Here is a 57,121-nt window from a genome sequence, read left to right on the forward strand (position 1 = left end):
TCGCCGCTTCCGCGGCTCCGCCGCTTCCGCCCCCGCCGTGTCGCCGCTTCCGCCGCACCGCCGTATCGCCGCCCCGCCGGTTCCGCGGCTTCGCCGCACCGCCGCTTCCGCCCCCGTCCGCTCATCGCCCGTCCCCCGCCCGCAGGTCCGTCACCGAGCCCCGTCTGCCCGTCCACCACGCCTGGAGGGCTGCCACGCCCACCGAGGCGAGCACGACCAGCGTCGCCGGCACGGTCAGGGACCAGGTGTCGGGGCGCAGGTCGACGTCGCTCAGCGGGGTCGGGGACGGGGGCAGGGCGATGGCCGTCAGGTCGATGCCCGGGGCCAGGAGGAGGGTCGCGGACCAGCCGGTCAGGATGCCGCCGGCCGCGGCGAGCAGGGCCTGCGGGAGGGATTCCAGGACGAGGAGGCGGCGGCCCTGGGCGCGGGTGAGGCCCATCGTGCGCAGGCGGGCGAGGAGCGCGGCCCGTTCGGGGGCCGCGCGCAGCAGGGCCAGCAGCAGCGCGAGAACGGCGAAACCGGCACCCGCGGCCACGGCCGCCGTGTAGACGTGCACGGCGCCGGACTGCAGGGGCGAGTCGGTGTAGCGGGCGCGCTCGTCGGCGCGGACGCGGACCCAGGCCGAGCCGCCGACGGCGTGCCGCAGCGCGCCCGCGTCCAGGTGCTCGCCCGTCACCAGCAGGGCCGTCGGACGGTTCGCCGGGTCGGCGAGGCCCGCGCGGTCCACGACGAGGAAGTCGGTGCCGGAGACGGCCGGGGTGCGGTCGCGGACGAGCACGATGCGCACGGTGACCGCGCTGCCGTCCTCCAGCCGGACCAGGAAGGGACGCCGGGTGCCGTACGCGGACGCGACGGACGGGGAGGCCACGGCGGGCAGGGTGCCCGTGCGGCCCTCGAGCCGGTCGGCGGGGACGGCGCCGAGGCCGGTGCGGTGCGTCAACGGGGCGTAGGCGGCCGGGTCCACACCCACCAGCGGTGTCGAGTCCTGGCCGTCCTCCGGTTTGGCCTGGTAGTCGATGCTCACCGCCGCCACGTCGCGCACGCCGGGCACGGCCCGCACACGGCGGGGGAGGTCCGCCGGGAGGGGGGCGTCGGAGTCCGCGCGGGCGTCGGCGCCGACGGTGAGGAGGGCGGCGCGGTCGCGGGCGTCGGCCACGCCGGCCAGCACCGAGCCGCCGAAGGCCGCCGTGGTCAGCGCGGTGAGCAGGGCGAGGAGCGGCAGGACGGCGGAGACCGAGGTGCGGCCCGCGCGGGCCAGGGAGAGGTGGCCGACCACCCCGCGCAGCCGCCCGGCCGGCCCGGCGAGCCGGCGCAGCAGCGGCGGGTACAGCCGGAGCAGTACCAGGGCCGCGATGATCCCGACCAGGACCGGTGCCACGGCCACCAGCTGGTCGCCCGTCGTGCCGCGCCGGCGCAGCGTCGCGACCGCTCCGGCGGCCAGCACCAGCAGGGTCAGTTCCGCGACCGTGCGGCGCCGGGAGGGCCGCACGGCCGCCACGTCCTCGCGCGCGGCCGCGGTCCGGACCGTGCGGTGGGCGAGGGCGGCCCGCAGCGGCAGGGCGGCGCAGGCGGTGAGCGTGACGGCAGCGGCGGCGGCGACGGCGGGTCCGAGGCGCCCCTCGGGCACCGCCGGCAGGGCCGCCGCCAGGCCGAGGGCGCCCGCCGGTACGGCGATCACGGCGGTCTCGGCCAGCAGCCGTCCGGCGAGTCCGGGTAGGGAGGCGCCGCGGGCGCGCAGCAGTGCGAGTTCGGCGCGGCGCCGGTCGGCGGCCAGGCCGCCCGCCATGAGCAGGACGACGGCGACGACCGTGGCGGTCCCCGCGGCGGCCACGGACACCAGCGGGGAGATGCCGGAGCGCAGCCGGTCGAAGTCGGCGAGGGCGTCGTCCAGGTCGGTGGCGATGTCGGCGCCGTAATCGGTGAGCGCGCGGGCCCGTTGCAGCGCGGGCCCGGACTCCAGGGCGGCGACGGCCGGTTTCAGCCGGTCCAGATCATGGGCGTGCGGGCCGCGCAGGTCGGGCGCGAGGAGCCAGTAGCGGGCCGGATTCGTGCTGGTGCCGAGCAGTGCGGGGGCCGCCTCCGGGGGGAGCAGCAGCGCGCCGAGCCAGTACTTGTCCGGGTCCGGGCCCGGGGGCGGCAGGGTCACCAGGTCCGGGGTGCGCAGCAGCGGGTCGGTCGACCAGTAGGCGCCGTCGGGGTCGCGCGGGACGAGGATGCCGGTGACGCGGACCGCGAGCGGCTCCCGGCCGGGAGCCGGCACGTGGATGACCGAACCCACCCGGATGTGCAGGCTCTTGGCGGTGGCGGCGGTCACCGCGGCCTCCACCTCGGGGGTCGCCGCGTCGACCGGGTGCGTGGCGCGCGGCAGCCGGCCGGTGCGCACGTGCGCGTGGTCGGCCAGGCCGCTCCGCGCGACCAGCGAGACATGGGCGGGCAGCCCGGTCGGGCGCGGCAGCCACGGGTCGGGCACCGCCGGGCTGACGGTGCCGCCGACGCCGTACGCGGACTGGGTGCGGTCGACGGTCAGCGGGCTGCCGACCGTCCCGAGCAGCTTCTCGTACTGCCGCTCCAGCGCGGCCGGACGCATCGCCTCGGCCCGTTGCCCGGCCGGCAGGCCGAGGTCGGGCTGGGGCGCCGTCACCCGCACGGTGGTGTGCGCCGGGCGGGCCTGCCGCAGGGCCCGCCGCAGGCCCGCGTCCTCGTACCGGTCGACCGCGCGCGGGAAGGCGCCGGCCAGGCACGCCGTCAGCGCGACCAGCAGCGCGAGCGCGGCGGCCGCACCGGGCGCGGCCCGCAGCCGGGTCCGTACCCATGGTGCGACCACGCGCGGTACCGGACGGCCCACCTCACTCACCTCCCTGTTCGCGCAGCGCCCGCGCCGGGTCCACGCGGCGTACGGCCGGTACCGCAGCGACGGCGAGCGGGACCACGGCGACGGCGGCCAGCAGCAACGCCACCTGGCCGGCCGGCAGTCGCACCAGCAGCTCCGGCACGGGCCGGGTGGCCTCGCCGGTCAGCACGATCAACGGCAGCACGGCGCGCGCCAGTACGGTGCCGAGACCGAGGCCCACCGCGAGCGCCAGCCCCACCAGGACGGCCTGCTCGGCGGCGACCGTCCGGGCCAGCTGGCGGCGTGGCACGCCGAGCGCGCGCAGCACCGCGAACTCCGCGCTCCGGGCCCGCTGCGCCCCGGCGGCGCCGACGGCGAAGCCGACCGCGGCGAGCGCCGCCGCCACCACGGCCGCCGCCGTGAACGCGGCCTCCGGGCCCGCGCCGAAGGGGTCGTCGCGCAGCTCGGCGGCGATCTCGTCGCGCACCAGCACCTGGCCCGGGCCGACGTCCGGCAACGCCCGTACGTCGGCGGCCACGCGGGCGGCGTCGCCGGGCGCGGTGGCGAGCCACCACTCGGTGGGTGTGGCGCTCGCGCCGTACCGGGCCTGCAGCACCTGGTTCACGGCGCGCAGGTCGAGCAGGACGGCCCCGCCGTCGCGGGCGCCGGTGTTCGCCGGGTCGGTGGTGGCGGGCAGCGCGCGTACCGCCCGGACGATCCGCACCGGCAGCCTCCGGTCGCCGAGGGTCAGGTCGACCCGCTGGCCGGGGCGGGCGCTCGCCGAGGCCAGGTAGCGGTCGGTGACGACGGCCGGCACCTCGGCCGGCGCGGGCTGGGTCACCTGGAGCCGGACGGTGACGGAGGCGACCGTCCAGATGTCCGCGTCCGGGAGGTAGCCGGTGCTGTAGGCGAAGGTCAGCGGGCGGGTGCCGGTGACCTCGGGCCGGGTGGGGCTGGTGGCGGCGCTGGGGACGGCGGCGCCGCCGGCCTGCGCGCCGGTGGTCCACCGGGCGGGCAGCGTGAGCCGGTGCCGTTTCCCGTCGCTGCCGTACGCGGTCAACTCGCCGAGTGTGAGCCGGTGGTGCTCGGCGCGCTCGGCGGGCTGCGTCAGGTCCAGCCGGAGGCCGGTGAGGGTCAGCGCGCCGGACGGGGTGCCGAGGTCGAGGGTCAGGGTGTGGGCGCGGCCGTCGGCGGGGAGCTGACCGAACGGCACCTGGTACGGCACCCCGTACCGGTCCACCAGTGTCACCGTCACCTCCGTGCCGGTCCCCGGCCCGGTGGAGCTGTGCAGACGGGCCGTCAGGCGCAGCCGGGCGGTGCCCGCGGGCACCGGGGTGCCGGCCGGGGCGCCCGTGGACGTGAGCCCGGTCAGCAGCCGCCGTACCGGCACGTCCGCCAGGTCCGGGCGCATCAGCACCGCGTCCGCCGCGTGCCGGGTGTCCAGGGCGAGCACGGTCGCCGTACGGTCGCCGGACAGCGGCTGGGAGCCGCGTACGGCCGGGGCGGCCTCGCGGACGTGCGGCAGGTCCGCGTACAGGTCCGTGCGGCCGAGCCCGCCCTCCCCGGCGGAGGTCACCCGCACCGGCACCCCGGCGCGGAAGTCGGCCTGGTCGTCCTGCGAGCGGTCCCAGGAGGCGGCCTGTCCGATGGCGAGCATGCCGAGGGCGACGGCGAGGACGAGCAGCAGCACCGGGCCCGCGCCGCGCGCGGTGCGCCGGCTGAACTGCCAGCCGGCCAGCGCCACGGGCAGCCCGCGCCCGCCGGCCGCCCAGCGCTCGGCGACCCGCGCCACGGGAGGCAGCAGCCGCAGTGTGAGCACGGTTCCGGCGAGCAGCGCCAGCGCGGGCGCGGCGACCAGCAGCGGATCGATGCCGAGCGTGCCGGACCGGTCGGCGGCCACACCGCCGGAGCCCTGCCGGCCCAGCTGCCAGTAGGCCACCGCGGCGACCGCGAGCAGGCCGAGGTCGGCGCCGGTGCGCAGGGGGGCGGGGACGGTCCGGGCGGCGGCCGGGCGGGCTGTCCGTCGGCGGGACGTCAGCAGCGGCGACCACGCCCGCGGGGGACCGGGTCTCCGCTTCCGCGCACGGTCCCGCGCCTTGGCCCCGGTGACCGCCGGCACCGTCACGGCGAGCGCGCAGCCCAGGGCCGTCCCGGCCGCCACCAGCCAGACGAGGGGCCGGCCGGCCGGCGGGAGGTCCAGGTGCAGACCGAGGCGGGCCAGCGGGCCGTGGCCGGCCAGCAGGGCGGTGAGCGGCCCGGCGACCAGGGGCGCGCACACGGCCGCGGGGAGCGCGAGGAGCAGGGCCTCGGCCGCGGCGAGACCGGCGATCCGGGCGCGGGAGGCCCCGCGGGCGCGCATCAGCCGGGTCTCGTCCGTGCGTTCGGTGCTGAGCAGCCGGGCCACCAGCAGCAGGGCGTACCCGGCGAGCAGCACCAGCTGCAGCGCGACGATCAGCAGGGTGGAACGGGCGACCAGCAGGGAACGGTCCACCCGGTCCAGGACGTCCGGCAGCGCGGTCTGCGACACCGTCGTACCGCGCAGCGCCGCGGGACTGCGCAGGGCCGCGCTGCCGTCCCGGGCCGCCGTGCGCAGCTCGCCGATCCGCGCGGTGGTCGCCGTGGCGAAGTCCGCCGAGGCCAGCCAGGCCGTGGACCCGGCGCTCACCCGGCCGCCGGTGAGCACGGAAGGGTCGGCGAGCAGCGGGCCGTACGTCGTGAAGCCGGACTTCTTCGCCCCGCGGCCCAGCAGATCGTCCAACCGCCAGTACGGGGCCGTCACCGAGGCGGGCCGGTACACGCCGGTGACCCGCACCCGGACCGCGGGGCCGTCCAGCCGGTCGGCCAGGGTGAGCCGGTCGCCGGGCTCCAGCCGCAGCGCCCGGGCGGCGGCCCGCGGGAGCGCCACCTCGACCGTTCCGGTGGTGCGGCGGGGCAGCCGGCCGGCGGTCAGCCGCAGCTGGGTGCGGTCCAGCGCGGCGAAGTAGGTGAGGTCCGGATCGCCGGACCGGTGGGCGGGCGGCCGCGATGAGCGGGGCAGCGCGTAGGGTCCCGAGCGGCGCAGCGTCCGCACGGTCACCGGCAGACCGTCGAAGGTCCGCCGGGCGCCCTCGCGTACGGCGGTGTCGGCGGCGGCCCGCTCCCGCGGCGGCACGTCCGCCTTGACGATCAGGGCGGTGTCGGCCGCGTTGCGGGCGTCGCCCAGCACATGGCGCAGCGCCGCGTCGCCGATCGCCCCGGAGTACGCCGTGAGCGTCGCCAGCACCGCGGTGGTCAGCACCACCGTGAGCAGGGCGGCACTCAGCAGCAGGCGGTGCGCGCGTGCGCGTGAGAAGACGAACCCCGTCACCCGGCCCCCGTGTGTCCGGACTTCCAGACCTTCGGGCGATGCTGGCAGAGGAGACGGGTCGCGGGTAAGCGGTTGTCGGCCGGTCTATACCGGATCGTGATCGAAATCCGGCGACGGGTGACCGGAATTGATGACCCGTCAGTCCACAGTGATCAGTCAGGAGTGATCAGTCCCGGGCGTTCAGTCCGGGGCGTTCACCATCGACGCGGCGGCGTACGTCAGGTAGTTCCACAGCGTCCGCTCGTGCTCCTCGGACAGGCCGAGTTCGTCGACGGCCACCCGCATGTGCCGCAGCCAGGCGTCGTGCGCCGCCCGGTCCACGGTGAACGGGGCGTGCCGCATGCGCAGCCGGGGATGGCCGCGGTTCTCGCTGTAGGTGGTGGGGCCGCCCCAGTACTGGATCAGGAACAGGGTCAGCCGCTCCTCGGCCGGGCCCAGGTCCTCCTCCGGGTACATCGGCTTCAGGATCGGGTCCTCGGCGACTCCCTCGTAGAAACGGTGGACGAGCCGGCGGAAGGTGTCCTCCCCGCCGACCTGCTCGTAGAAGGTCTGCTCCTGAAGCGTGCCGCGCCGAATCTCTTTCACCCCCCCATGGTCTCAGACCGGGTGACCGAGGACTCGAGACGTAGGACCGCATCCCGGCGGCCGCCCCTACTGTGGAGCCATGGGCGCCCACGACACCGAGACCGACGGCCGGGCCGCCGCGGCGCGAGCGGCGCTGGTGCGGGAGATCGACGCCGACGGGGCCTGGGCGGCGGACCCGGTGTGGCGGGAGGCGTTCGCGACGGTGCCCCGGCACCTGTTCGTGCCGTACTACTTCGTCGCCGGGCGGGGCGGCTACGAGCGCCGCTGGGGCGAGAGCCCCGACCCCGAGGCCCGGGAACGCTGGCTGCGCGGCGCCTACGCGGACGTTCCGCTGGCCACCCGGCTGCGCGACGGCGAGCTGATCTCCTCCAGCAGCCAGCCCTCCCTGATGGCGCGGATGCTGGTCGCCCTGCGGGTGGCGGACGGCGACCGCGTCCTGGAGGTGGGCGCGGGCACCGGCTACAACGCGGCCCTGCTCGCCCACCGGCTCGGCGACGACGACATCGTCACCACCATCGACCTGGAACCGGAGATCACCGAGTCGGCCCGGCAGCACCTGGCCGCGGCCGGGTACCACCCGGTCGTCGTCACCGGCGACGGGGCGCGCGGGGTACCCGAACGTGCCCCCTTCGACCGGATCATCGCCACCTGCGCGCTGCCCACGGTGCCGCGCGCCTGGCTCGCCCAGTGCCGTCCCGGCGCCCGCGTCCTGACCCCGCTGGCCACCGGCCTGCTGGCCCTCACCGTGCGGGACGCGGAGCACGCCGAGGGCCGCTTCCTGCCGGGGGCCGCCTACTTCGTACCGCTGCGTGGCGAGGGCCGGGGGCAGCCCGCGGAGCTGTCGTCGGCCGGGCTGCCGGGCCGGGCCCGTGAGCAGGACCTGTTCCACTTCCTGTTCGCCCTGGTCCGCGGCACCCTCGGGCCGCAGGAGGCCTACGCGCTGTGGGAGCGCGAGGGCGAGCCCGAGCGCGGACGGTACGGCGTCACGGTCGCCGGCGAGCACGCCTGGGCGTGGCTGGACGACCCGGAGGGGCCGTACCTCTGGCCCCTCCGCTGATCGCCTCCGGGCCGTGCCCCGGTCGTTCTCAGCCCCGGCGGACGGTGATCGTCGTCCAGGCGCCCACGTGCACCCGGTCGCCGTCCCGCAGCGGGACCGGGACGAACGGCTGGATCGGTTCTTCCGAGCCGTTGACCGTGGTGCCGTTCGTCGAGTTCTGGTCGACGACCGCCCAGCTGCCGTCCGGCTGCTGGACCAGCACCGCGTGCTGGTGCGAGACGCCCGGGTCCTCCGGCGGCACCGACAGATCGATGTCGGGGGTGTCGCCGGTGGAGTGCCGGCGGCGGCCGATGGTGACCTGGTTGCCGGAGAGCGTGCGCTGCTGCTCGGGCGAGTACGCGGGCAGGTTCAGGCCCGCGGCCTCGGGGCCGGAGCGCTGCATCATCGCCATGAAGTAGTCACGGTCCGGGCCGATGGTCGCCGTCCAGGTGGCCGGCGCCTGCGGGAAGCCGGGCTCGCGCGGGGCCTGGGTGCCGCCGGGCTGCGGGTAGCCGTACCCGCCGCCCTGACCGCCGGGCCCCTGCCCGGGCCGCGGTCCGGACGGGCCGGTGGACGACGGCGGGGAGATCACCCAGTCGTCGTCACCGCCGCCGAAGGACGGGCCACCGGAGGACGGGCCACCAGAAGGGGGACCGCCGGCCGGGGGACGGCCGGTCTCCTGCGGGAACGCGGGCGGAGCGGGCGGCCCGGACTGCTGGAACGCCTGTGCGGCACCGCCGGGACCGGCGGGCGGGGTCGGACCGGGCGGCGGCGGTACCGGACGCGAGGGGCCGCCGAAGCCGGAGGGACCGGGCGCGCCGGGACCCTGGGGCGGGCCGGGGGGAGTGGACCCACCGGGACCCGACGGCTCACGGCCGAAGGGCGGCGGACCGGACGGGCCACCGGGACCCTGCCCCGGACCCCCGCCGAAACCGGAACCCTGACTACGGTCGCCCCCGAAGCCGGAACCCTGACCACGGTCGCCCCCGAAGCCGGGGCCCTGACCGCGGTTGCCGCCGGAACCCGGACCCTGGCCCGGACCGCCCCCGAATCCCGAGGGAGCACCGGAACCGGGACCCTGCCCCTGGCCGCCACCGAAACCGGACGGACCTCCGGGACCCTGCCCCTGGCCGGGACCCTGCCCCTGGCCCCCGCCGAAGCCCGGCGGCGGTCCCGGCGGGCGCCGGTCGCCGCCGAAGCCGGACGGGCCCGAGGGACCCGCGGGGCCCGGTGAGGCCGGCGGGCCGGACGGGCCGCGGTCGCCGCCGAACGGCGTCGGGCCCGACGGCTCGCTGCCGAAGGACGGGATCGGCTCGGCGGGCCGGTTCACCTGCGAGGGGCGCGAGCCCTGGTAGGAGTCACCGCCGCCGTACGTCGCGCTGGGCGGCTCGAAGCGGGGCTGCGGCGGGCGCGGCGCGGCCGGGGTGTACGAGGTTGCCGTGTTGGTCAGGAAGTTCCACCGGCACTCCTCGCAGAACGGTGCGCCGCCCTCGCGGGGCGTACGGCACTGCGGGCACAACTCCGGCTCGGGCGCACCCGGCGCCTGCGGACGGCCGCCGGGCCGGTTGCCCTGCGGCGGCGGGAAGCCGTAGCCGCCGGCGGGCGGCGGTGGAGGGGGCGGAGGTACGGCACCGGCCATGCGGTGACCGCAGACCTCGCACCAGTCGTCGGAACCCGACTGGTGTCCGTTCGGGCAGGTCGGCATGTCGGTGCTTCCCCTTCTCCTGAGGGTCCGGCTGGATCGCTCGCATCGCTTCCAGGGTCACTTCTTCACACGAACGGTCTTTGTGGACCGGGTCTCCAGAGTCATCTCGTCGGCCTCCGCGACCTTCGTCTTCAACCGCACAGTACCTGTCGCGGCGTCGACCACGTCCACCACCTTCGCAAGCAGTTTCGCAGTATCGGCGTTCCCCGAGGCACTCGCGAGCTGAACTGCGCGCCCCAGTTTGGCGGTTGCTCCATTGAAATCGCCCGCTTTGCGAAGGTCGAGCCCTTGCTGGATGGCTTGTGCCAGTTCGGCTTGCCCGGTGTAGTGGGCGACTTGGGGGTTGATCGAGGTGGACGCCGTCATGTCGTCCGTCCACACGGCCCGTACGAGCCCCTGCGCGCCCGGGTTCTGTACCGTTCCGTCCGCTTGTGGCACGACCAGGGAGACCCGGGCGGCGAGCATCTCCTGGCCGAGCCCGGCCGGCGGGACCTCCAGGCTCAGGTGGTAGTCGCGGGACTCGTCGCCCCAGGACCCGGTGGGGTAGTCCCCGGCACGCGGTCCGGCCTCGGTGCGCCGGCCGGTCAAGTCCTCGACGGTGGGGGCGACTTGCTTGACGAACCGGAGGGTGGTGCCGACCGGCGTCCACACCCGCAGGGAGACGTCGGCGACCTCCTTGCCCATCGCCGACTCCATCATCCGCGTGAAGTCCGCGGCCAGGCCCGCCGGGTCGGCGACGATGTCGGCGGTGCCGAGCAGCGCCGAGGCGATCCCTGTGACTTCTTTCACTTCCCAGTCGGTGCCCACGCCCCGCGCGTCACAGGTGAACCGTCCCGCGCACGCGTCCAGCGTGGCCCTCAGGTCCTGCGGCGACTCGTGTTCGTTGCGGCCGTCGGTCAGCAGGATGCCGTGCCGGATGGTGACGTCCGCCGAGGACAGCAGCCGGTCGGCCAGCCGCAGCCAGGTGCCGATGGCCGTGCCGCCGCCCGCGCTGAGCCGGCGCAGCGCCTGTTTGGCCTGCTCGCGGGTGGTGGCGTCGGCGACCGCGAGCCGTCCCCCGCCCGGGTAGACCTCCGAGGCCACGTGGGTGCCGCCGATCACCGCGAAGTGGGTGCCGTCGCGCAGGGTGTCGATCGCGGCGGCCGTGGCGTCCCGGGCGTTGCGCATCTTGGTCGGCGGATAGTCCATCGAGCCCGAGCAGTCGACCATGATCGCCACCGCGGCGGACGGCCCTCGCCCCGGTGTGTACACCGGCGCGGCGACGGCACTGCCGACCGTGCCGCCGCCCGTCGCCGTCACCGTGACGATGGCGTCGACCTCCCGGCCGCCCTCGGGCAGGTACGCGTTCTGATAGACGTCCACCGAGAACTGCGGCACGTTCGACTTCGCGAAATTGGCCATGCTTGATCGACTCCCCCTTGGCGCACCCCGCTGACGCGAGGCGGTGAGTGTGGACGGACCGGTCCCCTCCGGCCCGCCGCGGCTTCCCCGTTCTGCAAGGCGCTGTGCGTGTACGGCGTGTACGGCGTTTTGTACGGCCTCAGGCCGATACTGCCCCCTGCGGCGGCGCCGGGAACGGCAGGACCGCCACTGTTACGTTGTCGTGGCCCCCGCCGTCCAGGGCGTGACCGACCAGCACGCGGGCGCCGTGCAGCGGGCGCGCCGCCGCGTCCGCGGGGACGACCTCGCACATCTCCTCGGCCGTCTCGGCGTAGTTCCACAGGCCGTCGGTGCACACCACCACGACACCGGGCCGGTCCGGCTTGAACGAAGCCGTGTGCGGCTCCAGTTCGTAGGCGTCCGCGCCGAGCCATCCGGTGATCGCGTGGGCGCGCTCGTCGGCGTACGCCTCGGCCTCGCTCATCAGTCCGGCGGCGACCATCTGCGCCGCCCAGGAGTCGTCCTCGGTCAGCCGGGCCGGGGGCGCGCCGCGGTCGGCGGGCACCCAGTAGACGCGGCTGTCGCCGACCCAGCCGACGACCAGCAGCCCCGAGGTGACGATCGCGCCGACGATCGTGCAGGCCGGGGCGTTCTGGTGCGGGGCGTGCTCGCGGGCCGTGGCGGGTTCCTCGGCGAGCGCGTTGACGGCCTGCGAGGCGGCGACGATCGCCTCGTGCATGGCCTGCTGCGGGTGGGTGCCCCGTGGCAGGGCGGCCAGCAGCGTGTCCCCGGCCGCCTGGGAGGCCGCCAGCGAGGCGTCGTCCGGTCGGGTCGCCGAGGAGACGCCGTCGCAGACGACGGCGAGGGCGGCGGGCGTGCCGTCGGGCAGCGTGGTGTGGCCGACGGCGAAGGCGTCCTCGTTGCGGTGGTGGCGCAGGCCGCGGTCGCTGACCGCGGCGACCGGCCCCGACTCCCGCTCCATGTGGTCGCGTTCGCGGGGCTGGGCGTGCCCGCAGTTCTCGCAGTAGCCGTCGCTGTCCACCCGGCCCGCCCGGCAGGCCACGCAGACCTGGGCCGGATCGGCGGCCGGGCCGGCCGTGGCGGTGGCGTCGGCGGCCGCACGCGGGTCCGGTGCCTGCAGCGGGTACTCGTCGGGCTCCGCGGGCCGGTCGAAGCGGACGCCGGGCGCGGCCGGCTCCTCGGGGTGCAGCGGCTTGCCCCCCGAGTCCGTGCCGGGCAGGTCGGCCGGCACATGCACCGCGGGCGGGGTGCCGGCGGAGCCGGGCGGCTCGGGGGCCGGCCAGTCCACGCCGTCCCCGGGCGCGGGGGAGCCGGTCATGGTGAGGGTCGGATGGTCCTGCGGCGCGGCGGGCACCACCGATAGGTCGTGACCGCACGCTCCGCAGAAGAGGTCACCCGACTCGACGGGCTCCGCGCAGCTCGGGCACTTCGACAGTGCGGCCTGCTGGGGCATCTGCGACATCAACTACACCCACGTCCGGGGGCGGTAACGGTTGGCCCGTTCCACCAGTTCGATCCTCTCCTGGCCGCCGGGCGCCAGCCGGGCCAGCGTGCGGTAGGCGCGCTCCAGGCCGAAGCGGAGGCCCCGCTCGTCCAGACCGCTGCCCAGCAGCACCCGTGCGCCGGCGGCCGCCGGCGCGGTGCCCTGGTCTGAGGAGAGTATCCAGTCCAGCGCGCTGCCGAGCACTTCCGCCGACAACCGCTCGCGGCGGGCCGGGTCGAGACCGTACGCCTGCAGCGCCTCGACCTGCCCGGCGGCGGCGGTCAGGTCGTCCAGGAACGGTACGTCACCGGCGCTCGCCGTGCGCTGTCTGAGCCGGGCCCGGACGGCGGCGACCCGGGCGGCCGTGTAGTGGATGGAGGACTCCGGTATCGACTCCAGCGTCGTCACGGCGCCGCGCCGGTCCCCGGCCGCGAGCTGGACCCGGGCCAGACCGAAGGCCGCGCTCACATAGCTCGGGTCGGTCGCCCACACCAGGCGGTAGTACTCGGCGGCGTTGTCCAGCTGGCCCAGCACCTCCGCGCACAGGGCGAGCGCCAGCTTGGGCGCGGCCTCGCCGGGGAAGGCGTCGTAGATCGCGTCGAAGGCGAGCGCGGCGCCCTCGAAGTCGCCGGTGACCAGGGCGGCCACGCCCCGGTACCAGACCACCCGCCAGTCGTCGGGCCGTTCCTCCTCCAGCGTGGCGAGGGACATCAGCGCGGCCTGGTGGTCGCCGCTCTCCAGCCGGGCGCGGATCTGCCGGATCCGGGTCTCCACGGTCTGCACGGGTGCCGCGGCCAGCGCGGTGATCAGCTCGGCCGGCGCGGAGGCCATGAGCCCCGCCAGGAAACCGGCGTTGGGGTCGCTGGGGTCGACCAGCGGGACCGGCAGGGCGAGTGCGGCGGCCGGGGTCTCCACGGGCCTGACGAGGGCCGGCGGGGGCAGCGCGGGGCCGGACCCGGGTTTCCCTGCCGGGCGGTCCCCCAGCCGGGACACCTCGCCGTCCAGGTGCGGGAACAACTCCGTGTCGGTGACCTTCACCTCGGGCCCGAACAGTGTCGACAACGCGGGCCGTGCCTGCCCGGTCTGCACCGAGACGACCTCGCGCAGCACTCCGGTCAGCTGCTCGGACATCTCCTGCGCGGAGGCGAACCGGCGGGCCGGGTCGGGGTCGGTTGCGCGCACCAGGAGCCGGTAGAAGGACTCGTAGCGGTGGAAGACCTCGATGGTGTCCGGGTCGGGCAGGGAGTCCACGAAGACGTTCGTGTAGCCCTGGAAGTCGAAGGTCAGTACGGCGAGGGTACGGCCCACCGTGTACAGGTCGCTCGCCACCGACGGGCCGGCCTCGGCGACCTCCGGCGCCTGGTAGCCGACCGTGCCGTAGATCGCGGACTCGTCGTCGTCCATGCGGCGCACCGCGCCCATGTCGATCAGCTTGAGCTGGTCCTCGGTCTGGATGGCGTTGTCGACCTTGAAGTCGCAGTACAGCAGGTTGCGGCTGTGCAGATGGCCGAGCGCCTCCAGGGCCTCGATGCCGTAGGCGCAGGCCTGCTCCACCGGCAGCGGGTCTCGCCTGCCGTCCGGTGCGCGGCGGGAGTTGGCGATCTCCTTCAGCGACTTGCCGCCGACGTACTCCATGACGATGTAACCGTCGAGGGAACCGGTGCGCTGGTCGAGGTGCTCGACGAAGTTGTAGATCCGCACGATGTTGGCGTGCTCGATCTCGGCGAGGAAGCGCCGCTCGGAGATCGCCGCGGCCATCGCGTCCTGGTCGCCGGTGTCCAGCAGGCCCTTGAGGACCACCCACCGGTCGGAGACGGCCCGGTCCACGGCGAGGTAGACCCAGCCGAGGCCGCCGTGCGCGAGGCAGCCCGCGACCTCGTACTGGCCGTGCACGATGTCCCCGCCCTTCAGCTTCGGCACGAAGGAGTACGGGTGCCCGCACTTGGTGCAGAAGCCCTCCGTGCGCCCGGGGCGGTCCCCCCGGGCCCGGCCGACCGGCGCCCCGCAGTCCGACCGCGAGCAGAACCGCTTCCGCTCGGGCACCTGCGGGTTCTCCAGCACCATCGCGCGAGGGTCCGGCCGGGGCACCTGCGGCACGCTCACCAGCCCGGCGCCCAGCCGCCCGCGCGTCGACGTCGCCGACGACGAACCGGAGCTGCGCACCGACACCGAACGGCCGGTGGGCTTCCCCGACAGGGACCGGGAGAGCCGCCCGGACACCGAGCGGCGCGACTTCGACGACTGGGACGACGTACCGGAACTGGGCGAGCTGCGGGAACTGCCGCTGTCCGCCGCGCCCCTGGTGATCCCGGTGGGCGGCGAGCCGACCATCCCGGTCGCGGAGACGACCGGCGCGAGACCGCAGGTGTCGCAGTACAGCTCGCCGCCGCCGACGTCCTCGTACGCCCCCGCGCAGCCCGGCCGCTGACAGGTCTGCCCCGGCTGGCTCATGACTGGTCCCCCTTACGGTCCTCCGGCGCGCTCGCGCTGCCGAGCAGCTCGGCCGCCAGCTGCTGGTAGCGCAGTACGGCCTGTTCCGCCACGCGCAGGTCGCAGGGCGCGCTCCACAGCATCCGCCGGGCCGCGTCGTACCGCTCGACGAGCAGCGGGTCCTCGGCGAGGCCGTGCCGGGCGACCTTCGCCTTGTAGGCGTCCAGCCGGCCGCGCAGCTCGGCCCGGACCGCGAGCGGCGCGGTGACCGCCGTCAACGACTCGCGGGCCCGCAGCAGTTCGTCCTCCGCCTTCTCCTCCAAGGACTCCAGGAGCGGGGAGAGGCGGTGCCACTGTGCCTGCCGCCGGTACTCGGCCGCGGCCGCCAGCTGTTCCTGCAGCGCGGTCGGCGGACCGCTGACGACCGGCACCTCGGTGGCGGCGATCTTCGCCAGCACCTCGCCGCGCGCGGTACGGGCCTCCGCGAGGGTCCGGTCGGCGCGCGAGAGCACGTCCCTGAGCCGGATCAGCCGTGCCTCCGCGTCCTGCCGGACCGTGAGCACGGCGTCGATCTCCCGGCGCACGTCCTCCAGGGCGCGCGCCTCCCGGTCGTAGACCGTGGTGTCCGGGCGGCCGCCGCCGGGCGCCGAACTGCCCTCGGCGGGAACCCAGAAGGCGAGTGGGTCGCAGACGACGTCCTCGCGGAGCCTGGTCAGCGTGCGGGTGATCCGCTCCAGGTCGTCACCGGCCGGGTGCTCGCCCGGCCGGACGCCGACGGAGTGGGCGAGTTTGCGGGTGCGCTGGAGTTCCGCGGCGAGTAAATCGATCCGCGCGGGCAGCGCCGACCACACCGCGTCGGCGGCGACGACCAGGTCCAGGCTCGTCGCGTACAGCTCGTTCATCCGGTCCACCAGGGCGGACAGCGAGAACGTCTCGCTCAGCGTGCCGTTCCCGGGGACGGTGACGGACTCGCCGCGCAGCAACTCGGTCAGCTCGGCCAGGTCCTCGCGGCTGGACCAGCGGCGCCGGGCGCGGATCTCGCGGGCGCCCCGCAGCGCGGCCGTGTAGGCGTCGAAGTACCCCCACAAAAGGGTGATCCGCGCCTCCGTGGCCTGCCAGCGTTCCTTGGTGACGCCGGTCAGTTCGGCGCCCTCGAGGAGTCTGCGGCCCGCGTGGTCCTGCAGGGCGAGCAGCGAGGTCTCGATCGCCTCGTGCTCCTGGCCGAGCCGCGCCAGCGCACGGTCCACCTCGTCCCGGTCCATCACCGGCCCGGCGGGGTCCGTGACGCCCATCGATCACCTCTCGCTGCTGTCTGGTCGGCCTGTTGTGGAATACGGGATTCAGCTGGTGCGCAGATACTGCGGCGCGGGCGGCTCGGAGGCCGCCGAGTCCTTCCCCAGTGTCGCCGACAGCCACCTGTCGTACGACGTCTGCCAGCCGTGCGCGCGGTAGTCCACCAGGATGCGATTGACCCGGCGTACCAGATCGGTGGCGTCCTTCTGCATCGCCACGCCGTAGTACTCGGTCGTGAACGCCTTGCCCTTGAGTTCGACGGTCGGGTCCTGTGCGGCCTGGCTCGCGGCGAGCGCGCCGTCGGTCACCACCGCGTCCACCTCGCCGAGTTGCAGCCGGACCAGGCAGTCGAGCTGGTTCGGGACGGTGGTGGAGATGTCGGTGGAGGCGGGCAGCTCACCGGTCTTCTTGTCGGCGTCCAGTTTGGTGTGCGCCGTCGAACCGGCGGCCGTGCAGACCTTCTTGCCCGCGAGCGAGCCGTCGTAGCCGGTGACGGCGGACGACTTGGGCGCGAGCACCTGCTGACCGGTCTTGAAGTAGGGCGCGGAGAAGGCGACGTGCGACAGACGGTCGCAAGTGATCGTCATCGTGCGCACGACCATGTCCACGCGGCCGTCCTGGATCGCCGGTATGCGCTGGCTGGTCGGGATCGCCTTGAACTGCACGGCGTCCGGATCACCGAGGATGTCCTGCGCGATCCTGTGCACCAGGTCGATGTCGAAGCCCTCCAGCTCCGCGCCCTCGGTGTTGGGGTTGCGGTAGCCCCAGTGGTAGCTGTTCTGGTCGACGCCGACGATCAGCTTGCGCTTGGCGCCCGTGCGCGCCTTGATGGCGTCGATCGTCCGGCCGTCCGCGCCGGACGGGGCGAGGGTCTGCTTCTGCGCCTCGGAGTCCTCGCAGCCGTCGGCGCGGGCCTGGCTGCCGGTGGCCACCTTCTGCCCGGCCGGCCCGCCCTCCCGGGGCGTCTGGGCGTGGGGCAGCAGCAGGACGAACGCCAGCGCCAGCACGCACAGCACCGCCATCGCGCCGACCCCGCCCCAGCCCCGCAGGGAGGCCCGTGCACGTGCCGCGTACATCGCCTTGCCCCCTGTCACCGGTACTCCGAAAGCCTGCGCCCGATGCCGGCCACGGCACCGGCCGCGCCCAGCACCGCGAGGACGGCCGCGCCCACCGGCAGCCCGGTCATGGCGTCCCGCCCGTCCCCGGCGGCCTGCTGGAACTCGGTCTGTTCGTGGTCGATGGCCCGGGCGAGGTTGGCGTCGACGCTGTCGAAGCACTCACCGGTCGCGCCCTTGGCACCGATCACCTTGTCCAGCGCCTGCTGGTAGTTGCCGTTCTCGTCCTCGGCGCGGGCCGAGGCGTGGCGCTGCTTCCACACCGCCATGTTGCCCTCGGCCGCCTTGACCGGCGTCGTACCCGCCTGGTCGTCGGCGAGCGTCGCCGCCCGGCTCAGCCCCTTGCCGAGCACGGTCATGTCCTTGTCGAAGTCGTAGTAGTAGGCGTCGTACGCCTTTCCGTCGACCGTGACGGTCTCGGCGCCGCGCGCCACCAGGCTCAGGTTCTCGTTCCCGCGCGCCTTCAGGGAGGCGATCCGGGCGTCGTGCAGGACGCTCAGCGAACGGATGCCGTGGTCGTAGGAACCGTCGAGTTCCGAGCGGGCGACCATGTGCCCGACGACCAGCCACAGCAGCACGACCGTGGTGGCGGCGGTGCCGGCGACCAGGCCGTGGTTGAGGACGCGGTTGGTGCGCCGGTACGTGCGGTGCTGGGCCCAGCCGAGCGCGGCGAGCGCGAGCACGCCGAGCGCGATGGCCACCCACGGGTAGGGCGTGGCGTCCGCGTAGTCGGCGTCGAGCCGCTGGTTCTCCTTGGTGTAGAGATCCTCCGCCGCCGGGAGCATCTCCTTCTGCATCTTCTCGTTGGCGTACCGCAGGTAGGCGCCGCCCACCGGATAGCCCTGCCGGTTGTAGGTCCGGGCCCGCTCGACGAGGCCCTTGTACTCGGGCAGCAGCCGGTTCAGCTCGGTGACGGCCGCCTCGGAGGCCGAGCCGGGCTCGGCGTTGGCCGCGGCGGTCACCAGCCCGGTGGCGGCGCCGCGGATGTCCTTCTCGTACCGGTCCCGGGAGGCGGCGGTCTCCTGGCCGCCCGCGAGGAACCCGCTCGACGCCGCCGTGTTGGCGTCCGCCAGGGAGCGGTAGATGCCGGCCGCGCCGGAACTGAGCGGCTGGCTGCGGTGCAGCACGTCGTCGGCGGCGGCCGCCCGCTCGCTGGTCTGCCAGGCGGTGACGGCGCCGAACGCGAGGACCAGCAGGGCGAGGAGGGCGCCGATGATGCGCAGCCGCCCGGGCTCGGTGGTCGCGGCGGCGCGCAGCCGCTCGACGCCTTCGGCGAAGGCGGTACGACGGGCCGGGGGCACGGGCGGGACCGGGGGCGCCGGCCGGCCGGGCTGCGGGGGGATGCCGGGGGCGGGGGCGGGTACGGCCGGTCCCGCCCCCGGTGGCGCCGCGCTGCTCTTCGGCGGGTGTGTCACTCGACCTCCCCCGTGGTCATCCGTTCGCCGCCCAGTATCACCGCCCGGACCGACATCCGCACCGGCCTTCACTGGATCTTGATCGGATCGCAGCGTGCCCCAGGGCGCACGGCGCCCGGCACACCACCCCCTGCTGATGAACACGCCGGGTGCACCGGATCGGTTCCGGTGGGGGAGGTCACCCTTTCGCCGACTCCCAGTACCCTCGCGCCCGTTCCTGCGCCTGCGGCTTTGCCCCCAGCCGGTCCAGACCCAGCAGCACCGCCCCCAGGACCGGGCTCGCCGTCACCACGCGGACGTCGGCCTTGGGGGCGCGGGCCGCCAGCAGTTCGCGGACGGTGTCGTTCAGCTGGGGGTGGCCGGCGGTCAGGACGCCGCCGCCCAGCAGCACCGGCGTCTGCTCGTCGAGGAGGTCCAGTCGGGTCAGGGCCACCGTGGCCAGCACCGTGACCTCTTCCGCGAGCCGGTCGACGAGGGTGCGGGCCACCGCGTCGCCGTCTGCGGCCGTCGCGAACAGCACCGGGGTCAGTTCGTGGCGGCGGTCGTGCGCGATGTGCTCCAGGTGCAGGGCCTCGATGAGGGCGTACATGCTCGGCAGGCCGAAGTGCGCGGGCAGGGTGTGGGACAGGGCCGTCGGCTCGCCCCGGCCGTCCTCCGCGCGGGCCGCGTACCAGAGGGCCTCCTCCGCCAGGCCCCAGCCCCCGCCCCAGTCGCCGGAGACACGGCCGATCGCCGGGAAGCGGGCGGTGCGGCCGTCGGGGCGCATGCCGACGCAGTTGATGCCCGCGCCGCAGACGACCGCGACGCCGCGCGGCTCGGCCACCCCCGCGCGCAGGATCGCGAACGTGTCGTTGCGGACCTCCACCGACGGCCCCCACGCGCGCGCCCGCAGAGCGTCCGCCAGCCGCTCCTCCTCCACCGGCAGATCGGCGTTGGCCAGACAGGCCGAGACATGGGCGACCGACGTCACGCCCGCGTCGGCGAACGCCCGTGCGACCGGTTCGGCCAGTGCGTCCATCGCCGCCGCCACGCCCACCGCGGGCGGGCGGAAGCCGCCGCCGCGGGCCGTGGCCAGGACCTGCCCGGCGGCGGTGACCACGGCCACGTCGGTCTTGCTGTTGCCCGCGTCGATGGCGAGGACAGGCGCGCTCTCAGGTGCGGTCAGGCCCACGCCAGGTGCTCCCGGTTGTGTGCGATCAACTGGTCGGTGAGGGTCTCGGCGTACGCGTACTGGCCGATCAGGGGGTGGGCGAGGAGGGCGCGGAAGACCCGGTCCCGGCCGCCGCGCAGCGCCGCCTGAAGGGCCAGGTCCTCGTACGCGGTCACGTTCGCGACGAGGCCCGCGAACAGCGGGTCCAGGCCGGGGACCGGCAGCGGCGCGGGGCCCGCCGGGCCGACCGCCGCCTGCACCTCGATCACCGCGTCGTCCGGGAGGAAGGGCAGCGTGCCCTTGTTGACCGTGTTCACCACCTGGTAGGGGCTGCCACCACCGCCCAGCAGGGCCGCCGCGAGGTCCACGGCAGCCTCCGAGTAGTAGGCGCCGCCCCGCTTGGCGAGCAGCGCAGGCTTCTCGTCCAGGGCCGGATCGCCGTACATCGTCAGCAACTCGCGTTCCATGGCGGCCACTTCGGCGGCCCGGGAGGGTTTGGTGCGCAGTTCGCGGACGACCTCGTCGTGGGCGTAGTAGTAGCGCAGGTAGTAGGAGGGGACCACGCCCAGGCGGTCCAGGAGGGGGCGGGGCAGGCGGACGTCGTCGGCGATCGCGCCGCCGTGCTCGGCGAGCAGCTTCGGCAGGACGTCCTCGCCTTCCGGGCCGCCCAGGCGTACGCCGGTCTCCCAGGTGAGGTGGTTGAGGCCGACGTGGCCGAGATGGACGTCCGCCGGGGCGACGCCCAGCAGGCCGGCGAACTTGCGCTGGAAGCCGATCGCCACGTTGCACAGGCCCACCGCCCGGTGCCCGGCCTGGAGCAGGGCGCGCGTGACGATGCCGACCGGGTTGGTGAAGTCGATGATCCAGGCGCGCGGGTTGGTACGGCGGACGCGCTCGGCGATGTCCAGGACCACCGGGACCGTGCGCAGCGCCTTGGCGAGGCCGCCCGCGCCGGTGGTCTCCTGGCCGATGCAGCCGCACTCCAGCGGCCAGGTCTCGTCCTGCTGACGGGCCGCCTGTCCGCCGACGCGCAACTGGAGCAGTACGGCGTCGGCGCCGTCGACCCCCGCGTCCAGGTCGGAGGTCGTGACGATCCGGCCGTCGTGGCCCTGCTTGGCGAAGATGCGGCGGGCCAGGCCGCCCACCAGGTCCAGGCGATCGGCGGCCGGGTCCACGAGGACCAGTTCCTCGATGGGCAGGGCGTCCCTGAGGCGGGCGAAGCCGTCGATGAGTTCGGGGGTGTAGGTCGAGCCTCCGCCGACCACGGTGAGTTTCATATGTGGTTCAACCCTTTACTCCGGTGAGGGTGACGCCTTCCACGAACGCCTTCTGGGCGAAGAAGAACACGAGGATCACGGGGGCCATGACCAGCACGGTCGCGGCCATGGTGAGGTTCCAGTCGGTGTGGTGGGCGCCCTTGAAGGACTCCAGGCCGTAACTGAGGGTCCAGGCGCCGGGGTTCTCGGACGCGTAGATCTGGGGGCCGAAGTAGTCGTTCCAGGCGTAGAAGAACTGGAAGAGGGCGACGGCGGCGATGCCGGGCCTGGCCATGGGCAGGACGACCCGCAGCAGCGTGCGCAGGTCTCCGCAGCCGTCGACGCGCGCCGCGTCCAGGTACTCGTTGGGGATCGTCATCAGGAACTGGCGCAGCAGGAAGATGGAGAACGCGTCCCCGAACGCCATCGGGATGATCAGCGGCCCCAGCGTGCCCGACAGCTCCAGCTGCTTCGCCCAGAACAGGTACATCGGGATGATGATCACCTGCGGGGGCAGCATCATCATCGAGATCACCAGCATGAGTGACAGATTGCGGCCCCGGAAGCGGAACTTGGCGAGCGCGTACGCCACCGGGACGGACGACACCACGGTCAGCACGGTGCCGAGCCCGGCGTAGATCAGCGTGTTCTTCCACCAGGTCAGGAAACCGGGCGTGTCGAAGACTTTCCGGTAGTTGCCCCACTCCCAGGTGTGCGGGATCAGGTCCCGGCTGAGGGCCTGGCTGTCGCTCATCAGCGAGGTCAGGAACACGAACACGAAGGGGAGGGTGAAGAACAGCGCGGCGGCCACGCCGAGGGAGTGCACCGCGATCCACTCCAGCAGGGCCCGGCGGCGGGCGGTGCGTTCGGCGCCGTACGACACCGGGGGCGCCGGCTTCACCGGCTGGTCCAGTACCTGGGTCATGGTCAGTCACCTGCCTGGATGAGACCGCCGCGGCGCCGCATCAACAGCGCGGTGAACGCCATCGACAGGGCGAAGAGCACGAGGGCGACGACACACGCCGAGCCGTAGTCGAAGCGCTGGAAGCCGAGGTTGTAGACGAGCTGGGGGAGGGTGAGCGTGGACTTGTCCGGGTAGCCGGGCTCGAACTGGGTGCCCGCGCCCTGGATCACGCCCGAGGCGACCTTCCCCGCGATCAGCGGCTGTGTGTAGTACTGCATGGTCTGGATCACGCCGGTGACGACGGCGAACATCACGATCGGGGAGATGTTCGGGAGCGTGACGTACCGGAAGCGCTGCCACGCCGAGGCGCCGTCCAGCTCCGCCGCCTCGTACTGCTCCGTCGGTACGTCGAGCAGCGCGGCCATGAAGATGACCATCAGGTCGCCGACGCCCCACAGCGCCAGCAGGGTCAGGGCCGGCTTGGACCAGGTGGGGTCGTTGAACCAGCCCGGCGCCGGGACGCCGACCTTCTCCAGGAGCGAGTCGACCGGGCCGGTACCGGGGTTGAGCAGGAACGCGAAGGCCATGGTCGCCGCGACGGGCGGGGCCAGGTACGGCAGGTAGAACAGGGTGCGGAAGACGCCCGTACCGGTCTTGATCTTGGTGATCAGCAGACCGATGCCGAGTCCGAAGACCACCCGGAGGCTCACCATGATCACGACCAGCCACAGGGTGTTGCGCAGGGCGGGCCAGAAGAGCGGGTAGTGCTCGAAGACGTAGGTCCAGTTCTTCCCGCCGCTCCACGTCGGCGGCCGGAAACCGTCGTAGTGCATGAAGGAGAAATAGACCGTCGAGATCAGCGGGTACGCGAAGAAGACCGCGAAGCCGATCAGCCAGGGCGACATGAAGGCGACCGTACGAAGCGCCGCACGGCGGCGCTTCGACGCCAGAGTGACCGTGGTCATGGGCTACTTCGCCTGCGCGATGTCCGTGTCGATCTGCGCGGCCGTCTTCTTCAGCCCGGCCTTCAGATCGGTCACCTTGCCGCTCTCGTAGTCGTAGCCGAACTGCTGGATCGTCACCAGGTACACACCGCCGTTGACGGAGGCGGGCGTCGTGGTGGAGTTCGGGTCGGCGGCGATGTCCAGGAACGTCTTGAAACGCGGGTCGTACTTCAGCTTCGGGGACTTCAGCGCCTGAAGAGTGGAGGGCACGTTGTGGATGTCGTTGGCGAAGCCGACCACCGCGTCCGTGTTCGTGGTCATGTATTTCACCAGTTCCCAGGCCGCGTTCCGCTTGTGGCTGGTGGCGGCGATGCCCGCGATGGTGCCGGTGATGTAGCCCTTGCCGTACTGGCCGGCCCGGTCGTCCGGTACGGGCAGCGGGGCGACGCCGATCTCGAAGTCCGGCTTGGCCTCCTCGGCCATGCCGAGCCGCCACTCGCCGTCGAGCTGCATGGCCACCTGGCCGGTGTGGAAGGGGTGCTTGGGACCCCACTCGTCACCGAGCGTCGACCGGAACTTCTCCAGCTTCTGGAATCCGCCGAGTTCGTCCACGAGCTTCTTCTGCAGGGTGAAGCCCTTTTCGAAGGCCGGGTCCGCGGCGACGTTCGACTTGCCGTTCTTGTCGAAGTAGGTCGGCGAGAACTGTCCGAGGTAGTGCTCGGTGGTGGATTCCCAGCCGTGGTAGTTCGGCATGAAGCCGAGCTGCTTGTAGCCCTCGCCCTGGGGGATGGTGAGCTTCTTGGCGTCGGCCGCGAATTCGGACCAGGTCTTGGGCGGGCCGGTGATGCCCGCCTTCTTGAACGCCGTCTTGTTGTAGTAGAGCCCGTACGCGTCACCGAGCAGCGGGACCGTGCAGCGGTTCCCGTCGAACTGGGTGTACTCGTTCATCGGCTTCGGGAACGTCGTCTCCGGGTCGATGCCCGACTTCTTGAAGAACGGGTTCAGATCCACCAGGGCGCCCGAGGAGCAGAATTTGCCCACGTTGTTGGTGGTGAAGGAGGAGATCACGTCGGGGGCATTGTCGCCACCCGCCCGCAGCGCCTGGTTGATCTTGTCGTCGGTCATGTTGCCGACGATGTTCACGTGGATGTTGGGGTGCGCCTTCTCGAAGCCGGTGACCAGCGACTTGACCGCCTTCACCTCGTTCGGCGCGCTCCAGGCGTGCCAGAAGTTGATCGTGGTGTCCTTCGACGCGTCGTCCGTCGCGCCCGCGTCGGACTGGCCGGTACAGGCGGTGGTGAGGAGTACGGCGGAGACGGTCAGGGCAAAAGCCGCTTTTCGGGCGACTTCGGGTATGGCTGTGGGCATGGCGAGGTCTCCCAGGGACGGGTCGGGGGAAAACGGGGGCGCTCAGCGCGAGGTGTCGAAGACCTCGTCGCGGGTGGTGGCGAGCGCGGATTCCAGCGCGCCGCGCAGGACGGGGTGTTCGCGGACGTCCCCGACGACCAGCCGGGGACGGGCCGCCGCCAGCTCCTCCAGCTCGGCCTGGACGAGGGCGCGCAGCACCTCCCCGCCGGCCGTCAGGGCCGAGCCGCTGAGGACGACGAGTTCGGGGTCGAGCACGGAGACGAGCGAGGCGAGACCGGTGGCCAGCCGGGTCGCGTAGGTCTGGAGCAACTCCCGGTGCGGGCCGCCGGCATGATCGGCGGCGCGGGCCACCAGCTCCGCGGCGGCCTCGGTGTACGGCCCCGACGGCACGTCCGGGATGCCGAGTTCGCGGGCCAGCTCGGGTACGGCCTGGGAGCCGGCCAGCTCCTGGTAGCCGCCGCTGTTGGCCTTGGTCACCTGGCGCACCAGGGGCGTGCCGGGCACCGGCAGGAAGCCGACCTCGCCGGCGCCGCCGGTCCAGCCGCGGTGCAGCCGGCCGCCGAGGACCAGGGCGGCGCCGAGGCCCTCCTGGTTCCACAGCAGCACGAAGTCCGCGTGGCCGCGGGCCGCGCCGAGCCGCTGTTCGGCGATGGCGACGAGATTGACGTCGTTCTCGTACTCGACCGGCATCGGCAGCGCCGCCGCGAGCGCGTCGAGCAGCGCGGGCGAGTGCCAGCCGGGCAGATGGGAGGCGTAGCGCAGGCGCCCGGTGTTGGGGTCGAAGGCGCCGGGGGTGCCGATGACCAGGCGGTGCACATCGGGCCGGGTGAGCCCGGCGGCCTTCACCGCCCCGTCGAGGGCGTCGGTGACCTGCTGGACGACCGGACGGGCCGGGCGCCGGCCGGGGGTGGGCAGTTCGTACTCGCCGACCGTGCGGCCGGTGATGTCGGCGACGGCGGCGCGGATGCGGTGCGGGGTGACGTCGAGCCCGGCGGCGTACGCGGCACCGGGGTTCACCGCGTAGAGCTGGGCGTTGGGACCCGGCCGGCCCTCGCTGGTGCCGGTGACCCGGACCAGTCCGGCCGCCTCCAGGCGGGCCAGCAGCTGGGAGGCGGTCGGCTTGGACAGGCCGGTGAGCTTGCCGATCCGGGTGCGCGACAGCGGTCCGTGCTCCAGCAGCAGGTCCAGGGCGGCACGGTCGTTCATGGCGCGCAGGACGCGCGGGGTGCCCGGCGTACCGGCGGTTCCTGCCATGGGGGTCGACACCTGCCTTTCCAGCCGCCCAGCTTCTCAGTGACCTGGGCATGACGTCCAGCCTGGATGTCCCCCGCGGGGAGATCACTGTTAGGAAACTTTCCTATTGGGGTGGGAGGAACGTAAGCCCAGGACGAACGGGGCGTCAATACACAACGCCCCCGCGGCAACAGAGTCGTTACCTCGGGGGCGTGGGCGTGGGCGTGGGCGTGGGCGGGCGGGTGCCCTCGGTGATTGCGCGAGGCGTTCCGCTACTTGGCCGGCGGCACGGACCTCTGCGGCGCGATCGGGGACGCAGCCGTCGCCTGCGGTGAGTCCGCGTTGGAGTACACCGAGGGTGCCGCGACCGTCGCCGTCGGGTCCGGGGTCGTCTCCTCGTCCTCGACGGCCGTCGCGCCGCCCACGATGCGGATGCTCGCCGCGTCGAAGGCACGCTTGATGCGCCAGCGGAGTTCGCGTTCGACCGTCACCGACTTGCCCGGCATGGTCTTGGCGGAGACGCGGACGACCATGGAGTCGATCAGCACGGAGTCCAGGCCGAGCACCTCGACCGGGCTCCACAGCAGCTCGTTCCAGGGCTCTTCCTTGCTCATCTTCTCGGCGACCTCGTCCAGGGTGCCCTTGACCCGGTCCAGATCCTCACTCGCCTTCACGGTCACGTCGACCCCGGCCGTCGCCCAGCCCTGGGAGAGGTTGCCGATCCGCTTGACCTCGCCGTTGCGGACATACCAGATCTCGCCGCTGTCGCCGCGCAGCTTGGTCACCCGCAGCCCGACCTCGATCACCTCGCCGGTGGCCACACCCGCGTCGATCACGTCACCGACGCCGTACTGGTCCTCCAGGATCATGAACACGCCGGACAGGAAGTCGGTGACCAGGTTCCGGGCGCCGAAACCGATCGCCACACCCGCGACACCGGCCGAGGCCAGCAGCGGCGCCAGATTGATCTTGAAGGTGGACAGCACCATCAGCGCGGCCGTACCGAGGATCACGAAGCTGGCCACCGACCGCAGCACCGAGCCGATCGCCGCCGCCCGCTGCCGGCGCCGCTCGGCGTTGACCAGCAGCCCGCCCAGCGCGGTGCCGTCCACGGCCTGCACCGTGCGGTTCATCCGGTCGATCAGCTTGGTGATCGCCCGCCGCACCACCGCTCTGAGCGCGATCGCCACGACCACGATCAGCAGGATCTGCAGACCCATCGCGAGCCACGTCGACCAGTTCTGCTCGACCCAGCTCGCCGCGTTCGTCGCGCTCTCCTGGGCGTCCTGGAGCGTCGGCACGGCCGGGGCCGTCGACCCCGACGGGGACGGCGACGGGGACGGCGATGCACCGGCGGCCGTCAGGGCGGCGGGCAAGGACGACACGGCAGGTACCTCCAAGGTGCTGCGCGGTCCGTACCGGCGGGCGGTCAAGGTCACGAAAAGGTCACCGGGACGGACAGAACCACCACACTAACGGGGCATTGTGTGTGCCCCGCGCGGATCCGCCAAGGACAGGTGCAGGAGAGACGCGACTCACCCCGGCTTGAACAGGCCGTGATCCGGGGGATGTATCGGATGTGGTCGAAAACACTCCCAGCCCGTTACCGGGACATGGTGGCGCGGTCACCAGGCATGAGGGGAGACTGACTGCAGATCGTCCCGGCGCGAGCCACGCGCCGCCGACGCCCAAGGAGGCACCCGTGCCGCATGTCCTGGTCCTCAACGCGTCGTACGAGCCGCTCGGCGTCGTACCGCTCCGCCGCGCGCTCGTCCTCGTCCTGGAGAACAAGGCCGTCTCCCTCGAGGAATCCGGCGCCTATATGCACAGCGCGACCGTCACACTCCCCGCCCCCAGCGTGGTCCGGCTCAAGCGTTTCGTACGGGTCCCGTACCGCGGACCCGTTCCCCTCACCCGACGGGCGCTCTTCGCGCGCGACGGGGGCCGGTGCATGTACTGCGGTGGCGTCGCAACCAGCGTCGACCACGTCATCCCGCGCAGCCGCGGGGGCAAGCACGTCTGGGACAACGTGGTGGCCTCGTGCCGCCGCTGCAACCACGTCAAGGCCGACCGCCATCTCGTCGAGCTGGGCTGGCGGCTGCGCCACAAACCCGCCCCGCCCAGCGGACTGGCCTGGCGCATCATCGGCACCGGCCACAGGGACCCGCGCTGGCTGCCCTACTTGCAGCCGTACGGCGCGGATGACGCCTTGGCCCGGATCGACGGCATCTCCGCCTAGATCCGGGCCCGTGTGTTCGCGCCTGCGAGAGGAGGCGGCGGGGGGTGTCCGGCGGCTGGTCGCGCCCACGCGGCGCAGCCGCACGCCGGTACCGCCCCGCGCCGCCGGGGGCGGTACCCGCCCCGGTACTCAGCCGCGGGGCCCCTCGGGGCGGGCGCCGCGTACCGCGTACAGCGCGGCGCCCAGCACGAACGCGACCAGCGCCGCCGCCCAGGCACCCACCTGCGCACCCGGCTGCATCGGCCACGCCCACACCGTGACCGCGCGCCCCCGCGCCCCCGCCGAGGCCAGATAGACCGCGGTGACGTAACCGAAGGCGGGCAGCCAGCTCAGCCGCGCGCCGATCAGCACGGCCGCCGCCGCCGTGACACCCGTGCAGCCGAGCGTGTTGCGGATCACCGCCGGGGGCCCGAAGACCTCCGGATGCCCGAGCACCGCCAGCGGCAGCAGCGCCGCGGCCAGCGCCGTCAGCGCCCCCAGCTGCACCAGCCGCCGCGGCCACCAGGGCCGTACCGCCGTCCGGTCCAGTTCGTCCGACGCCGTGTACAGGCTCGAACCGATCACGGCGGCCGCCAGCAGGGGAGCCAGGGCGACGACCGGCACCCTGCGGTCCGGGTCCAGGTAGGCGTCCAGACGGGTGGCCGCCCAGACCGCGAAGGCGGTCGTGCCGACGAGGGCGGCCAGCGTGGCGGGCAGCGCACGGGAGCGGGCGTACAACAGGAGACCGGTCACAGGGACGGCACCCCCTTCGCGTCACAGCCGCTCCGGGCCGCGAAGTACGCGGACAGCCACTCCCGGCGCTCCCGCGCGTCCATCCCGGCCAGCCGGGCCCGCGTCGTGCTGCGCTCGCGCAGCTCGGCTCGCCGGGCCGCGCCGCCCCGGGCGTCGGCCTCGTCCTTCGTCCGCACCGGGCTCGGCGCCAGGTAGGCCTCCACGGCGTCGTCCGCCGCGAGCACGCGGTCGGTCAGCTGCTCCGGGGGGCAGTCACCGCGCGCGCTCAGCATCACCACCGCCTCCCACGCGTACTGCTCGGGATCGGTCAGCCGCCCGCGTACGAGGTACCAGCCGAGCGGCGTCAGACCCGGCAGCCGGGCCTCGTCGGCGTGCGGGCCGCCGTCCCGGTCCGCCCAGCGCACCGGCAGGTTCCGTACCCCCTCCAGCTTGTCCGTGACCCCCGACAGGGCGTCCCTGACCTGCGGGAGCACGCCCGCGTACCGGGCGTTGACGCAGATCGCCGGGGTGGTGGTGGTGTCGCACACCTGCCGGCGGGCCAGCGGGTCGGGGTGCCACAGACCCTCCCCGGTCTGCACGAGCAGCGCGCCCGCGGACACGGCGGCCGCCAGCGGCAGCACGGCCGTCACCCGGCGCCGGGCGGCGTACGCCAGCGCGGCGGTGAGCGCCAGCCCGCCCGTCCACACGGCCGTCGCCCACGGCTGCCAACACACCGGCAGCTCGCTGCCCACGACCGGGAAGGCCGGGTCGAGGGGGATGCCGGAGCCCGAGCGGGCGCAGACCCCGAGCCCCACGTACCCGGCCATCGCCAGCAGTGGGGCGGCCAGCCGCGTGGGCACCACCCGCCCCACCACGTGCCCGGCCACCGCGGCCGCCGCCAGGGCCACCGTGTCCCCCGGCAGCAGGGCGAGGTGCGGCCGGCCCCCCCGGGAGCAGGGCCAGGTGGCGAGCAGGGCCAGGCCCACCGCGACCAGGTGACCGACGGCCACCCAGAGCGCGACCGGCAGGGCCGAGACCAGGAACCGGACGAGCGGCGCCCGTACCACCGTCCCCCACAGCTCCGCGGTACGCCGCCGCCGCTCCCGTCCGCCCTGCCAGCAACCCGCGGCGGCCGCCAGCGGCACGGTGATCAGCAGCGCGTTGTGCACCTCCGCGACGGTCTCCGCCCAGCCGCCCTGCCAGCGCGCGGAGGAGCCGGCCAGCAGCACCCCGAGCGTGAGCAGGACGGCGGCCCCGGCCAGGGGGGCGAAGCCGCGGACGGCCTCGGCGCGCAGGGGGTGCGGGGCCCGGGTGGCCGTCTTCGGTTCGGCTACGAGCGTCATCACACCGCCTCCCGGACCCCGGCCGCGCGGTGGGCGCGCAGCGCGGCCGTGTAACCGCGCTCGATCGGGTGGTCGCCCAGGCCGTCGGAGGCCTCGCCGAGCAGGGTGAGCGCCTCGGGCGTGCCCCGGTAGGCGATCCGGCCCCCGTCCAGCAGGGTGACCTCCGTGCAGGCGGCGGCCACGTCCTCCACCAGGTGGGTGGAGACCACGACGGTCGCCGTGGTGCCCAGCTCGCGCAGCAACTCCCGGAACTCCACGCGCTGCTCGGGGTCCAGCCCGGCCGTCGGCTCGTCCAGCAGCAGGACACCGGGGTCGTTGACGATGGCCTGCGCGATGCCGACGCGGCGGACCATACCGCCGGACAGCGTCCTGACCTTGGCGTCGATGCGGTCCGCCAGGCCCACCCGGGCCACGGCCCGCTCCACGGCGGCCGGGACCCGCTCGGCCGGCAGTTCCTTCAGCCAGGCCACGTACGCCACGAACTCCCGCACGGTGAAGCCCGGGTAGTAGCCGAACTCCTGCGGCAGATAACCGAGCCGGCGCCGCACCTCGGCCCGGCCGCGGTGGTCCGCGACGTCCGCGCCGAGCAGCTCCACCCGCCCGGCGTCCGGCCGCGCCACTGTGGCCAGCACCCGGATCAGGGAGGTCTTCCCGGCCCCGTTCGGGCCGAGCAGCCCGTGCACACCGGTGTCGAGGCCCAGGTCGACGGAGTCGAGCGCGAGGGTCTTGCGATGCCGGACGCACAGGCCGGTCACGCGCAGGGAAGTAGAAGTCAAGATCTCTCCAGGAAAGAGCACCGCCGAGGGCGGTCGCGGAGCACCGCCGGTGGCGGTGCGGGAAGGCGTGGACCGGGTGCCGAGGTGAGAGGGCCGTGCGCCGTCACCCGCGGAGCGGGCGGTCGTATGCGGGGCGGCGGGCCGCCAGCAGGACCGCGCTCAGGACGGCCGCCGCCGCCCAGGCGCCCTGCGCCCCGGCGCCGCCGAGGCAACGGGAGAGCTGCTCGGCCAGCCGTGCGGTGGCCTCCCCGCCCGGCGCGGCGGGCACCGGGGCCAGTACGGCGCACAGCCAGCCCCCGCCCGTCAGCCCGGCCGCCGTCCGGCAGCCGACGAAGGAGGCCAGGGCCAGCGTGCCCAGCGCCAGGGCCAGCCCCGGCAGCAGCCAGGCCGCGGCGGCCGGGGCGCCGGAGGCGGGCAGCAGCAGACCGGTGAGGGTCAGCAGCGGCAGGCTCACCGCGAGGACGGCGACCGTACGGGTGAGCGCGAGCCGCAGCCCACCGCCCGGGGTGGCCGCGGCGATCTCGTGCACCGGGTCGGCGTGCGGACCGTAGGACAGGGCGACCCCGGCGACCGGCACGACCGGCGCGACCGCCAGCAGCAGCGCCCGCGCACCGGGGAAGCCGGTCCCGTACGCCAGGGCCAGCGCGCCGGCGGCCACGACGAGTACGGCGGGCAGCCACGCCCCGCGCACGGCGGGCCCCGCGGCCCACAGCAGGCGGGCGAGCCGGGACGTCACGGGGGGCGTGCGCGGGCGCGTCAACCGCGCGGGAGGTGTGTCCGGGCGCACCTGTCGTCCAGGGGCCGCCACCGGCACCGCGGTCAGCACCGCGTCCCGCACCTCGGCGAGCACCGCCCCGGCCGCCGTGCCGCGCACCGCGTCCGACACCCGGGACGCGCAGCCCGCGCAGCCCTCCACGTGCTTCTCCAGGGACCACGCGTCCGGCTCCGGCAGCACGCCCTCGGCATAGCGGGCGGCGAGGTCGGCGCAGACGTGCCAGATGCGCGCGTTGCCGTCGGTCATGCCGTGCCTCCCAGCGGGGACGGGTGCGAAGGGGCGAGCGCCACCCGCAGTTCGGCGCGGGCACGCCGGGCCCGGGACTTGACCGTGCCCTCGGGTATGCCGAGCAGCCGGGCCGCCTCACGGGTGCTCAGCCCGTCCACGACGGTCGCGCGCAGCACCTCGCGCAGCTCGGGGGAGATCCGGTCGAGGGCGGTGCCGACATCGCCGTACTCCAGTCCCGTCAGCACCCGGTCCTCCGCGGACGGCGCGGCGGGCTCGTACCGGGCGGGGGAGCCGGACTCCAGCGGCGGGCCCGCGAACCGCGCGACCCGCTCCTGCGCCCGCCGCGCGTCGACCAGGCGGCGCGCCGCGATCGTCCACAGCCAGCCGCCGGCGTCCTCCCCGCGGTGCCCGGCCGCCGACCGCCACACCGTGACGAACGTGTCCTGCACCACCTCGCGCACGACCTCGGGGTCGGCGCAGCGCCGCGTCAGCCGCGCGTGCAGCCATCCCGCGTGCCGGTCGTACAGGGTGGCCATCGCGGCCGCGTCCCCCGCGGCGACGGCCCGCAACAGCGCCCCGTCCGCGCCGGCACCGTCGTCCTTCTCCCGCTGGCCCCCCATGGGGCGGAACAGTCTCACAACCCGTCTATCGATCACCGGGACGGCGGCGGATCACGGCCACTCCATCAGGTACTCCGGCAGCGCTCGAGAGTGCCGACGCCGTCACTGGGTAGGCCTGCCCTAACCCGTCGGATGCCGCACCGCCCGGCACCGCACCGACCGACGCCTCGAGCGACGCATCGACCTACGCCTCGCCCGCCCCCCTGACCACCGATCGCCCCACCGATCGACACACCGACAAGGAGGCCCTCGTGGCCGCACCGGCTCACCTTTCTCTCCCCGTCCAGTGGAAACCCGTGGCGGAGCAGTCCGCCGAGACCGACGAGGCGCGGCTGTGCGTCTTCAGCGCGGAGAGCGCGTGCGCGCAGGCGCCGCTGACCAGCGAGCCGCCGCTGCCCGATGCCGAGCCCCTGACCAGTGAACCCCCGCTCGCCGAGGCCGCCCCGCTGACCAGCGAGTCCGACCCGGTCCCGGACTTCTTCGCCCCGGGGGTGTAGATGGCCGCGGCGCACGACGACGCGGAGCCGCCCCGGACGGCCGGTGAAGAGCCGCCCCGGACGGCCGGCCGCGAGTTGTCCCGGCTCGCCGAGCTGCACGGGGTCGCCACCTCCTACAGCCCCGCGCCGGACCGTACCGTCGCGGTCCCCGCCTCCGCCGTGGTCGCCGCCCTGGCCGCCCTCGGCGTCGACGCGGGCACCCCGGACGCCGTACGCGCCGCGCTCGCCGCGCGGGAACGCGAACTGCGCGAGCGCCTGCTGCCGCCGACGGTGGTCCAGTGGGCAGGCGCCGAGCCCCCCGCCGCGCTCACCGCCCTGCCCGCCGGCACCCGGCTGCGCGTCGAGACCGAGGAGGGGGAGGAGCGGGACGGGACCGCGGATCTCCCGCTCGGCGTCCACCGGCTGACCGCGCACGCGCCCGACGGGCGGACCGGCCAGGCCCACCTCGTCGTCGCCCCCGACCGGCTGCCCGCCCCGCCCGGACGCTCCTACGGCCTCCTCGTCCAGCTGTACTCCCTGCTCTCGCGCCGTTCCTGGGGCATGGGCGACCTCGGTGACCTCGCCGAGCTGGCCGGCTGGGCCGGACGCACCGCCGGCGCCGGATTCGTCCAGGTCAACCCGTTGCACGCGGCCGTACCCGGTGCCCCCACCGACCCGTCCCCGTACCGGCCCAGTTCCCGCCGCTTCCCCGACCCCGTGCACCTGCGGATCGAGGAGATCCCCGAGTTCGGGTACGTCGAGGACCGCGAGCGTCTGCACACCGTGCTGGAACGGGCCGAGCGGCTGCGGGCCACCGTCCTCGACAAGGGCGCCCTCATCGACCGGGACGCGGTGTGGGAGCTGAAGCGCGAGGCGCTGGAACTGGTCGCGCAGGTCCCCCTCGGACCCGGCCGCCAGGCCGCCTACGACGACTTCCGCGCCGCCCACGGCCAGGCCCTCGACGACCACGCCACCTGGTACGCCCTCGCCGAGGTCCACGGCTCCGACTGGCACCGCTGGCCGGACGGGCTGCGCGACCCCCGCTCGGCCGCCACCGCCCGCGCCCGCACCGAACTCGCCGACCGCGTCGCCTTCCACACCCGCCTCGCCTGGCTCACCGACGGCCAGCTCCGCGCCGCCCAGCGCGCCGCCCGCGAGGCCGGCATGCCCGTCGGGATCGTGCACGACCTCGCCGTCGGCGTGCACCCCGTGGGCGCCGACGCCTGGGCGCAGCAGGACGTGTTCGCCGCCGGCACGTCGGTCGGCGCCCCACCGGACGCCTTCAACGCCCGTGGCCAGGACTGGGGCCTGCCGCCCTGGCGCCCCGACCGGCTCGCCGCCTGCGGCCACGCCCCCTACCGGGACCTCCTGCGCGCCCTGTTCCGCTACGCCGGCGCCCTGCGCATCGACCACGTCATGGGCCTCTTCCGGCTCTGGTGGGTGCCCCAGGGCAGCCCGCCCACCGAGGGCACCTACGTCCGCTACGACGCCGACGCCATGCTCGCCCTCCTCGCCCTGGAGGCCACCCGCGCCGGAGCGGTCGTCATCGGCGAGGACCTCGGCACCGTCGAGCCCGGCGTGCGCGAGACGCTGCAGCGGCGCGGGGTGCTCGGCACCTCCGTGCTGTGGTTCGAGCGCGACTGGGAGGGCGACGGCCACCCGCTGCCGCCCGAGCGGTGGCGCGCCGACTGTCTGGCCACCGCCACCACCCACGACCTGCCGCCCACCGCCGCCCGGCTCACCGGCGACCACGTCGACCTGCGCGACCGTCTCGGCCTGCTCACCCGTTCGGCGGCCGAGGAACGCGCCGAGGCGGCCGCCGACACGGCGGAATGGCTCGCCCTGCTGGGCAGCCTCGGCCTGCTGGACAGCCCGGCGGCCGGACCGCCCGGCTCCGACGAGGAGGAGGAGATCCGCGCCGTCCACCGCTTCCTGCTGGGCACCCCGGCCCGCCTGGTCGGCGTCTGGCTGCCCGACGGCGTGGGCGACCGCCGCCCGCAGAACCTGCCGGGGACCTGGGACCTGTACCCCAACTGGCGGCTGCCGATCGCGGACCGGGAGGGCCGCCCGGTCCCGCTGGAGGAACTGGTGGCCTCACCACGGCTGCGGGCCCTGCTGGAGGTACTCCGACCGTCCAGCCCGTCCGGCGCTTGAGGAGGAGGCGGTTCGACAAACCGTTCAAGCCGGGGCCGGGGGCGGGAGCCCCCGGTACGGCGGCGGCCCGGTACGGCGGCGGCAGCGCCCGGCGTGGCGGCGGGAGCACCAGGTACCGCGGCGGCAGCGCCCGGTACCGGTAAGGCACCCCGGGCGCGCGGCCCCGACGACGGTTCGCTAACTTGATTTCCGTGGACAAGAAGAACGCCCTGCGCGCCGGCGCCCTGGCCGCCGGTACGACGCTGATGATGCTGCTCATGTCGTCCCCCGCGCTCGCGCTGACCCGCGACGACGGCGACGACCCCGGCCCCGGCCTGAGCGTCATCCAGACGCTGGGCCTCTACGTGCTCCTCCCGGTGGCGCTGTTCGCGGTCATCGCCGGCCTGGTCATGGTGCTGGACAGGTCCCACGCCAAGAAGGACCGCACCTCGTCCAACATCACCGTCAAGTCCGAGGCCAAGGCCTGACCGCAGGTCCTGTCGCCGGGGGCGCCTGTCCTCCCGTCGGTACGCGCGCACGCGTACCCGGGTGAGGTCGGCGCCCTCGGCGTTTTTCCCGGCCGCGCCGATCAGGGGCGTGGTGCGGCCGTGACGCGCTGGGCGAGCGACCGCCGTGCGACCGTGCCGGTGCGCCCCGGCGGATACGCGGCCTGGGTCGCCGACACTGCCACCCCGGCCGAGATCGAGACGGCCGTGGCCCGCCACCTCGGCCCCGAGAACCGGTTCCGCGAGTCGGCCGCCTGACGCCCGGGCTTCCGCGCCCGGCTCGGCTACTTCGCGGTCGAGCCCAGCAACTCCCGCAACAGGTCGGCCAGTTGGCCGGCCTGTTCGGCGTTCAGGGTGTCCAGGGCGTCGCGCTGTTCGGCCAGTCCGGCACCGACCGCCTCGTCGATCACCCGCAGGCCCTCCTCGGTGAGCGTCACCTGCAGGGCGCGCCGGTCGTGCGGATCGGGGGAGCGGCGCAGCAGTCCGGCCCGCTCCAGCTTGTCGAGGCGGCCGGTCATCCCGCCGGTGGTGAGCATGAGGGTGGCCGACAGCTGGCGGGGCGAGAGGGTGTGCGGTTCGCCGGCCCGGCGCAGGGCGGCCAGCACGTCGAACTCGCCGCGGGAGATGCCGTAGGGCTCGTACGCCTTCTCCATCCGGTCGCCCATGGCGCGCGCGAGCCGGAAGACACGGCCGAAGACCTCCATCGCCCGGGTGTCGAGGTCGGGCCGCACCCGTGCCCACTGGTCGATGATCGCGTCGACGGGGTCCTTGCGCTGCTGCATGTGCCGAGTATGCGTCCCCTTCCGGTCGCACGCAAGAAAGTGACTTGACTCTAAGTAGCTTAGGGCTAAGCTATTTGAGAGAGGCCTTGGACCGACCTCCCCGCCGACTTCATGCCTGCCTCGGATCCCGAAGGGTGCTTCCCATGGCCGCCGGCCGCGCCACCCGCCCCGCCGCACTGGCGGCCCTCACCGCCCTCGCCCCGGTCTCCTGGGGCACCACCTACGCCGTCACCACCGAGTTCCTGCCGCCGGACCGCCCCCTGTTCACCGCCTTGGCGCGAGCCCTGCCGGCCGGTCTGCTGCTGCTCGCCGTCACGCGGGTGCTGCCGCGCGGCCTCTGGTGGGCCAAGGCGGCGGTGCTGGGCGCGCTGAACATCGGCGCGTTCTTCCCGCTGCTGTTCGTGTCGGCGTACCGGCTGCCCGGCGGGATGGCCGCGGTCGTCGGCTCGGTCCAGCCACTGTTCGTCGTCGGTCTGTCCGCGCTGCTGCTCGGGCAGCGGCCGGCCGCGCGCACGCTCGCCACCGGGCTCGTCGCCGCGTTCGGCGTCAGTCTCGTCGTGCTGAAGGGGGCCGGTGCCCTGGACACGGTCGGGGTGCTCGCGGCCGTCGCCTCCACCGCCTCCATGGCCGCCGGGACGGTGCTGACCAAACGGTGGGGCCGTCCCGGCGGGGTCGGTCCGCTGGCCCTCACCGGCTGGCAGCTCACCGCGGGCGGGCTGCTCATCGCCCCCCTCGCCTTCCTGGCCGAAGGCGCGCCGCCCGCGCTCGACGGTCCTGCCGTCGGCGGCTACCTCTACCTCGCCCTCGCCAACACGGCCGTCGGCTACTGGCTGTGGTTCCGCGGCATCGGCCGGCTCACCGCCGTCCAGGTCGGCTTCCTCGGTCCGCTCTCCCCGCTGACCGCGGCCGTCGTCGGCTGGGCGGCCCTCGGCCAGGCGCTCAACCCGGTGCAGGTGGCGGGCATGGCGCTCGCGTTCGGGGCGACGCTTGCGGCGCAGCTCGGCGGCGGGCGGCGATCGTTCAGTTCCACTCGAAAGAGCGGTCGACGAGATTCGATGGACCTGACAGGTCCGGCGCTGCGACGGTAGGGGCGCACCGGCCCCACCCCCAGCGAAGGGAACCCCGTGGCCGCCGTCCCGCACAGGCCCTACGGAACGCGTCCGCCACGCGCGGGCGCGCGCGGGCAGCACCGCGCGCGCCCGCGAAAGGGCGCCCGGTGCGGCACCGGGCGCCCTGCCGGCGCCCTACTCGGCGGCCGCCGCGTCCGCCGCCTGGGCCCTCAGGGCGCGCTCCACGCCCGCGCGGGACTCCGAGACGAGGCGGCGCAGGGCCGCGTTCGGCTCGGCCGAGGACAGCCAGGTGTCCGTCTTGGCCAGGGTCTCCTCGGAGACCTGGACCGCCGGGTACAGGCCGATCGCGATCTGCTGGGCGATCTCGTGCGAACGGGAGTCCCAGACGCCCTTGAGGACCTCGAAGTACCGGTCCGTGTACGGCGCCAGCAGCTCACGCTGGTCGGTCTGCACGAAGCCGCCGATCACGGCCTCCTGCACGGCGTTGGGCAGCTTGTCGGACTCCACGACCGACGCCCACGCCTCCGCCTTGGCCTCCTCCGTGGGACGGGCCGCGCGGGCGGTGGCCGCGTGCCGCTCACCGGCCGCCGTCCTGTCCCGCTCGTACTCGCCCGCGATCTCCGCCTCGTCGAACCGGCCGACCGCCGCGAGCCGCTGCACGAACGCCCAGCGCAGCTCGGTGTCCACGGCCAGGCCCTCGACGGTCTGCGTGCCGTCCAGCAGAGCCTCCAGCAGGTCCAGCTGCTCGGGGGTGCGCGCGGTCGCCGCGAACGCCCGCGCCCAGGCCAGCTGGTGGTCGCTGCCCGGCTCGGCCGCACGCAGATGGGCCAGCGTGGCGTCGGTCCAGCGGGTCAGCAGGGACTCGCGAGCCGCCGGGTCGGCGTACAGGTCGATCGCCAGCTTGACCTGGCGGTGCAGGGACTGCACGACGCCGATGTCGGACTCCTTGCCGATACCGGACAGCACGAGGGAGAGGTAGTCGCGGGTGGCCAGCTCGGCGTCCCGCGTCATGTCCCACGCCGACGCCCAGCACAGGGCGCGCGGCAGGGACGCCTCGAAGTCACCGAGGTGCTCGGTGACGGTCCGCAGCGACTCCTCGTCCAGGCGGACCTTCGCGTAGGACAGGTCGTCGTCGTTGAGCAGCACGACCGCCGGGCGGGGCTTGCCGGTCAGCTGCGGTACGGCGGTCAGCTCGCCGTCGACGTCCAGTTCGATCCGCTCGGTGCGCACCAGCTTGCCGGAGCCGGCGTCGAGGTCGTACAGGCCGATCGCGATGCGGTGCGGGCGCAGCGTCGGCTCGCCCTTGGCGCCGGCGGGCAGCGCCGGGGCCTCCTGGCGGACGGCGAAGGAGGTGACGACCCCGTCGGGGCCGGTGGCGATCTCGGGCCGCAGGATGTTGATGCCGGCGGTCTCCAGCCACTTCTTCGACCAGGTCTTCAGGTCACGGCCGGAGGTCTCCTCCAGGGCGCCCAGCAGGTCCGACAGGCGCGTGTTGCCGAACGCGTGCGCCTTGAAGTAGGCCTGCACGCCCTTGAAGAACTCGTCCTCGCCGACGTAGGCGACGAGCTGCTTGAGCACGCTCGCGCCCTTGGCGTAGGTGATGCCGTCGAAGTTGACGAGCACGTCGTCCAGGTCGCGGATGTCCGCCATGATCGGGTGCGTGGACGGCAACTGGTCCTGCCGGTACGCCCAGGTCTTCATCGAGTTGGCGAACGTGGTCCACGAGTGCGGCCACTTCGAGCCGGGCGCGGCGGCCTGGCAGGCGATGGAGGTGTAGGTGGCGAACGACTCGTTCAGCCACAGGTCGTTCCACCACTCCATGGTGACCAGGTCGCCGAACCACATGTGGGCCAGCTCGTGCAGGATCGTCTCCGCGCGCACCTCGTACGCCGCGTCGGTCACCTTGGACCGGAAGACGTACTGGTCACGGATGGTGACCGCGCCCGCGTTCTCCATGGCGCCCGCGTTGAACTCGGGCACGAAGAGCTGGTCGTACTTCTTGAAGGGGTACGCGTAGTCGAACTTCTCCTGGAACCAGTCGAAGCCCTGCCGGGTCACCTCGAAGATCGCGTCCGAGTCCAGGAACTCGGCGAGCGAGGGCCGGCAGTAGATGCCGAGCGGCACGGACTGCCCGTCCTTCTCGTACACGCTGTGCACCGAGTGGTACGGGCCGACGATGAGCGCCGTGATGTACGTCGAGATGCGCGGCGTCGGCTCGAAGCTCCAGACGTTGTCCTTCGGCTCCGGCGTCGGCGAGTTGGAAATGACGGTCCAGCCCTCGGGCGCCTTCACGGTGAACTGGAAGGTGGCCTTCAGGTCGGGCTGCTCGAAGGAGGCGAAGACGCGGCGGGCGTCCGGGACCTCGAACTGGGTGTAGAGGTAGGCCTGCTCGTCGACCGGGTCGACGAAGCGGTGCAGGCCCTCGCCGGTGTTGGTGTAGGCGCAGTCGGCGACGACCCGCAGGATGTTGCGCCCCTCGAGCAGCCCCGGCAGGGCGATCCGGGAGTCCTTGAAGACCTCGCCGGGGTCCAACTGGTCGCCGTTGAGGGCCACCTCGTGGACGGTCGGGGCCACCAGGTCGATGAACGACTCCGCACCGCCGCGGGCGACGTCGAAGCGCACCGTGGTCACGGACCGGTAGGTACCGCCCTCCTGCGCGCCGGAGAGGTCGAGATCGATCTCGTACGAGTCAACGGTGAGCAGCTCGGCCCGCTGCTGCGCCTCTTCGCGAGTCAGGTTTGTGCCAGGCACGCGGTCATCTCCTCGTTATGTGTCGGTTGCGTCATCCTTCCATGGGATCGACGGGGAACGCGATGTCCGGTTCCCGCCGGTGAGCCCGGCGCCGGGACGGGACGCTGGCGACATGACGACCTACACCGCACGCCCCATCACGGCCGGGGTCCTCGAGGAGCTGCGCACCGCCGACGACGCCGGCCGTCCCCCGCTGCCCTTCACCGACGAGGAGGGCGGGGCACCGCTGCGCTGCTGTCTGCGCCACAGCGTGCCGGGAGAGCTGATCGCCCTGGTCAGCTACGCGCCGTTGCGCCGCTGGGCGGCCGGGACGGGCGCCGATCCCGGTGCCTACGACGAGCAGGGCCCGGTCTTCGTCCACGCCGAGGAGTGCCCCGGCCCGGCCGGCGACGCCCTGCCCTTCACCCGCAGTCACCGCACGGTGCGCCGCTACTCGGCCGACGGCCGCATCCTGGGCGGCCGCCTGGTCGAGGACCCCTCCGGCTTCGAGCCGGCCTTCGCCGAGGCCTTCGCCGACCCGGAGGTGGCGCTGCTGCACGTGCGGGCGGTGGAGTACGGGTGCTTCCTGTACGAGGTGCGGCGGGGCTGAGGCTTCTCCCCGGCCGGCAGTGACACCGAAGGGGCGGCCACGTGATCGCGGCCGCCCCTTGCGTACCCCTGCGCTACTTGGCGGACAGTTCCGCCGCCACCAGCTCCGCGATCTGCACCGCGTTCAGCGCGGCGCCCTTGCGGAGGTTGTCGTTGGAGATGAACAAGGACAGGCCGTGGTCCACCGTCTCGTCGCGGCGGATGCGGCCGACGTACGACGGGTCCTGGCCGGCCGCCTGCAGCGGGGTCGGGATCTCGGAGAGGGCGACACCCGGGGCCTTCGCGAGCAGCTCGGTGGCGCGCTCGGGGCTGACCGGACGGGCGAAACGGGCGTTGACCTGGAGGGAGTGGCCCGAGAAGACGGGGACGCGCACGCAGGTGCCGGAGACCTTCAGCTCGGGGATCTCCAGGATCTTGCGGGACTCGTTGCGCAGCTTCTGCTCCTCGTCGGTCTCGTTCAGACCGTCGTCGACGATGTTGCCGGCGAGGGGGACCACGTTGAAGGCGATGGTGCGCTTGTAGACCTGCGGCTCCGGGAAGTCGACCGCCCGCCCGTCGTGGGTGAGCTTGTCGGCCTCGGCGGCCACCTTCTGCACCTGGCCGTGCAGCTCGGCCACGCCCGCGAGACCGGAGCCGGACACCGCCTGGTAGGTGGCGACGATCAGCGCCTCGAGGCCGGCCTCCTCGTGCAGCACCTTCAGCACCGGCATCGCGGCCATCGTGGTGCAGTTCGGGTTGGCGATGATGCCCTTGGGGCGGTCGGCGATCGCGTGCGGGTTCACCTCGGAGACGACCAGCGGGACCTCGGGGTCCTTGCGCCAGGCGGAGGAGTTGTCGATCACGACGGCGCCCTGGGAGGCGACCTTCTCGGCCAGCGCCTTGGAGGTCGCGCCGCCCGCGGAGAAGAGCACGATGTCGAGGCCGGTGTAGTCGGCGGTCGCCGCGTCCTCCACCGTCACGCCGTCCAGGATCGTCCCCGCCGAGCGGGCCGAGGCGAACAGGCGCAGCTGGTCGAGGGGGAAGTTCCGCTCGGCGAGGATCCTGCGCATGACCGTGCCGACCTGGCCGGTGGCTCCGACGATTCCTACCTTCACGGCGACTCCTCTGCGTGACGTGCGTGTGCGTGCCCAGGGCGACCGGGGCCCCTTCCATCATGCGGGGGACCCCGGCCGGTGTGTCCAATCGTTTGCCCAAGGGATGGACGGGCACTCGGGTCAGTCGATCATCTCGATCGTCCACTCGCCGATCGCGCGGACGTGCAGGATTCCTTGCGAGACGCGGTACGGGCCGGAACTTGCGGTGACTTTGTGCCGGGGGAACAGGTTTTCGTCCAGCTGGAACAGGTGCTGGATGAGGGCCGTGGAGACGAACGACACCTCGGTCTCGGGCCCGGTGTGACGTACGACTCCGTACCCGGTGCCCTGGGTGCGCCTGCCCGGCACGGGGGCCTCGCCGAACGGTGCCGGTTCCGGCCGCCGGCTCGTGTTCTGGGGGGCGCTGACCATCACGAAGCAGGAACCGCCCGGATCGACCCGGACGGGACCGAGGGCGCGGCGGCGGCGGTCGCCGACGTCTGCGATGACCGCCGATCAGCGGCGCCTCCTCCTCGGGCAGCAGCCGCAGCGTCCACGCGCCCGCGTGCTTGATCGACGAAGAGATTCCGGAAACCGGGTCGAACGTTTCCGTCTCCCCCCGCGTCCTAGGGGAAACGCGGCGAGGAGAGGGGTGGCTGTGCTGCGCGGAAAAGCCCGCCGCGGCCAGGGGGGAGACCAGGGTGTCGACGATCCGCTGGACGCGGCCCAGGAGCGCCGGGTGCGGGCGGTGCTCGCGCTCGGCGGGGTGCCGCAGACGGACCTGATGGACGGCGTTCAGCAGGTACGGCTGCGATTGCTGGAGCGGGCGGCGAGCGGGCGCGAGGCGCCGCGTGACGTGTCCGCGTGGGCGGCGGTGGTCGCCTCCAACCTCGCCATGGACTGGCACCGGGCCAAGCGGCGCCAGGAACGGCTGGGGGAGCGGCTGGCCGCGCTGCACGAGCCCGTGCACCCCTCCGGTGAGGAGACCAGTCTGCTCTCCCTCGCCGTCGCCCGGGGCCTGGACGAACTGCCCGCCGCCCAGCGGCAGGTGCTCGTCCTGCGGTTCTTCGCCGACCTGCCGGTCCGGGGCATCGCCACGGAACTGGGCATACCCGAGGGCACGGTCAAGAGCAGGCTGCACACGGCGGTCCGCGCGCTGCGCGAGCGGCTGCACGAGGACGAGGTGGTGTGACGTGACCGCCGAACACGAGAGCGCGGACGGGGCGGCCGGCGACGGCATGGACGCGCTGATGGCCGCGATCACCGGGGAACCCCTGCCGCGGGACGCCCGCCAGGACCCGGCGTTCCTCGCCGCGCACCGGGCGGCCGCGGCCGACGTGGCGGTGCTGAAGGAGCAGCTCACCTGGCTGGCGGAGGCGCTGACCGGGGAGGGGCAGGCGCTGCCGCAGGAGCGGCAGGCACCGGCCGGGAAGGCCGCACGCCCGGCGGCAGCGGGCCGGCCCGCCCCGGACGCACCGGCGCACCAGGAACCCGCGGTCCCGCCGCCGGGCCGGCCCGCCCCGGACGCACCGGCGCACCAGGAACCCGCGGTCCCGCCGCCTCCCGCGAAGCGCCCCGCGGCCGGCCGCCCCCGCAGCGTCACGCGTCCCGCCGACCCGTCCCGGCCGCGGCGCCCCGGCCGCCCGTCAGGACCCCGCCGGGCGCTGCGCATCGCGCTCGGCTCGCTCGCCGGAGCCGCGGCCTTCTCCCTGGTCGCCGGGTTCGGCTGGCTCCTGACGCACTCCGGGGGCGACGGGATGATGAGCGGCGCCGACGACAAGGGCGCGAAGAGTGCCGCCGACGGCTCCGCCGAGGCGTCCGGCGACGGCGGGCGGCCGTCGGACCGCGTCCGCGAACTGGCCTGCTCCCGGCTGGTCGTCGAGGGCACCGTGGCGAAGGTGGCACGGCAGCAAGGCTCCCCCTGGAGCCGGGTCACGCTGACCGTGATCCGCTCCTACGAGCCCGCGCAGGGACCGGCCGAGGTGGGCTTCCTGCTCGACGGCGACGCGAAGCCGGCCCCGCGCACCGGACAGCACGTGCTCGTCCAGGTCGGTCAGGGGCAGCGGACGGCGAGCCTGTGGGCCGTCGGCGACGCCCGCGTGGCCGCCGAGCGTGCCTGGATCACCGAGGCTCTGCCCGAGTCCCGGCACACGACGTGTCCCTCCGGCGAGGCGTCCTGAGCCGAGCGAGAAGCAAGGAGCCAAGAAGCAAGGAGCCAAGAGCGCACAAGAAAGGGGCGGGCGTCCACCAGGACGCCCGCCCCTCCCGATCGGATCACTCCGTTACGGCGTGACCTTCTCGATCTTCACGCTGCCGGTGCCCGCGACCGTGCCGCGCGCGTTCACCAGCTGGACCTGCCCGAAGAACTCGCGGCCGGCGGGAGCCTCGGCGGCGGCCGTGACCTGGCCGGTCACCGTGGCCGAGTCGCCCGTGCCGAGCTTGACCGGGGCCGAGCCGTCGACGGTGACGGTGCCGAGCGTGGAGGAGAAGAACACGTCCCGGTAGTCGTAGTCGGTCGAGCCGGACGGCACCGAGTAGCCCACGACCTCGATGGTGTAGGTGCCGGCGGCCGGGGACGGCACGGAGACCGCCTCCTCGGAGTCGCCGTCCGCGGACTGCGCGACCTGCGCGCCGCTCGCGTCGTACACCGTCAGGTCGAGGTCGGCCGCCGCGTCGGAGACGCCGCCGATCGCCACGTCCAGGGACTTGGCGCCGGCCGGGACCTGCACCGTGGTGGTCTGCGTCTCGCCCTCCTCGATCGACGGGCGGGCCGTCTTGGAGGAGCCGAGCGGGCCGCCGACCAGCTTGCCGTCGAGGGCGGCGAACGTGTTGGTCACCTTCCAGGAGGCGGTGGCCGGGGTGCCGACCTCGGCCTCGGGGACGGTCACAGTCTCGGGGTCGAAGGTGGCGCCGAGTACGGTGACGTCCAGCTTGTACGGGTTGTCGAGCAGCGGCGACGTACGACGGGACTCGACCTCGACCTCCCAGACGCCGGCCTGCGGGTCGGCGTACGAGCGGACGTCCGGCTTGCAGCCGTTGCCGTCGAGGTAGTTGTTGTAGCAGTACGGGGTGCTGGTGTTGTCGACCGGAGTGCCGTACGGGTGGATGGCGATGAACCGGGTCTGGCTCTTGTCCTTCAGCCCGCCGATCGCGACCTCCAGCGACCTGGCGCCCTCGGGCACGGTCAGGAAGTACGACCGCGTGCTGTTGCGCTGCACCGAACCCGACGCCGAGTAGGTGAAGCGGACGGGGGCGGAGACCACGACGGTGGTGAGGATCTGCTTGTCGACCCCCTCCGTCCTCGGGTCGTCGACCTCCAGGATCGCGCTCTTGATGCCCGCCGACTCCGGCGCCGCCTGCACCTTCACCGTCACCGGCCGGTTCAGCGGCAGCCGCACGTCGTCGTCGCCGACGATCCGGAAGGTGCGGCCGGCGTTGTTCGCGAAGTGCAGTTCGTGCCGGACGTCCTTGTCCGGTCCGGAGGTACGGGTGACGGTCACCTCGTACGTCTTCTTCTGACCCGCCTTCAGGCCGCCCTCGCGGTCGTACAGGCCGGTGCCGAAGCCCGGGGTCTTCAGGGCGTAGTCGATCGCGGTGTCGACCGGGGCCTTGACGGTGTACTCGTGGGCGGAGGCGCCGTCACGGATGGCGTCCCACGCGTCCACGATGTCGATCAGGCCCGCGCCCTCCTCGTACGCCTGCACGCCCTTGATGTGGTCGGCGGTCGAGGTCAGCGCCGTGCGCAGCTTGGCGGGCGTGAGGTCGATGTCCTTCTGCTCGGCGGCGGACAGCAGCAGCGCGGAGGCACCGGCGGCCTGCGGGGAGGCCATCGAGGTGCCCTGGAGCATCGAGTAGCCGGCCGGCAGCGAGTAGCCCGCCTCGGTGACCGGGGAGCCGGGCAGCCAGGTCTGGGTGGTGTTGATCGCGGCGCCGGGCGCGCTCAGGGTCGGGGTGAAGCCGCCGTCCTCACGCGGGCCGCGCGAGGAGAAGGGCATCATCGCGTACTTCTGCTCCACGGCCGAGCCGTAGTCGGCGGCCCAGGTCTCCTTGGAGACGGTCGCGCCGACCGAGATCACCTTGTCGGCGAGTCCGGGGTCGCCGATGGTGTTGGCGCCGGGGCCGGAGTTGCCCGCGGAGATCACCAGCTGGACGCCGTAGGTGTCGATGAGCCGGGTGTACAGCTCGGCACGCGCGTTGTTGCCGTCGTTGAGCGCCGGCAGGCCGCCGATCGACATGTTGACGATGTCGACGCCGCGGTTGGTGACGAGGTCGATCATGCCCTCGGTGAGGGCGACGTTGGTGCAGCCGCCGGTCCAGGTGCAGGCCCGTGAGGAGACGAGCTTCGCGCCCGGGGCCGCGCCGTTCATCTTCCCGCCGAACAGTCCGTTGGCGGCGGTGATGCCGGCGACGTGGGTGCCGTGCTCGGACTCGATGACGCCGATGTTGACGAAGTCGGCCTTCTTGCCGACCCAGTCGCCGCCGTACGGGTCGGTCGGGACGTCCTTGCGGATCTGGACGACGAACGGCTGCCGCTCGGCGACGTCGGTCTTCGGGTCGTCGGTGCCGAACCAGCCGACCTGGTGGCCGTCCTTGTACGGCTTCAGCGGCGTGTCGTCGGTGAAGTCGAAGTCGTTGTCCAGGTCGACGCGGACGGTGCCGGCGGCCGGGTCGTAGAGGACGCCCCAGGCGTCGGTGGTGTCGCCGTCGCGGTTGGCGTCGCCCTTGGCGTCGCCGCCGGCGGTCGCGGACTCGCGGAACAGGTTCACCTGGTAATCGCCGGCCGGGGCCTTCCAGGTGGCGCCGCCGTAGCTGAACGACGGGCCGCTGACCGGGTTGGTCATCCGGCGCCAGGTGCCGTCGCCGTCCAGGATCGGGTCCGTCGCGGTGACCCAGTCGACGATCTTCCGCTCGCCGGTGGTGGTCTTCTGCAGCGCGGGGTGGCCGAGGTCGACGCCGGAGTCGAGGATGCCGATGGTGATGCCGCGGCCGTCCGCCTTCGGGTGGTCCTCGACGAAGTCGACGGCACCGGTCTCGAAGGAGGGGTTGTACGGGTTCTTGGCCGGAGTGTTCCTGTTCGGACCGGAGTACCCGCCCGTCGCGGTGCGGGAGCCGGCGGCGGTGTCCGCGTCCGGCGCCGGGTCGTCGAGCGGGATCTCCCGCCTGAGGTCGATGGCGTGCACCGAGGAGAGCCCCGCGGCGGCCTCGATGGCGGCGTCCGCCTTGCCGGTGGGGACGGTGGCGCGGACGTAGCCGACCTCGTCGTAGCTGCGGCCCACCGAGCCGCCCTTGACCGCGTCCAGCTTCTGGGCGACCTGCTCGGTCTGTCCCGGGGCCGTCGCGATCATCATGGTGATGTTCTTCGCGCCGTCGGCCTTGGCGTCGGCGAGCGCGTCGGCGTCGTCCGAACCCAGCTTGTCGTGGGCGGACTTGACGCCGGGGTCGGCGGCCGGGGCGGACGGCGCGTGCGCGGCGAACGCCAGGGGTATCGGCCCCGCCGCGGAGAGGGCGGCCACCACGCCGACGGCCACGGCTATGCGGGCCAGGCGTCTCGGACCGGGTATGGGATCACGCTCGGGCGTGTGGGTCATCGGCATCCCTCAGGTAAAGGAACGAGCGGACGAGAGCGCTCAGCTTTACGGAAGTGACCGGATTTTGGGGACCGTTGACCGAATCGATATGGAGGTATGGGGAAAACCCGCGATGGGATGTGAGCGGATCGGACGCTGATAGACCGGTATTTGCTCAGTTGTCCTTCGAACGCGCGTAATGGCGGGACGCCTTCGCGCGGTTGCCGCACGCGGCCATCGAGCACCAGCGGCGGGTGCCGTTGCGGGACGTGTCGAAGAAGTACAGGATGCAGCTGCCGCCGGAGCAGGTGCGGATCCGCTCCGGCGCCCGGCCGAGCAGGTCCAGGTAGTCACGGGCGGCGAGCCAGGCCGGCCCCCACGACGGGTCGGCGAACTCGGGCTCCTCGGCGGGGCCCTCGGCGGTCAGCCGGGCCCGGATGCGCCCGTGCTCCAGTACGGCGTCCACGAGCGGCGCCGCCTGTTCCGGCGACCCGTCCACGGCCGCCTTGACCGCCTCCCGGGCCTCCCGCAGATGGCGCAGCACGTCCGCGTCGGCCGGGTACGCCCCCGCCAGCCCGTTGCTCGCGAGCCACACCGCAAGCCCCTCCGTGTCGGCGAGCAGGTCCTGGGTGACGCCCTCCAGGTTCCACCGGGTGTTGAGCAGGTCGAGTGCGAGGGGCTCACCGGTGAGCGGGCGGGGATCGCGGACGGCGGACATCGGGCACTCCTTCTCGGCTAACCGGTCAAGAGTACGTGACCGGTTGACGTCTCCAGTCTAACCTTCTAACGTCATTTACGACGGTTAGATACCTCGAAGGGGAGAACCATGACCTTGCGCACCGGCCACACCGGCCTCAACGTCACCGACCTCGACCGCTCGCTCGCCTTCTACCGGGACGTCCTGGGCTTCGCGCTGCTGGCCGAGGGCAAGGAGGACGACCGCAGGTACGCCTTCCTCGGGGACGGAGGCGACCGGCCGGTCCTCACCCTGTGGCAGCAGGCGGGGGGCCCGTACGAGGGCGGCCGGGCCGGACTGCACCACCTGGCCTTCACGGCGGAGTCGGTGGACCGGGTCCGGGAGTACGAGTCGGCGCTCAGGGCCGCCGGTGTGCAGTTCGCCCACGAAGGGATCGTGGCCCACCGGGAGGGCTCGGCCTCGGGCGGGATCTTCTTCCACGACCCGGACGGCACCCGCCTGGAGATCTCCGTGCCCGAGGGCGTCCAGGGCGCCCCCGCACCCCACGCCGCCGCCCCGACCTGCGGTTTCTTCTAGCCGTGAGCGTGTATCACGCCGGCTCGCGTGCCGTGCAGGACCTGGTCGGCGTCCGGGACCGCGCCGACCACGTCGGCCGCTCCCTCGGCCAGGACATCAAGCCGGTCGCGGCGGCCTTCCTGGAGCTGCAACCGCTGCTGGTCGTGGGCGCGGCCGACCCCCGCACCGGCCGGGTGTGGGCCTCGCCGATCGCGGGCACCCCCGGTTTCGTCCGGGCCACCGGACCACGGCAGGTGTCCGTCGCGGGAGGGCCACCCCCGACCGACCCGCTCGCGGCGGCCCTGACCGCACCGGGCACCCCCGTCGGCACCATCGCCCTCGACCCGCGCACCCGCCGCCGGATGCGTCTCAACGGCCGGCTGCGGCCCACGGCAAAGGGCTTCGCAGTCGAGGCCGACCAGGTGTTCTCCAACTGCCCGAAGCACATCCAGCGCCGGGAGGCGTACGAGAGGGTGCCGGGCCGCCGACCGGGCACGCCCTCCTCGGGCGCCCGACTGGACGCCGGGCAGGCCCGGTTCGTCGCGGCGGCCGACACCTTCTTCCTGGCCACCGTGCACGCCCGGGGCGCCGATGTCAGCCACCGGGGTGGCGACCCCGGCTTCGTCCGGGTCGTCTCACCGCACGAACTGAGCTGGCCGGACTACCCCGGCAACGCCATGTTCCTCACCTTGGGCAACCTGCGCGCCGACCCGCGCGCCGGACTGCTCTTCCTGGACTGGGCGACCGGCACCACCCTCCAACTCACCGGCGAGGCGCACACCGAGTTCACCGCCGACGGCGAGCGGACCGTCCGCTTCGTCGTCGCGGAGGCCGTGCAGACACCGGCGGCCCTGCCGCTGCGCTGGTCCGCACCGGAGTACTCACCGGCCAACCCGAGCGTTAACGTCAGTGGATGCGACGGAAGTTGAGGGTGGCGGCCTACGCCGTGTGCGTCCGTGACGGACAGATCCTGCTCGCCCGCTCACCGGGACCCGACGGCACGCCCGAGTGGGTACTGCCCGGCGGCGGCATGGAGCACGGCGAGGACCCGTACGACACCGTCCGCCGTGAACTCGCCGAGGAGACCGGCTACCGCATCGAGGTGACCGGTCTCCTCGGCATCGACTCCTCCCGCCGTGTCTTCCTCGGCGGGCGCCCACGCCGCCGCACCGACCACCACGGCGTCCGCATCCTCTACGAGGGCGAGGTCACCGGCGGCGAGCTCCGCTACGAGGTCGGCGGTTCCACCGACTTCGCCGCCTGGCACGACCTGGACGCCGTGGCCGGGCTCACCCGGGTGCGGCTGGTCGACGTGGGGCTGCGGCTGTGGCGGGAACGGCCGGCGCCGGGACATCTGTGACTCCAGGACCGTCCCCTGCCCGAGCAGACGCCGCCGCAGAACCCTCGATGCGTTCGTGGAGCGCGCACACCCTCGTCGAGTCCGCCGCCCCGCACCGACTTCGCCGACCTCTCCGAGACCGGCCTGGCCGCGCGGGCACGGCGGCCGACCGGAACACGGAGCTGGTACGAAGGAAGGGCTGAAATTCACTCAACCGGCCCACACTCAGGCAACCGTCGCGCAACGCCCTCGGGTCCCCTACCCCGACCGCACCGCACACCACAGGTTGGGGAAGGCATGCGCGTACGCACGACTCTGGTGGGCACCACCGCCCTGCTCCTCTCGGCGGCCCTCGCCGGCCCGGCCGTCGCGGCGACCGGACCCGGCGCCGGCGCCGGCCACGGCCACGGCGCCACCCGCGAGGCCGTCGAGGCGGCGGTCCGGGCCGGCGTGCCCGGGGTGACCGCCACCGCAAAGGACGCCCAGGGCACCTGGTCCACGACGGCGGGCACCGGCGACCTCCGCACCGGTGCACCCCGCTCGGCCGCCGACCGCTACCGCGTCGGCAGCATCACCAAGACCTTCGTCGCGACCGTCCTGCTCCAGCTGGAGGCGGAGGGCCGGCTCTCCCTGGACGACACGGTCGACACGTGGCTGCCCGGGGTCGTGCGCGGCCACGGCCACGACGGGCGCCGCATCACCGTCCGCCGGCTCCTCGACCACACCAGCGGCGTCTACAGCTACACCGCCGACGAGGGCTTCGCCCGCAGGTACTTCCTCAAGGACGGGTTCTTCCAGCACCGCTACGACACGCTCACCCCGGGCGACCTGGTGGCGATCGCCCTGAAGCACGAGCCGGACTTCGCGCCGGGCACGTCCTGGAGCTACTCCAACACCAACTACGTCCTGGCCGGCATGGTGATCGAGAAGGTGACGGGCCACTCGTACGCCACCGAGATCCGGCACCGGATCATCGACCCCCTGCACCTGACGGCGACCTCCGTTCCCGGGGCGAAGGTCACCGTCCCGCGCCCCAGCAGCCGCGCCTACTCCAAGCTCACCGAGTCGGCGACGGGGCGCACGTACGACGTCACGACCCTCAACCCCTCCCTCGCCTCCGCCGCCGGCGAGATGATCTCGGATTCCGCGGACCTCGACCGCTTCTACAGCGCCCTGCTGCGCGGAAAACTGCTGCCGGCCGCGCAGCTGAAGGAGATGAAGACCACCGTGAAGGTCGACGGTGCGCCGAACACCGGCTACGGCCTCGGCCTCATGGACCGCACGCTGACCTGCGGCGTTCACATCTGGGGCCATGACGGAGGCATCCACGGCTCCGTGTCCTCGGCGGTGACGACGGCCGACGGCCGTCATTCCCTCGCGGCCAATTTCAACGGTGACTGGGCGGGGGACATGGACGCGGTGCTCGAAGCGGAGTTCTGCCGGCAATTCGGTTGACGGTGGGTACGCGATGAAGGAGTGTCCTCGGCGATGACGAGAACCGACACGCCTCCCTCCTGGGACGAGCGCACCCAGCTGACCACCTTCCTCGACTACGCCCGGGCCACCGCCCGCGCCAAGTGCGAGGGTGTCTCGCCGGAGGACGCCCGCCGGGCGCCGCTGCCCGGTTCCCCGCTCATGACCCTGTGCGGTCTCGTCAACCACCTGCGCTGGGTGGAGTACTACTGGTTCCAGGTGGCCTTCCTCGGCGAGGAGGACCAGGGGCCGTGGACCGACGAGGACCCCGACCGGGAGATGCGGATCGCGGTCGACATCCCGCTGGAGCAGGTGCTCGCCGCGTACGAGGAACAGAGCGCCCGCTACCGTGAACTGGTCGCCGCCACCGACCTGGACACGCCGGCGAAGCAGCCGATGCGCGACGGCCGGCGGCCCGACCTGCGCTGGGTGCTGCTGCACCTGATCGAGGAGACCTCCCGGCACAACGGGCACATCGACGTCGTACGGGAACTGGTCGACGGGACCACGGGCAGCTAGCGCACCCGAAGAAGAGGGGCCACCGGGTCGATCCCGGTGGCCCCTCCTCTCCCCTCCTGGTGGTCCCCCTGCCGCTCTCCCGGTCCGTCACTACCGGGGCAGCACCACGACATACGCGGCCGGGTCGCGGTCGCCGGACGCCATCAGCGCCGTCCGCACCACCGCCGCCTGCTGCTCCGTCGCGTCCCTGAGCTTCCTCGGCGTGATGTACACGACCGTGATCCCCAGGCGCTCCAGGTGCTCGCGCTTGCGGGCGTACTCCGACCACAAGGCGTCGTCGTCCTGACGGTGGCCTTGCCGAGGTGCACGCGTGTCGAGTTCGACGGCGACCGCCTGGTCCGGCCAGTAGGCGTCCAGGCCGCCGAGGTGCGGGCCGCCGGGCAGGCGCAGGTCGACGTTCCAGACCGGGTCGGGCAGACCGTACTCGTGGACCATCCGGTAGAGGCGGTCCTCGGCGATCGAGCGGCCCTCCGCCAGCAGCGAGTCCACCGCGTCCACCACGTGCGGCCGGTTCAGCAGCTTCGCCTGGGTCAACTCCTTGACGACCGCGGCCGGTTCGCAGTGGCCGCCGCGTACCGCCTCCAGCAGCAGCCGCCGTACCGCCTGCGCGTCCTTCAGTTCCGCCACCGCGTCGGCCAGCGCCCGCGGCACCGGCGCCACCGGCAGGCCCGTCACCACCCGCGGCGTGGGCAGGGCCGGGGCGCGCAGGACGCGGACGTACCCCGTGGAGCGCAGCCGGCGCAGGCGCGGGACCAGGACGTCGACGTGGTCCAGGGAGAGCAGCGGCGGGGTGGCGGAGAAGCCGTACAGGGTGAGAGCCGCGAGGCCCGTGATCATCGCCTCCGTGTACAGCGGCCGGTGCGGGCTCTGGGCGGTCGGCTGGGCCGGGACGCCCGGCGTCGACTCGCGGGCCGCGTACAGCAGGGCCCCGTGCAGCCGCTCCTCGCTCGTCGGCGGGCCGGGGTGCAGCAGGACCACGTTCGGGAGCAGCTGACGCCAGGGGCCGTCGGGGCGGCACTGCTCGGTCAGCGCGGCCGCGGTCACACCGTGGGCGCGCAGCTGGGCCGCCGTCAGGACGCGGCGGTGGACCTCGGAGAGGTGCCGGAGGGGGCGGGGGGAGAGGGGGGTGTTGTGCGTCATGGCCTCGAGATTCCCGTACCCGGTCCCGCCCGTAACCGCTGTTACAGGGTCGTCGAGAAATGCGGATGAGACGGGACTAAAGGTCAGGTGTTCGGGTGCCGAACGGGAACGGAAAACCCCTGGTCCAATTGGGTGTGGACCAGGGGTTACGGCTCATCTTGCCCGAATTTCGTAACGGTCACCGACCGGGCAAGCTCAGGCCAAGGCTCACCGGTCGGCGGCCGCCGCGTCGCACTCCTGTGCGCGCAGCGCCCGCGCCAGGTCGTCCCGGGCCTCCAGCACCAGCCGGCGCAGCGCCGGCGCCGCGTCCGGGTGCGCCGCGAGCCAAGCGTCCGTCGCGTCGAGGGTCTCCTGCCGGTCCTGCAAGGACGGGAACAGGCCCCGGACCACGTCCATGCCGATCTGGATCGACCGCTCCCGCCACACCCGCTCGATCGCCGCGAAGTACAACTGCGCGTACGGTGCGGTCAGCTCCCGCTGCGAGGGCCGGCCGAAGCCCGCGATCGTCGCCTCCACCAGCGCGTTCGACAGCGCGTCGGACTCCACGACCTGCGCCCACGCCTGCGCCTTGACCGCCGCCGACGGGCGGGACGCCAGGCAGCGCACCTGGTGCCGCTTGCCGGAGGCCGTGTCGTCCCGGGCCAGCTCGGCCGCCAGCACCGACTCGTCGGCGGCCCCGTGCGCGGCCAGCGGCTCCAGGAACGCCCAGCGCAGCTCCTGGTCCACCTCCAGGCCGTCGATCGAGGTCGTCCCGTCCAGCAGGTCCGTCAGCAGCTTCAGGTCCGGCTCGGCGTAGGCCACGGTCGCGAAGAACCGCGCCCAGGCCAGCTGGTGCTCACTGCCCGGCTCGGCCGCCCGCAGCTCGCGCAGGGCACCCTCGGCGAGCAGCTCCCCGCCGGTCTCCCGCCAGCCCGGCGCCGCGTAGTGCACCAGCGCCGCGTTCGCCCAGGCGTGCAGCATCTGCAGCACACCGATGTCCGACTCGCGGCCCGCGAACCGCAGCACGAGACCGATGAAGTCACGCGCCGGGAGCAGCGCGTCCCGGGTCAGGTTCCACAGCGCCGACCAGCACAGCGCCCGGGCCAGCGGGTCGGTCAGCGCGCCCAGGTGCGCGCGCAGGGTCGCCAGCGACGTCTCGTCGAAGCGGATCTTGCAGTAGGTCAGGTCGTCGTCGTTGACCAGCACCAGCTCCGGCGCCTCGGCGCCCGCCAGCTCCGCCACGACCGTGCGCGGGCCGTGCACGTCCGTCTCGACGCGCGCGTACCGCTCCACCGCACCCTCGGGGGTGCGGCGGTACAGGCCCACCGCGACCCGGTGCGGGCGCAGTTCCGGGTGTGTCTCCGGGGCTTCCTGGACGATCGCCAGCTCGGCGATCCGGCCGCCCTCGGTGTCCAGCAGCACCTGCGGGGTCAGCGAGTTCACCCCGGCCGTCTGCAACCAGGAGGCCGCCCACGCGGTCATGTCCCGGCCACTGGTCTCGGCCAGCACCGACAGCAGGTCGCCGAGGCGCGTGTTGCCGTAGGCGTTGCGCTTGAAGTAGCGGCGGGCGCCCTCCAGGAAGGCCTCCTGGCCGACGTACGCCACCAGCTGCTTGAGCACGGAGGCGCCCTTGGCGTAGGTGATGCCGTCGAAGTTCAGCTTGGCGTCCTCCAGGTCACGGATGTCCGCCGTGATCGGGTGCGTGGACGGCAACTGGTCCGCGCGGTACGCCCAGGCCTTGCGGCGGTTGGCGAAGGTGATCCAGGCGTCGCTGAAGCGGGTCGCGCCGACGTTCGCGAAGGTGCCCATGAAGTCCGCGAAGGACTCCTTCAGCCACAGGTCGTCCCACCACTCCATGGTGACCAGGTCGCCGAACCACATGTGCGCCATCTCGTGCAGGATGACGTTGGCCCGCGCCTCGTACGACGCCTGCGTCACCTTCCCGCGGAAGATGTACTCCTCGCGGAAGGTCACCAGGCCCGGGTTCTCCATCGCGCCCAGGTTGTACTCCGGCACGAACGCCTGGTCGTACTTCCCGAACGGGTACGGGTAGTCGAAGTGGTCGTGGAAGAAGTCCAGGCCCTGCTTGGTGACCAGGAAGACGTCGTCGGCGTCGAAGTGCGGGGCGAGACCCTTGCGGCACATGGCGCCCAGCGGGATCTCCAGCTTCGTCCCGTCCTCGAACGTGCGGGAGTAGGTGTCCGTCACGTAGTGGTACGGGCCCGCCACCACGCACGTGATGTACGTCGAGATCGGTTTGGTCTCCGCGAACCGCCAGACGCCGTCGGCGCGTTCGCCCGCGCCGTTGCTCCACACCGTCCAGCCCTCGGGCGCCTGGACCTCGAAGCGGTAGGGGGCCTTGAGGTCCGGCTGCTCGAAGCCGGCGAAGACGCGGCGGGCGTCGGCCGGCTCGTACTGCGTGTAGAGGTAGACCTCGCCGTCCTCGGGGTCGACGAAGCGGTGCAGGCCCTCGCCGGTGCGCGAGTAGGCGCACTGGGCGTCGACCACCAGCTCGTTCTCGGCGGCCAGGTCCTCCAGCGCGATCCGCGAGCCGTCGAAGACCTCGCTCGGGTCCAGGTCCTTGCCGTTGAGCGAGACGGCGGTCACGCTCGGCGCGATCAGGTCGGCGAAGCTCGACGCGCCCGGTTCGTTGCAGCGGAAGCGGACGGTGGTCACCGAGCGGAAGGTGCGCGGCTCGCCGTGCCCGTCGCCGACGGCGGACCTGAGGTCAAGGGACACGTCGTACCCGTCGACGGACAGCAGTGCGGCCCGCTCCCGGGCCTCGTCGCGGGACAGATTCTCACCGGGCACGGGCGGCACTCCCTCGTGGTCGCGTGAATGGTGGCTGAACAGGACCGATCCTGCCATGTGCACCTGACGCGGGGCAGCAGGGAATGTGGCTCGCGACGACGTCGTTGACCGCTCAAAAGACCGTTTCGCTGAGGAGAACCATGTCCGAGACCGCGACCTCGCCCGGCAAGACCCCCGTCGACTTCTGGTTCGACCCGCTGTGCCCGTGGGCCTGGATGACCTCCCGGTGGGTGCTGGAGGTGGAGAAGGTCCGCGACATCGAGGTCCGCTGGCACCTCATGAGCCTCGCCGTCCTCAACGAGAACCGGCTGGACGAGCTGCCCGAGGAGTACCGGGAGATGCTCGCCACCAAGGCCTGGCAGCCGGTGCGTGTGGTCGCCGCGGCCTGGCAGAAGCACGGCGACGACATCCTCGGCCCGCTCTACACCGCGCTCGGCACCCGCATCCACAACAACGGCGAGGGCCCGACCCTGGAGGCGATCGCCGGCGCCCTCGCGGAGGTCGGCCTGCCCGCCGAGCTGATCGAGTACGCCGAGCAGCAGGACTTCGAGTTCGACGCCGAGCTGCGCGCCTCCCACAAGGAGGGCATCGAGAAGGTCGGCCAGGACGTCGGCACCCCGGTCATCGCGGTCCCGGGCCCCGACGGCGAGCAGATCGCCTTCTTCGGCCCGGTCGTCACCCCCGCTCCCAAGGGCGAGGAGGCGGCCCGCCTGTGGGACGGCACGCTCGCCGTGGCCTCGGTCCCGGGCTTCTACGAGATCAAGCGGACCCGCACCCAGGGCCCCGACTTCAGCAACCTGTAGAAGTGTGGAAGACCCCCGCGAGTCACGTCCTCGCGGGGGTCTTCTTTCATCCGCCTGCCGACGTGAAGGGTGAGAAGACGATCACGAGGCAGGACGACTCGAGGGCGCGGAACGCTCAGGGCGCCAGCAGCAGGACGTCCGCGCGGGACTTGGCGGCCTCGTACCGGCGGGCCACGTCCTGCCAGTCGACCACCCGCCACATGGCCTCGACGAAGTCCACCTTCTGGTTGCGGTACTGCAGGTAGAAGGCGTGCTCCCAGGCGTCGAAGACGAGGATCGGGGTCGAGCCCTGGCCGACGTTGCCCTGGTGGTCGTAGACCTGCTCCACGATCAGGCGGCCGCTCAGCGGCTCGTAGGCGAGCACGCCCCAGCCCGACCCCTGGGTGGTGGCCGCGGCCTTGGACAGCTGGGTCCTGAAGGCGGCGAAGGAACCGAAGGACTCCTTGATCGCCTCCGCCAGCTCACCCACGCCGTCGGCCGCCAGCGGCTCGCCGCCGCCGTCCTTCGGGCCGGTCATGTTCTGCCAGTAGATCGAGTGCAGGATGTGCCCGGAGAGATGGAAGGCCAGGTTCTTCTCCAGGCCGTTGACGGAAGCCCAGGTCTCCTTGTCCCGCGCCTCGGCAAGCTGCTCCAGTGTGTCGTTCGCGCCCTTCACATAGGCCGCATGGTGCTT

General features: G+C 73.5%; 47 protein-coding genes (1 of these 47 only partly in view). 16 read left to right on the plus strand and 31 right to left on the minus strand.

All coding sequences use genetic code 11. From position 1 onward, the window contains the following. Positions 1 to 121 precede the first annotated feature (121 nt). The 3 genes from ACGFRF_RS20850 to ACGFRF_RS20860 form a co-directional block, all read right to left on the minus strand. Positions 122 to 2,845: an FtsX-like permease family protein gene (locus ACGFRF_RS20850; protein WP_393741950.1), complete on the minus strand. Its 2,724-nt coding sequence runs from the start codon at positions 2,843 to 2,845 to the stop codon at positions 122 to 124. Position 2,846: 1 nt separating this feature from the next. Continuing rightward, positions 2,847 to 6,176 (minus strand): FtsX-like permease family protein, encoded by a 3,330-nt coding sequence (locus tag ACGFRF_RS20855; RefSeq protein WP_393741952.1) that lies wholly within the window; start codon positions 6,174 to 6,176, stop codon positions 2,847 to 2,849. Between the two features lie 180 nt (positions 6,177 to 6,356). Then, positions 6,357 to 6,761 carry a globin gene (locus ACGFRF_RS20860; protein ID WP_393741954.1) on the minus strand — a complete coding sequence of 135 codons (405 nt, stop codon included), beginning with the start codon at positions 6,759 to 6,761 and terminating at the stop codon, positions 6,357 to 6,359. A 79-nt stretch (positions 6,762 to 6,840) separates the two neighbouring features. Between ACGFRF_RS20860 and ACGFRF_RS20865 the strand changes: the two genes are divergently transcribed. Further along, the gene (locus tag ACGFRF_RS20865) at positions 6,841 to 7,818 is read left to right on the plus strand and encodes a methyltransferase domain-containing protein (protein WP_393741956.1); all 978 of its coding nucleotides are present in this window, start codon (positions 6,841 to 6,843) and stop codon (positions 7,816 to 7,818) included. A 28-nt stretch (positions 7,819 to 7,846) separates the two neighbouring features. On the opposite strand, the gene ACGFRF_RS20870 is transcribed toward ACGFRF_RS20865, so the two are convergent. The 14 genes from ACGFRF_RS20870 to ACGFRF_RS20935 all read right to left on the minus strand — a co-directional run bounded on the left by ACGFRF_RS20870 (position 7,847) and on the right by ACGFRF_RS20935 (position 26,879). Then, positions 7,847 to 9,502 (minus strand): FHA domain-containing protein, encoded by a 1,656-nt coding sequence (locus ACGFRF_RS20870; protein ID WP_393741958.1) that lies wholly within the window; start codon positions 9,500 to 9,502, stop codon positions 7,847 to 7,849. Positions 9,503 to 9,559: 57 nt separating this feature from the next. Continuing rightward, positions 9,560 to 10,903, minus strand: a complete 1,344-nt coding sequence (locus ACGFRF_RS20875) for a VWA domain-containing protein (RefSeq protein WP_393741960.1) — start codon at positions 10,901 to 10,903, stop codon at positions 9,560 to 9,562. A gap of 139 nt (positions 10,904 to 11,042) precedes the next feature. Next, positions 11,043 to 12,365, minus strand: coding sequence for a PP2C family serine/threonine-protein phosphatase (locus tag ACGFRF_RS20880; protein WP_393741962.1), 1,323 nt, complete (start codon positions 12,363 to 12,365; stop codon positions 11,043 to 11,045). A gap of 3 nt (positions 12,366 to 12,368) precedes the next feature. After that, a complete protein-coding gene (locus ACGFRF_RS20885; RefSeq protein ID WP_393741964.1) occupies positions 12,369 to 14,837 on the minus strand; it encodes a tetratricopeptide repeat protein in 2,469 nt (822 codons plus the stop codon). After that, complete coding sequence (locus ACGFRF_RS20890) at positions 14,834 to 16,108, minus strand: hypothetical protein (protein ID WP_393741966.1); 1,275 nt, start codon at positions 16,106 to 16,108, stop codon at positions 14,834 to 14,836. The genes ACGFRF_RS20885 and ACGFRF_RS20890 overlap by 4 nt, the downstream gene beginning before the upstream one ends. A 48-nt stretch (positions 16,109 to 16,156) precedes the next feature. Beyond that, entirely contained in the window at positions 16,157 to 17,185 is a 1,029-nt protein-coding gene (locus ACGFRF_RS20895; RefSeq protein ID WP_393741968.1) for a glutamate ABC transporter substrate-binding protein, read from the minus strand. A 14-nt stretch (positions 17,186 to 17,199) separates the two neighbouring features. Continuing rightward, complete coding sequence (locus ACGFRF_RS20900; protein WP_393741970.1) at positions 17,200 to 18,639, minus strand: hypothetical protein; 1,440 nt, start codon at positions 18,637 to 18,639, stop codon at positions 17,200 to 17,202. A gap of 178 nt (positions 18,640 to 18,817) precedes the next feature. Next, positions 18,818 to 19,810 (minus strand): N-acetylglucosamine kinase, encoded by a 993-nt coding sequence (locus ACGFRF_RS20905; RefSeq protein WP_393741972.1) that lies wholly within the window; start codon positions 19,808 to 19,810, stop codon positions 18,818 to 18,820. After that, entirely contained in the window at positions 19,801 to 21,066 is a 1,266-nt protein-coding gene (locus ACGFRF_RS20910) for a 6-phospho-beta-glucosidase (protein ID WP_393741974.1), read from the minus strand. The genes ACGFRF_RS20905 and ACGFRF_RS20910 overlap by 10 nt, the downstream gene beginning before the upstream one ends. Positions 21,067 to 21,073: 7 nt before the next feature. Beyond that, entirely contained in the window at positions 21,074 to 21,970 is an 897-nt protein-coding gene (locus tag ACGFRF_RS20915) for a carbohydrate ABC transporter permease (RefSeq protein ID WP_393741976.1), read from the minus strand. 2 nt (positions 21,971 to 21,972) lie between these two features. Then, complete coding sequence (locus tag ACGFRF_RS20920) at positions 21,973 to 22,914, minus strand: carbohydrate ABC transporter permease (protein ID WP_393741978.1); 942 nt, start codon at positions 22,912 to 22,914, stop codon at positions 21,973 to 21,975. A 3-nt stretch (positions 22,915 to 22,917) separates the two neighbouring features. Continuing rightward, positions 22,918 to 24,261: an ABC transporter substrate-binding protein gene (locus ACGFRF_RS20925; protein WP_393741979.1), complete on the minus strand. Its 1,344-nt coding sequence runs from the start codon at positions 24,259 to 24,261 to the stop codon at positions 22,918 to 22,920. A 42-nt stretch (positions 24,262 to 24,303) separates the two neighbouring features. Beyond that, on the minus strand, positions 24,304 to 25,515 hold the full coding sequence (locus ACGFRF_RS20930) for an ROK family protein (RefSeq protein ID WP_393741981.1): 1,212 nt from the start codon (positions 25,513 to 25,515) through the stop codon (positions 24,304 to 24,306). A 251-nt stretch (positions 25,516 to 25,766) separates the two neighbouring features. Continuing rightward, positions 25,767 to 26,879, minus strand: coding sequence for a mechanosensitive ion channel family protein (locus tag ACGFRF_RS20935; protein WP_393741983.1), 1,113 nt, complete (start codon positions 26,877 to 26,879; stop codon positions 25,767 to 25,769). Positions 26,880 to 27,196: 317 nt separating this feature from the next. Here ACGFRF_RS20935 and ACGFRF_RS20940 point away from each other — a divergent pair, with 317 nt between their 5' ends. Then, positions 27,197 to 27,733, plus strand: a complete 537-nt coding sequence (locus tag ACGFRF_RS20940) for an HNH endonuclease (RefSeq protein WP_358646822.1) — start codon at positions 27,197 to 27,199, stop codon at positions 27,731 to 27,733. 129 nt (positions 27,734 to 27,862) lie between these two features. On the opposite strand, the gene ACGFRF_RS20945 is transcribed toward ACGFRF_RS20940, so the two are convergent. The 5 genes from ACGFRF_RS20945 to ACGFRF_RS20965 form a co-directional block, all read right to left on the minus strand. Next, positions 27,863 to 28,465 carry a hypothetical protein gene (locus ACGFRF_RS20945; RefSeq protein ID WP_393741985.1) on the minus strand — a complete coding sequence of 201 codons (603 nt, stop codon included), beginning with the start codon at positions 28,463 to 28,465 and terminating at the stop codon, positions 27,863 to 27,865. Further along, positions 28,462 to 29,787, minus strand: coding sequence for a hypothetical protein (locus ACGFRF_RS20950; protein WP_393741987.1), 1,326 nt, complete (start codon positions 29,785 to 29,787; stop codon positions 28,462 to 28,464). The genes ACGFRF_RS20945 and ACGFRF_RS20950 overlap by 4 nt, the downstream gene beginning before the upstream one ends. Further along, on the minus strand, positions 29,787 to 30,563 hold the full coding sequence (locus ACGFRF_RS20955) for an ABC transporter ATP-binding protein (protein ID WP_393741989.1): 777 nt from the start codon (positions 30,561 to 30,563) through the stop codon (positions 29,787 to 29,789). Before ACGFRF_RS20955 ends, ACGFRF_RS20950 begins: the two co-directional genes overlap by 1 nt. Positions 30,564 to 30,666: 103 nt before the next feature. Next, a complete protein-coding gene (locus ACGFRF_RS20960) occupies positions 30,667 to 31,584 on the minus strand; it encodes a zf-HC2 domain-containing protein (RefSeq protein ID WP_393741991.1) in 918 nt (305 codons plus the stop codon). Continuing rightward, a complete protein-coding gene (locus ACGFRF_RS20965) occupies positions 31,581 to 32,186 on the minus strand; it encodes an RNA polymerase sigma factor (RefSeq protein ID WP_393742138.1) in 606 nt (201 codons plus the stop codon). The genes ACGFRF_RS20960 and ACGFRF_RS20965 overlap by 4 nt, the downstream gene beginning before the upstream one ends. Positions 32,187 to 32,437: 251 nt before the next feature. Here ACGFRF_RS20965 and ACGFRF_RS20970 point away from each other — a divergent pair, with 251 nt between their 5' ends. From ACGFRF_RS20970 to ACGFRF_RS20985, 4 genes are all read left to right on the plus strand, one after another. Then, positions 32,438 to 32,683, plus strand: coding sequence for a hypothetical protein (locus ACGFRF_RS20970; protein WP_393741993.1), 246 nt, complete (start codon positions 32,438 to 32,440; stop codon positions 32,681 to 32,683). Continuing rightward, positions 32,684 to 34,816, plus strand: a complete 2,133-nt coding sequence (gene malQ / locus ACGFRF_RS20975) for a 4-alpha-glucanotransferase (RefSeq protein ID WP_393741995.1) — start codon at positions 32,684 to 32,686, stop codon at positions 34,814 to 34,816. A 191-nt stretch (positions 34,817 to 35,007) separates the two neighbouring features. Then, positions 35,008 to 35,283, plus strand: coding sequence for a hypothetical protein (locus tag ACGFRF_RS20980; RefSeq protein ID WP_393741997.1), 276 nt, complete (start codon positions 35,008 to 35,010; stop codon positions 35,281 to 35,283). Positions 35,284 to 35,403: 120 nt separating this feature from the next. After that, the gene (locus ACGFRF_RS20985; protein ID WP_393741999.1) at positions 35,404 to 35,559 is read left to right on the plus strand and encodes a hypothetical protein; all 156 of its coding nucleotides are present in this window, start codon (positions 35,404 to 35,406) and stop codon (positions 35,557 to 35,559) included. 26 nt (positions 35,560 to 35,585) lie between these two features. On the opposite strand, the gene ACGFRF_RS20990 is transcribed toward ACGFRF_RS20985, so the two are convergent. Then, complete coding sequence (locus tag ACGFRF_RS20990) at positions 35,586 to 36,083, minus strand: MarR family winged helix-turn-helix transcriptional regulator (protein ID WP_393742001.1); 498 nt, start codon at positions 36,081 to 36,083, stop codon at positions 35,586 to 35,588. A gap of 143 nt (positions 36,084 to 36,226) precedes the next feature. Here ACGFRF_RS20990 and ACGFRF_RS20995 point away from each other — a divergent pair, with 143 nt between their 5' ends. Beyond that, complete coding sequence (locus tag ACGFRF_RS20995) at positions 36,227 to 37,171, plus strand: EamA family transporter (protein WP_393742002.1); 945 nt, start codon at positions 36,227 to 36,229, stop codon at positions 37,169 to 37,171. Between the two features lie 156 nt (positions 37,172 to 37,327). On the opposite strand, the gene pepN (ACGFRF_RS21000) is transcribed toward ACGFRF_RS20995, so the two are convergent. Further along, positions 37,328 to 39,904, minus strand: a complete 2,577-nt coding sequence (gene pepN / locus ACGFRF_RS21000) for an aminopeptidase N (RefSeq protein WP_393742004.1) — start codon at positions 39,902 to 39,904, stop codon at positions 37,328 to 37,330. Between the two features lie 112 nt (positions 39,905 to 40,016). Between pepN (ACGFRF_RS21000) and ACGFRF_RS21005 the strand changes: the two genes are divergently transcribed. Then, positions 40,017 to 40,493: a DUF1203 domain-containing protein gene (locus ACGFRF_RS21005; RefSeq protein ID WP_393742006.1), complete on the plus strand. Its 477-nt coding sequence runs from the start codon at positions 40,017 to 40,019 to the stop codon at positions 40,491 to 40,493. 73 nt (positions 40,494 to 40,566) lie between these two features. Here the strand turns inward: ACGFRF_RS21005 and ACGFRF_RS21010 are convergent, their stop codons facing one another. Both ACGFRF_RS21010 and ACGFRF_RS21015 read right to left on the minus strand, forming a co-directional pair. Beyond that, positions 40,567 to 41,586 (minus strand): aspartate-semialdehyde dehydrogenase, encoded by a 1,020-nt coding sequence (locus tag ACGFRF_RS21010; RefSeq protein WP_393742008.1) that lies wholly within the window; start codon positions 41,584 to 41,586, stop codon positions 40,567 to 40,569. Positions 41,587 to 41,706: 120 nt separating this feature from the next. Then, a complete protein-coding gene (locus tag ACGFRF_RS21015; protein WP_393742010.1) occupies positions 41,707 to 41,997 on the minus strand; it encodes a hypothetical protein in 291 nt (96 codons plus the stop codon). 226 nt (positions 41,998 to 42,223) lie between these two features. Here ACGFRF_RS21015 and ACGFRF_RS21020 point away from each other — a divergent pair, with 226 nt between their 5' ends. Both ACGFRF_RS21020 and ACGFRF_RS21025 read left to right on the plus strand, forming a co-directional pair. Beyond that, a complete protein-coding gene (locus ACGFRF_RS21020; RefSeq protein WP_393742012.1) occupies positions 42,224 to 42,757 on the plus strand; it encodes an RNA polymerase sigma factor in 534 nt (177 codons plus the stop codon). Between the two features lies 1 nt (position 42,758). Beyond that, entirely contained in the window at positions 42,759 to 43,745 is a 987-nt protein-coding gene (locus ACGFRF_RS21025; protein WP_393742014.1) for a hypothetical protein, read from the plus strand. Positions 43,746 to 43,847: 102 nt separating this feature from the next. Here ACGFRF_RS21025 and ACGFRF_RS21030 read toward each other — a convergent pair whose 3' ends face one another. Together ACGFRF_RS21030 and ACGFRF_RS21035 are read right to left on the minus strand one after the other, a co-directional pair. Beyond that, on the minus strand, positions 43,848 to 47,153 hold the full coding sequence (locus ACGFRF_RS21030) for a S8 family serine peptidase (RefSeq protein WP_393742016.1): 3,306 nt from the start codon (positions 47,151 to 47,153) through the stop codon (positions 43,848 to 43,850). Positions 47,154 to 47,307: 154 nt separating this feature from the next. Then, entirely contained in the window at positions 47,308 to 47,850 is a 543-nt protein-coding gene (locus tag ACGFRF_RS21035; protein WP_393742018.1) for a CGNR zinc finger domain-containing protein, read from the minus strand. A gap of 108 nt (positions 47,851 to 47,958) precedes the next feature. Between ACGFRF_RS21035 and ACGFRF_RS21040 the strand changes: the two genes are divergently transcribed. From ACGFRF_RS21040 to ACGFRF_RS21060, 5 genes are all read left to right on the plus strand, one after another. Next, complete coding sequence (locus tag ACGFRF_RS21040; RefSeq protein WP_393742020.1) at positions 47,959 to 48,405, plus strand: VOC family protein; 447 nt, start codon at positions 47,959 to 47,961, stop codon at positions 48,403 to 48,405. A 2-nt stretch (positions 48,406 to 48,407) separates the two neighbouring features. After that, complete coding sequence (locus ACGFRF_RS21045; protein ID WP_393742022.1) at positions 48,408 to 49,313, plus strand: pyridoxamine 5'-phosphate oxidase family protein; 906 nt, start codon at positions 48,408 to 48,410, stop codon at positions 49,311 to 49,313. Further along, entirely contained in the window at positions 49,298 to 49,744 is a 447-nt protein-coding gene (locus ACGFRF_RS21050; protein WP_393742024.1) for an NUDIX hydrolase, read from the plus strand. Before ACGFRF_RS21045 ends, ACGFRF_RS21050 begins: the two co-directional genes overlap by 16 nt. A 276-nt stretch (positions 49,745 to 50,020) precedes the next feature. Continuing rightward, positions 50,021 to 51,178: a serine hydrolase domain-containing protein gene (locus ACGFRF_RS21055; protein WP_393742026.1), complete on the plus strand. Its 1,158-nt coding sequence runs from the start codon at positions 50,021 to 50,023 to the stop codon at positions 51,176 to 51,178. A gap of 33 nt (positions 51,179 to 51,211) precedes the next feature. Then, on the plus strand, positions 51,212 to 51,715 hold the full coding sequence (locus ACGFRF_RS21060) for a DinB family protein (RefSeq protein WP_393742028.1): 504 nt from the start codon (positions 51,212 to 51,214) through the stop codon (positions 51,713 to 51,715). 90 nt (positions 51,716 to 51,805) lie between these two features. Here ACGFRF_RS21060 and ACGFRF_RS21065 read toward each other — a convergent pair whose 3' ends face one another. Continuing rightward, positions 51,806 to 52,855 carry a hypothetical protein gene (locus ACGFRF_RS21065; protein WP_393742030.1) on the minus strand — a complete coding sequence of 350 codons (1,050 nt, stop codon included), beginning with the start codon at positions 52,853 to 52,855 and terminating at the stop codon, positions 51,806 to 51,808. A 207-nt stretch (positions 52,856 to 53,062) separates the two neighbouring features. Beyond that, positions 53,063 to 55,645, minus strand: a complete 2,583-nt coding sequence (gene pepN, locus ACGFRF_RS21070; RefSeq protein ID WP_393742032.1) for an aminopeptidase N — start codon at positions 55,643 to 55,645, stop codon at positions 53,063 to 53,065. 140 nt (positions 55,646 to 55,785) lie between these two features. On the opposite strand from pepN (ACGFRF_RS21070), the gene ACGFRF_RS21075 reads away from it, so the two are divergent. Then, positions 55,786 to 56,448, plus strand: coding sequence for a DsbA family protein (locus ACGFRF_RS21075; RefSeq protein ID WP_393742034.1), 663 nt, complete (start codon positions 55,786 to 55,788; stop codon positions 56,446 to 56,448). Positions 56,449 to 56,563: 115 nt separating this feature from the next. Here ACGFRF_RS21075 and ACGFRF_RS21080 read toward each other — a convergent pair whose 3' ends face one another. Continuing rightward, on the minus strand, positions 56,564 to 57,121 hold the 3' portion of the coding sequence (locus ACGFRF_RS21080) for a superoxide dismutase (protein ID WP_393742036.1). It continues 90 nt past the right edge of the window; only the last 558 of its 648 coding nucleotides appear in the window; its start codon lies beyond the right edge, outside the window; its stop codon occupies positions 56,564 to 56,566.

The sequence above is a fragment of the Streptomyces sp. NPDC048521 genome (assembly GCF_043199855.1).
Lineage (GTDB): Bacteria > Actinomycetota > Actinomycetes > Streptomycetales > Streptomycetaceae > Streptomyces.

Excerpts from the sequence above, each read along its gene's own strand:
- ACGFRF_RS20920 (WP_393741978.1), bottom strand. The coding sequence starts at position 22,914 with ATGACCACGGTCACTCTGGCGTCGAAGCGCCGCCGTGCGGCGCTTCGT.
- ACGFRF_RS21030 (WP_393742016.1), bottom strand. The coding sequence starts at position 47,153 with ATGACCCACACGCCCGAGCGTGATCCCATACCCGGTCCGAGACGCCTG.
- ACGFRF_RS20950 (WP_393741987.1), bottom strand. The coding sequence starts at position 29,787 with ATGACGCTCGTAGCCGAACCGAAGACGGCCACCCGGGCCCCGCACCCC.
- ACGFRF_RS20965 (WP_393742138.1), bottom strand. The coding sequence starts at position 32,186 with ATGGGGGGCCAGCGGGAGAAGGACGACGGTGCCGGCGCGGACGGGGCG.
- ACGFRF_RS20880 (WP_393741962.1), bottom strand. The coding sequence starts at position 12,365 with ATGTCGCAGATGCCCCAGCAGGCCGCACTGTCGAAGTGCCCGAGCTGC.
- ACGFRF_RS20925 (WP_393741979.1), bottom strand. The coding sequence starts at position 24,261 with ATGCCCACAGCCATACCCGAAGTCGCCCGAAAAGCGGCTTTTGCCCTG.
- ACGFRF_RS21005 (WP_393742006.1), top strand. The coding sequence starts at position 40,017 with ATGACGACCTACACCGCACGCCCCATCACGGCCGGGGTCCTCGAGGAG.
- ACGFRF_RS20885 (WP_393741964.1), bottom strand. The coding sequence starts at position 14,837 with ATGAGCCAGCCGGGGCAGACCTGTCAGCGGCCGGGCTGCGCGGGGGCG.
- ACGFRF_RS20875 (WP_393741960.1), bottom strand. The coding sequence starts at position 10,903 with ATGGCCAATTTCGCGAAGTCGAACGTGCCGCAGTTCTCGGTGGACGTC.
- ACGFRF_RS20990 (WP_393742001.1), bottom strand. The coding sequence starts at position 36,083 with ATGCAGCAGCGCAAGGACCCCGTCGACGCGATCATCGACCAGTGGGCA.
- ACGFRF_RS21060 (WP_393742028.1), top strand. The coding sequence starts at position 51,212 with ATGACGAGAACCGACACGCCTCCCTCCTGGGACGAGCGCACCCAGCTG.
- ACGFRF_RS20895 (WP_393741968.1), bottom strand. The coding sequence starts at position 17,185 with ATGTACGCGGCACGTGCACGGGCCTCCCTGCGGGGCTGGGGCGGGGTC.
- ACGFRF_RS20930 (WP_393741981.1), bottom strand. The coding sequence starts at position 25,515 with ATGGCAGGAACCGCCGGTACGCCGGGCACCCCGCGCGTCCTGCGCGCC.
- ACGFRF_RS20865 (WP_393741956.1), top strand. The coding sequence starts at position 6,841 with ATGGGCGCCCACGACACCGAGACCGACGGCCGGGCCGCCGCGGCGCGA.
- ACGFRF_RS21035 (WP_393742018.1), bottom strand. The coding sequence starts at position 47,850 with ATGTCCGCCGTCCGCGATCCCCGCCCGCTCACCGGTGAGCCCCTCGCA.
- ACGFRF_RS21055 (WP_393742026.1), top strand. The coding sequence starts at position 50,021 with ATGCGCGTACGCACGACTCTGGTGGGCACCACCGCCCTGCTCCTCTCG.
- ACGFRF_RS20890 (WP_393741966.1), bottom strand. The coding sequence starts at position 16,108 with ATGGGCGTCACGGACCCCGCCGGGCCGGTGATGGACCGGGACGAGGTG.
- malQ (WP_393741995.1), top strand. The coding sequence starts at position 32,684 with ATGGCCGCGGCGCACGACGACGCGGAGCCGCCCCGGACGGCCGGTGAA.
- ACGFRF_RS21040 (WP_393742020.1), top strand. The coding sequence starts at position 47,959 with ATGACCTTGCGCACCGGCCACACCGGCCTCAACGTCACCGACCTCGAC.
- ACGFRF_RS20995 (WP_393742002.1), top strand. The coding sequence starts at position 36,227 with ATGGCCGCCGGCCGCGCCACCCGCCCCGCCGCACTGGCGGCCCTCACC.
- ACGFRF_RS21065 (WP_393742030.1), bottom strand. The coding sequence starts at position 52,855 with ATGACGCACAACACCCCCCTCTCCCCCCGCCCCCTCCGGCACCTCTCC.
- ACGFRF_RS20910 (WP_393741974.1), bottom strand. The coding sequence starts at position 21,066 with ATGAAACTCACCGTGGTCGGCGGAGGCTCGACCTACACCCCCGAACTC.
- ACGFRF_RS20870 (WP_393741958.1), bottom strand. The coding sequence starts at position 9,502 with ATGCCGACCTGCCCGAACGGACACCAGTCGGGTTCCGACGACTGGTGC.
- ACGFRF_RS20960 (WP_393741991.1), bottom strand. The coding sequence starts at position 31,584 with ATGACCGACGGCAACGCGCGCATCTGGCACGTCTGCGCCGACCTCGCC.
- ACGFRF_RS20915 (WP_393741976.1), bottom strand. The coding sequence starts at position 21,970 with ATGACCCAGGTACTGGACCAGCCGGTGAAGCCGGCGCCCCCGGTGTCG.
- ACGFRF_RS21015 (WP_393742010.1), bottom strand. The coding sequence starts at position 41,997 with ATGGTCAGCGCCCCCCAGAACACGAGCCGGCGGCCGGAACCGGCACCG.
- ACGFRF_RS21075 (WP_393742034.1), top strand. The coding sequence starts at position 55,786 with ATGTCCGAGACCGCGACCTCGCCCGGCAAGACCCCCGTCGACTTCTGG.
- ACGFRF_RS21050 (WP_393742024.1), top strand. The coding sequence starts at position 49,298 with ATGCGACGGAAGTTGAGGGTGGCGGCCTACGCCGTGTGCGTCCGTGAC.